Genomic DNA, 57671 nt, shown 5'->3' on the forward strand with positions numbered 1-57671 from the left:
ATATTTGCAAGGTTTTAAAGCTCTAAGATACAAATTCTTGCAATAAAAAACAAGCTATTTTAAACCCAAAATACTAATAATCAGTAAATTATAGGTAGCTTAAGGAGAGACTAGTTTCGATTTATTCATGCAGCTAAAGATAGGACTTAGAATTGGTAGTAGTACATTTTAAAATCCGTAAATTTGTAAGCATTAAAGAAATTCATAATAAAAAATATTTTTTGGTTAAGATTGGATTTCTAATCTTTAAATTCTATTTATGTTTAATGTTTTAGGAAATTTTTTGACGCTTTCTTCTTTTGGCGAGAGCCACGGAGAAGCTTACGGCGGAGTCATTACCAATTTTCCAGCCGGTTTGCAAATCGATTTTGACCAAATTCAAAAAGCGCTCGACCGTAGAAAACCAGGGCAGTCGGCCATCGTAACGCAACGGAAAGAAGACGACCAAGTCAGATTTCTCTCAGGAATCTTTGATGGAAAATCCACCGGAACGCCCATCGGCTTCATCGTAGAAAATGAAAATCAGCGGTCAAAAGATTATGATCATATTGCGCAGGCATATCGCCCAAGTCACGCCGACTATACCTATGAACAAAAATTTGGAATGCGCGATTACCGCGGCGGCGGCAAATCTTCGGCACGTGAAACATTGAATTGGGTGGTTGCAGGAGCGTTAGCAAAGCAACTTCTTCCGAAGATCAAGATTAATGCGTACGTCTCTTCGGTTGGAGAAATTTTCTGCGAGAAGCCCTATCAGGATCTGGATTTTTCTAAAACCGAAAGCAACATCGTTCGTTGTCCCGATCCGGAAACGGCCGAAAAAATGATTCAAAAAATTAAAGGAATTAAAAAAGAAGGCAATACCATTGGCGGAACGGTCACTTGTGTGATAAAAAATGTACCGGTGGGTTTGGGCGAACCGATTTTCAACAAACTACACGCAGAATTGGGAAAAGCCATGCTGAATATCAATGCGTGCAAAGGTTTTGAGTACGGAAGCGGATTTTGCGGAGCCAAAATGACGGGAAGTGAGCATAACGATCTTTTTAATCTGGATGGAACTACGCAAACCAACCTATCCGGGGGCATCCAAGGCGGCATCTCCAACGGAATGGACATCTATTTCCGAGTAGCCTTCAAACCAGTTGCCACCATTCTGCGACCTCAAGAAAGCATCAACAAAGAAGGGGAAAAAGTGATCGTAGAAGGGAAAGGTAGGCACGATCCGTGCGTGGTTCCAAGAGCGGTTCCGATTGTGGAAAGTCTTGCCGCTTTTGTCTTAGCAGATATGTATTTAATAAATAAAACGAGAAAAATATAATGAACATAAAACCATTTTGGGACAACGCAGTTTCCTATACAGAATATCTCCGCGATGCCGGCGAAAGACTGGGGAATCTGAAAAATACGCAAGAAGCAGAGTTTGCAGAATATTACAAACTGGGAATCCAGAGGATGAACAGAATGTGGGACAAATACATACCAAACGCCACGCAGGTGGAAGCCTTTGCCAAGAAAAATTTTAATGGAAAAATCCTGATTATTTCCGAAGCTTGGTGCGGAGACGCCAGTCAGGTGATTCCAGTGGTTGTGAAGTTTTTCGAGCAATTTGAGGTGCGGATTTCTTACCGAGATCAAGAACCAAGTTTGATTGACGATTATTTGACCAATGGCGGAAAATCTATTCCAATTGTGATTTTCCTTGATGAAGATTTCAATGAAATTGCACACTGGGGACCGCGGCCGAAACACGGAACGGAACTGTTGGAAAAGCATAAAGCAAATCCTGAAGAATTTACAAAAGATCAATTTTATGTAGAACTCCAAACTTATTACGCCAAGAACCGAGGTTTCGATACGATTGCAGAACTTTTGGAGATACTTTAACTTGAGCAGATGGAATTTCTGAAAAAAAATATTATCTATTTTCTTTTGGTCGCTGTTTTATTGGCTTTTTTGTTGATAAAACCGCTTCGGGATTTCGTTTCAGAACAGATTGCGATGAGTCCCACCGTTGCAAAAATCAATAGCGAAACGATGCTTTCCCAGGAGGTTTTGGATATCGAACTGAAAGGAATCAACACCGGAAGTACCAATCTGAAAAATCTCCGCGGCAAGGTTCTTTTTCTTAATTTTTGGGGAACCTGGTGTCCGCCTTGCAGGGCGGAGTGGCCAACGATCCAGAAACTCTACGACTTGAAAAAGGACAAAGTGCAGTTTGTACTGATTGCGATGCAGGATAAGGAAGAAGACGTGAAAAAATTTTTGAAAGAAAATCATTACACCGTGCCGGTTTATATTGCAGAAAGTCCGCTGGATACAAAAATTTTGCCGGCAGTTTTCCCAACCACTTATTTGATCGGCAAAGACGGCCGAATCCTCAAAAAGGAAGACAGCTCGATGGACTGGAGCCGGGATTCTGTCTTGGAATTCATTGATAATGTGACGAAATAATCAGATTCGGAATGATAAAAGAAAACGGCGCAAAATTTTTGAGTTTTGCGCCGTCTTTATGGTTGGAAAAAACACTTATTTCTTAGTTTCTCCAAAGGTTTCCGGGAATCGGGCTGCGGTGAAATCCCTAGATATCGCCGCTTTCTCAAACTTCAGTTTCCCGCTGAGTGTTTCCAAAATCACACCGTCATCGTTGATTGAAAAAATGGTGCCGTGCATCCCGGACGTGGTGACCACTTTTGCACCCGGCTTTAAGGATTCTTGAAAATTCTTTTCCTGTTTTTGTTTTTTCATCTGCGGACGGATCATCAGAAAGTAAAACCCGACAACCATCAAACCGATCATTATCAAGGTGGGTGTCATCGACTGTTGCGCTGGCGCTGCTGCCTGTAAAAATATTGTAAGCATAATAAAATTATTTAGTAATGTTTGCGGAGAATGTTAGTCGCACGGGTGCTTTTTCTACGTTTAAGAAAACGTCTGCTGCCTTGTTTACAGCGCCTTCAAAGTTGGTAGAATCAAAATGCAGGGTGATTTTTCCTTTTTTTCCCGGCAAGATGGGTTCTTTCGTGTAATCGGGAACGGTGCATCCACATCCAGGTTTTACGCTGGAGATTACCAGTGGGTTGGCTCCCGTGTTAGTCACCTCGAAAACGTGTTCTACTTTTTCGCCTTGTTTGATGTCCCCAAAGTTGTGATCGGTCTCGCTGAAAGCGACTGTCGTCAAAGGTTTGCTTTTCGCTTCTGTCAGCATTTCAGAGTCTTCTCCCTCTTCCGGCGCGGCAATTGCTTGGGCAACCGAACTGGATTGTGCGGAATCTAAGCCCGAATCTTGGTTTACGGTTTTTTCTTCTTTTTTGCAAGAAAAAGTGAGCGTGCAAAGTGCTGCGATGGCTATAATTCTAATGGATTTCATTGGTAATATTAATTTTGAATGTCAACTTTTTATTAAATCTCGAGTTCGTAGAAATTGGAATCAAACGCGCTTGGTATCCTTGGAATATTTGTCCAAAACGCCGTTGATAAAGATATTGGATTTTTCGGTGCCATAGACTTTTGAAATATCGATATATTCATTAATGATAATTCTGGAAGCCGTCAATGGGAAGTTGTCAAGTTCTGAAATGGCTGCGATAAGTACAATTCTGTCCAGCAAAGAAATCCTGTCCAGTTCCCAGTTTACGAGCCTTTCCTGCAGTTTTTTCTCCGATTCTTCCCAGTTATTGAGCGATGATCTCAGAAGTTTTCGCGCAAATTCTTCGTCTTCTTTATCTTTCAGCATTTTGATCAAGGTGTGCGAGGTTTCATTTTCCTTCATAAAACCAATCGTTTTCTGGACCATCGAGTTGGAAATGTGCAGATCATCGGCCCACGACATTTCTTTTTCTTCGAATCGGTCGTGCAGATCGCTATTTTCTGCCACATATCTTAGAAAAAGTTTCCCGACGAATTTCTGGTCGTCATCGAACGATATTTGGTCGTCTTTCATATAATCCTGATAGCGTTTTCCTGCTTTGATGCGTTGGAAAGTCTTTACCAGAATAGGATCGTTGGAATCCCAAACAAGTTCCGAATGTTTGCTGGAGAAGTTTTTTCGCTCTTCGTTGTCTTCCAACTGGATCAAGATTTGGTTTCGCACCAGTTTTTGATTTGGATTTTCGGTCTCCGCAGTTTTGATGTATTTGTGTTTGCCGATTTCTATCTGTTCCTCTGCCAAATTTTTGATACCCACCAAAAAGTTGAGCGTGTAGATGTAAAGGTGATAGATTTTGTTGATTTCCGAGAACATATTCTGCTCCACAGCTTCCAACTTGATTGGGTTTTGATAATAAGCATACAGCGATTCTACAACTTTTTCGCGGATTTGTCTTCTTCCCAGCATTTTTCAAAGATCTTTTATGGCGCAAAGATAAGTAAAATGTTGTTAAAATAAACCGGCGGTCAATCAATTATAATATTGTTCCACTTTCTCAGATTCGATTTCCTCCAGCTGGCTTAGGTTTCTCGAAAGGCGCTTCAGCAAGATGCCATACGCCAATTTGTAGTATAATAGAATGAGAATGATGCAAATGGTGAGGCTGAGTGCCATCGCCATCAGCAATGCCCAAATCGTGGGATTATCTACGTCAATATTTTGCTGCCTTACCGTGAAAATGAGAAAACTCGTAAAACTGACAATAAAAAGAATTAACAGAACGACACTGCTGAAAATAAACAAATTGACGGTCTTTTTAAACTGAATAATATGCGTAATGAATTTTTTAAGGTCAGATTCTACATTGATTTTTTTGTAATTCCTATAAAAGATTGCCACGAAAATGCCCGAGATTACCAAACTGAAAACCTTCATCCAATCGTAAATCCGATCCAGCGACAATTCGATCTCGTTTTGATTTTTGATTTGCAATCTATTGAGAATTCCGGTAAAATCGGTCTGAGAATCTGTAAAAAATAATGCCGAGAAATTGATCAAACCAAAAATTACAAATTCTGCAATACTGATCCAGAGGATATACTTCACGTAGTTCCTGGACTTCTTATTGAGCATAGACTCGATCTCGTTCTGCTCGTACGCAGAGGCAATCTCTTGTTCCTGCCAAGCTTTTTTTAGAGAATCGATGTCAAAATCTTTTGAGTTAGGCATGCTTTATCATTAATTCTTTTAGTACTTTTTTTAGTCGGTTCATTTTTACGCGCGCGTTCACTTCCGTGATACCCAAAGTTGTGGCAATTTCCCGGTATGGTTCCCCGTCTAAGTACATCATCACGATGGCTCTTTCCACTTCTGGCAAAAGCTTGATGACCTTGTACAATAAAGAAATCTGCTGCTGTTTTTCGCCGCTGTCTTCGAGATAATCCTCGCTGTGGAAGTCCTGCAATTCGTCGGTCTGCGGCATTCTTGTTTTCTTTCGGAACAAGGTGATGGCGGTGTTCAGGGCAACCCGGTACATCCACGTGGAAATTTTTGAATGGCCTTGGAATGAGTCGTAGGATTTCCAAAGTTGTAACACGATTTCCTGAAAAAGATCTTCCTGATCTTCCAAAGAATGGGTGTAAAGACGCGAGACCTTGATGATAAGTCCTTGATTGTCTTTGATTAACTTAGAAAATTCTCTTTGTTTGTCTTCCATTTCCAAAAACGAAGATAGGATTTTATTAATTTGAAACAAAGACTTTTTACGCCAACCAAACAAGCCGCATTGTGGAATATGCAGTTGATTTCTTCATTGCGTTTGATTGTCAAAGAAATTTGCAAGGTTAATAGCCAAACTTGCTTTTCAGCCCTAAAAATCTCTTCTCAAGCAAATAGTAACTCAGCACAGAAACGAGATACGCAAGCCCGATGCACAGAACAAAATGAAGCGCCAGATTTGGTACTTTCAAGTATTTTGAGACAAGCAAAAAGCAAATGGGATGATAAACGTACAACCCGAAACTGATCTTCCCGGTGAATCTCATTAGATTATTACTGAGAATTTTTTTAAGGAAATGTTTCGTGCTTAAGGTCATCGCAATGGCAATAAAACTGCCGTAAAATAATCCTAAAATCAAATATCGCATCATACTATCCAATAGAGAATAGCTGCCGTTTTTCAAAGAAATATAGAGCAAGGGAAAAAGCAGAATTATAAAAGCTGAAGCAAAATATTTTAGATTGTTTCTGGTGAGTTTGTGCTCGCGCTCCAGCACGGCCAAGCAAGCGCCAATAGCCAATTCGTCGAACCGCGCCAAACTGAATTGCGATTCTTCAAAATGAAAATAAATCAGCAGAAATCGCGTACCAAGGGAAAGGAAACAAAGGGCAACAATCGCCCATTTTATATTTTTTAAAGAGCAAAAATAGATGATTAAAGGCCAGAACAAATAGAAATGCTCTTCCACTGCCAAAGACCAATAATGACTCGGCCCGATGTTGTGCCAACCAAAAGTCATCGCAACATTCTGCAGGAAAGTCCAATACCAAATTTGATCCGAAAAACCCACGAATGATCGGCCCGGAAGCAGTGGCAGAATAAAATAATAGACAATGAGGAAAAAATAATAGAGTGGAAAAATTCTTAAGATTCGCCGTGCATAAAACGATTTGAAATAGCCTTCCCTTTGCTTGGTATCAATTAAAATCCTGGTGATGAGAAAACCTGATAAAACAAAGAATAACGATACGCCAGTCTTGCCAAACAGAGAGATCTTTTTTACGAAAAGCAAGACGGCATCGGACGTATTAAGATCCTGAAAAAAATGATAAAGCATCACCATAATGACGGCAATTGCTCGCACGCCATCCAACTCTAAGTAATGTTTTAACTTCAAATTCATTCAAACGGTTCCTTTTTGATCTTCCGATTGGGAAATCATTTGAGATTCAAAATTAAAAATAAGTTTTCCCGCTTCTAATTTATGATTTTAAATCCAATTTGAGTTCGAGTTCTGCAAGCTGATCGGGATGGATGGGCGCCGGAGCATCGATCATCACGTCTCGCCCGGAATTATTTTTCGGAAATGCGATGTAGTCTCGGATCACCTCATTGCCGTCCAAGATGGCGACCAAGCGGTCAAAGCCGAAAGCCAATCCGCCGTGTGGTGGCGCACCAAATTTGAAGGCGTTCATCAGAAATCCAAACTGCGCCTCTGCTTCTTCTTTCGAAAATCCTAATAAATCAAACATTTTCGATTGCAAATCCCTATTGAAAATTCTGATAGATCCACCACCAATTTCATTTCCGTTCAGCACCAAATCGTAGGCATTAGCTCTTGCTTTTCCCGGATCCGACTCCAAAAGTGCGAAATCTTCGGTTTTCGGAGAGGTGAATGGGTGGTGCATCGCGTGGTATCTTCCGGATTCCTCATCAAATTCCAACAAAGGGAAATCTACCACCCAAAGTGGCGCAAATTCATTTCCTTTTCTAAGTCCCAGGCGATTGCCAAGTTCCATCCTGAGTGCAGAAAGTTGTGGCCTCACTTTGTCTGCTTTGCCGGACATGATGAAAATCAGGTCGCCGGCTTTTGACCCAAATTCCTCAATAATTTTCTTTAAGTCTTCTTCAGAATAGAATTTGTTGACCGACGAAGTTACAACGCCATCGTTTTGGAATTTGATCCAAATCAAACCTGCTGCACCGATTTGCGGGCGCTTCACCCAATCTGCCAATTCGTCAATTTGTTTTCTGGTGTAATCTGCAATGCCTTCCACATTGATCCCAACCACCAATTCGGCGTCGTCGAATATTTTGAAATTTTTGCCTTTCGTTAATTCATTAAGCTCGTGAAATTCCATTCCGAAGCGGATGTCCGGTTTGTCGTTGCCATATTTCTGCATGGCTTCTGCAAAAGTCAATCGTGGAAAATCCGGGAAATCTTTTCCGGTGATGTCTTTTAAAAGAACTTTCGTCATTCCTTCGAAAACATTCATAATATCTTCCTGCTCTACGAAGGCCATTTCGCAATCGATTTGGGTGAATTCCGGCTGCCGATCCGCTCTCAAATCCTCATCACGAAAACATTTCACGATTTGGAAATATCTGTCCATTCCGCCAACCATCAATAATTGCTTGAAAGTTTGTGGCGATTGCGGCAATGCATAAAATTGTCCCGGATTCATCCTGCTTGGCACCACGAAATCTCTCGCACCTTCAGGCGTAGATTTGATCAGAACCGGCGTTTCCACTTCTATGAAACCTTGTTCGGAAAGGTAATTTCTGACTTTCTGCGCCATTTTGTGACGGAAGATCAATTTATCTTTCACGGGATTTCTTCGGATATCCAAGTATCTGTATTTCATTCTCAGTTCCTCGCCGCCGTCGGTTTCATCCTCTATGGTGAAAGGTGGAAGTTGACTTTCATTCAAAATGGTGAGTTTTTCAACCAAAATTTCGATGTCGCCGGTGGGGATTTTTGGATTTTTGGATGTTCTTTCGATTACCGTTCCTTCCATTTTGATCACGAACTCACGGCCTAATTTCTTAGCGGTTTCCAACAGTTCTTTGGAAGTTCTTTCTTCGTCTAAAACCAACTGCGTGATGCCGTAGCGATCTCGCAAATCAATCCAAATCATAAAACCTTTGTTGCGGATGGTTTGTACCCAGCCGGAAAGTGTTACTTTTTCATTCAGATTTTTCAGCGTCAATTCGCCGTTGGTGTGTGTGCGGAACATTATTTCAGAGGTTAGATGTTAGACTTTAGATCTTAGACTATTTGTGGTCCAATTTCTGTGCGCAAAGATAATGTTTTGCAAAGAATTATTGCAGGTTGGACAGGCTTTTCCGACTGATGAAATATTAATATTAACGAATCGCCGACCTCATGTCTTGCCAAAATGAAAAATATGTTGTAATTTGGTGGGATTCAAATACGTAATAATTATGGGAAAAGGAGATCAAAAGACAGCCAGAGGAAAAATTGCACGGGGAAGTTATGGTAAATCCCGACTTAGAAAAACACCGAAACCCGCAATAGTGGCTGAAAAACCGGTAAAAGACGAAGCGACAACAAAGGTTAAAGCTGCCAAACCAAAGGCTGAAAAACCAGCAAAGCCCGAGAAACCGAAGAAGGCTGAAGAAAAATAATCAAAGCCCTCCCAAAATTTTTTGGGACGGCTTTTTTAAATGTGCGAAGTTTCCTTCCGAAAAATATTTTGCAAGTTTTGCGGATTAAGTTTTATTAAAAGTACAGGATTCGCGATCGCTAATTTTTAAAAATCGGAACATTGCTGCACGCTTCGCCAAACATCAGAGATTTCACAATCGGTTTCAGCTGTTCCACCAATTCCACATACGCATTGTTGGGAATATGCTCATCGCTACAACCCTTTACCAAAACACGTTTGTCCCGCAGTTCAGAAAAATCATAGGTTTGGATGGCATTGTGCATCAGCAGAACTTCTAGGTCTTCCCGATTTCCAAAAACAACTTTTTTTGCCGCATCGGTCACTTTCGCAGTAATCAAAAAATAAGCCCAGAGCGGGATAATCACATCTTCCGAGCAGTAGATATAGACATAAGCATCCTTGTATAAATCGGCATCCAAGTTTTTAATTTTCTCGCGGAAGTCCTTTTCTTTCAAGATCAAACCTTCCCACAGAAAATCCTTGATGTCGATTCCAAGACGTTTTCCCTTCGGCACGAGGTCGGAAATATCGAAATTTACCAATCCGCTTTCTGCCACTTTATTTATAATCTCTGCCATTTTCTCAGTTTTAATTTTGTTTAGGAGCTATTTCCCGCTATCCGCTATATCTTTTTTGTCTTTCATGTTTTTTCCTTTTGTAGAAGGCTTTTCATAAGACAAAAAAGGATGCCGCTCCTATCGGGGCTAAGGGTTTTCGTTGTAGAAGAATACTTTTTTTACCGTATCACGTTTTCAAAGCCATCTTAGACAAAAAAAGATTTATTTTTGTTCAAAGTTAAGAATTTCATAGAAAAAACTTAATTTTAATAATCTATCCGTCCATCTATCAAAATCTAAAATCCGAATTTTGAAATATTACATCATAGCCGGCGAGGCATCCGGCGATCTGCACGCCGCCAACTTGATGAAAGCCATCAAACAAAAAGATCCCGAGGCAGATTTCCGATTTTGGGGTGGCGACCTGATGCAAAAGCAAGGCGGAACGCTGGTGAAGCATTACCGCGATCTCGCTTTTATGGGATTTTTGGAAGTGGTTCAGAACCTGAAAACCATTCTTAATAATATAAAGATTTGCAAAGCAGACATCAAAAACTATAAACCTGATGTTTTGATTCTCGTAGATTATCCGGGTTTTAATTTGCGGATTGCCAAGTTTGCTAAAGCGTTGGGAATCCGTGTTGTTTATTACATTTCACCGCAACTTTGGGCTTGGAAGGAAGGTCGCGTAGAAATTATCAGAAAATATGTAGACGATATGCTCGTCATCCTCCCATTTGAAAAGGATTTCTACCAAAAACACCTGGTTGATGCCCATTTCGTGGGTCATCCATTATTAGATGCGATAGGTAGTCTGCAACCGATTGATTGTCAAGAATTTAAACATCAAAATAATTTGAGAGAGAAGGATATAATCGCGCTTTTGCCGGGATCGCGAAAGCAAGAAGTGAAAAAAATGCTGGAGTTGATGTTATCGGTAAGAAGTTATTTTCCGGATTATCAGTTTGTTATCGCCGGAGCGCCGAGCTTGGACAAAGATTTTTATGAGCAGTATGTTGATGAAGACGTACATTTCGTTTCCGATAAAACCTACGATTTGCTAAGATGTTGCAAAGCAGCGTTGGTCACTTCCGGAACGGCCACTTTGGAAACCGCACTGCTCAATGTACCCGAAGTCGTCTGCTACAAAGGAAGCCGAATCTCGTATGAAATTGGTAAACGCCTCATAAAAAACATCAAGTACATTTCTCTTGTTAATTTGATTATGGACAAAGAAGTGGTGACAGAATTGATACAAAACGATTTGAATACCAAGAACTTAGTGGCAGAACTCGATAAAATACTAAACACGGAAAAACGAAACCAGGTTTTGGACGATTACGAAATCCTGAGAGCCAAACTTGGCGGCAGCGGTGCGAGCCAAAATGCGGCAGAAATTATTGTAAAAGGAAAGAAATGAAAAATATAAAAGAACAGTTGCAGAAGATAGAATCGCTAATTCCGAATATGGATGTTACAAATGAGAAAGTGTCCAAAGCATCGGTCGGATGGCATTTGGAACATTCTTTACTCATTATAAATGGCAGTCTCAAAGGTTTGACGATGACGGATCCGAAAGATTACCGACCAGAATTCAGCCTGAAAAAAATTGTTTTTCTCACCTTCGGTCAGATTCCGCGTGGCAAAATAAGGGCGCCAAAGCAATTTATTCCGGCAGATATTCCGACTCGGGAAAGTGTTTTGAAGCTGATAAATCTCGCTATCGAAAGATTGGAAGCGGTAAAAGAACTTCCCGAAAAAGCGTTTATAAAGCATCCTTTTTTGGGCGATCTGGATAAGAAAACCACCTTGAAATTTCTCTCGCTTCATACACACCATCACTTGAAAATTATAGCTGATATATTGAAATAGGCCACCAACAATTGTCTTAATTGAGCCGGCGGATGGATCTTTAAATTAACTGATAAGTGGTTCCTTCCCGCCCGTCTTTCAGTTCGATTCCTTTTTCAAGAAGCTGATCGCGGATTTGGTCAGCCAGTTCCCAATTCTTAGCTTTTCTGGCTTGATTTCTGAGGTCTATCAAAACCTGTAAAGTCTGATCGAGCTTATCGTTATTAGATTCTTCGATGGGCTGCAATCCCAAAACCTCAAAAACGATGGTGTTTAGGAATTGTTTCAGATCTTCAAAATCGCTGGTCGAGATACTTTCTTTCCCAAGTTTAGAAGCGGTAATAAACTTCACTGCTTCGAAAAGATGCGCAATCAAAATCGGGCTGTTGAAATCGTCGGTCAAAGCTTCCAAAACTTTTTCTTTCCAGTCTTTCAGATTAAAAGTGGACGTTTGTACGCCTTGTACGGCGGGTTCTGTATTCAGGATTTTGACAGCTTTCATCAACCGGTTGAACCCCTTTTCGCTCGCCAACATTGCTTCGTTTGAGATGTCCAAAACACTTCTGTAATGCGCCTGCAGAAAGCAGAATCTCAGCACACTTGGGTGAAAAGCTTTCTCAAAAAAATCGTTGTTTCCGCTGATGAGTTCCATCGGCAGGATGTAATTCCCGGTGGATTTGCTCATTCGCTGTCCGTTCATCGTCAGCATATTGGCATGCATCCAGTAATTGACAGGTTCTACGCCGTTGCAAGCTTTTCCTTGCGCGATTTCACATTCGTGGTGTGGGAATTTCAAATCGATTCCGCCGCCGTGAATATCGAAATGCTCACCCAAGTATTTGGTACTCATAGCCGTACACTCCAGATGCCAGCCCGGGAAACCTTCGCCCCAAGGCGATGGCCACTTCATAATATGTTCCGGAGATGCTTTTTTCCAAAGGGCAAAATCTTGTGGATTTTTCTTTTCAAATTGTCCGTCGAGGTCTCTGGTATTGGCCAATAGTTCTTCTATATTTCGCTTCGAAAGTTCGCCGTAATGGAGGCCTCTCGCATTATATTCCAAAACATCGAAATAGACCGAACCGTTGCTTTCGTAGGCAAAACCTTTTTCTAAGAGGAGTTTCGTGAGTTCCAATTGCTCGATGATGTGGCCTGTCGCCGTCGGCTCTATTGTCGGTGGAAGCAAATTGAATGTTTTCAAAACCTCGTGAAAATCGACGGTATATTTTTGCACGATTTCCATTGGTTCCAGCTTTTCCAGTCTGGATTGCTTGATGAATCTGTCGTTATTGATATCGCCATCGTCCGTGAGGTGTCCGGCATCGGTAATATTTCTTACGTATCGTACTTTGTAACCCAGAAATTGTAAACTTCTGTAAATAAAATCGAAGGACAGGAAAGTTCTCACGTTTCCCAAATGCACATTGCTGTAAACCGTGGGTCCGCAAACGTACATCCCGATATGACCTTCAACGATGGGTTTGAAGATTTCTTTTTCGCCTGAGAGCGAGTTGTATATTCTTAAGTTCATTAAAGTCTATTTATAAAAATTCTTCGTTGGTACTTCCTCGAAAGCGTGCATACGCCCAGCTTTGAAGAATAATGGAATATGTTTTTTAAATCCGGCTTAGTCAATTATTGTATGGCTTCCTACATAATGCAGAAATTCTTGTCGGGTAATAGGATTCGTTCTGAAAATTCCGCTCAATTCTGCCGTTATTGTAGAACTTGCGGTGTCTTTTATACCTCTACAATTCACGCACAGATGTTTGGCATCAATAATGCAGGCAACATTTTTTGTTTCGAGGGCCTCTTTCAAAGCATCTACAATCTGCATCGTCAAGCGTTCCTGCACCTGAGGTCTTCTGGCGTAGTAATCTACGATTCTGTTGATTTTGGATAGGCCAATCACTTCGCCGTTGGAAATGTACGCTACGTGCGCTTTCCCGATGATTGGCAAGAAGTGATGTTCGCAGAAAGAATAGACGGTAATGTCTTTCTCCACCAGCATTTGGCGATATTTGTATTGATTTTTGAAGGTAGAAATGCTTGGTTTGTTTTCGGGCAGCAAGCCGCCGAAGATCTCCTTGACATACATATTTGCGACGCGTCTTGGAGAATCTTTTAAAGAATCATCGGTCATATCGAGGCCCAAAGTTTGCATAATCTCTCCGAAAAGATGTTCGATCTTCTTTATTTTCTCTTCAGGTTTCAGATCAAAAGCGTCTTCACGCAAAGGCGTGTGGTCTTTGCCCGTAAAGAGATCATCATCATTGTCAGGAATTTGTTCCATAATACCATTATAATAAGAAGCAAAAATAACAAAATAATATAGTCCGTCCACGATAAAACTAAAGATTTGATTACAAAAAGAATAGGTTTGGACGCGTCTAAAAAATTAAAAAAAAATTGAAATGATTTGAAATTTTATATATTTGCACCAAATTAACATCATTAAAAAATAGAATATTATGTCAGACATTGCATCAAGAGTAAAAGCTATCATCGCCGATAAGCTTGACGTTGAAGAAACAGAAGTGACTCCGGAAGCTAGCTTCACCAACGATTTGGGAGCTGATTCTTTGGATACCGTAGAACTTATCATGGAATTTGAGAAAGAATTCAACATCCAGATTCCGGATGATCAGGCGGAGAAAATTACAACTGTTGGTCACGCTATTGCTTACATCGAAGAAGTTGTAAATAAATAAAATATTTTAGTCAAGACAAAATAATTCATGGAATTAAAAAGAGTAGTTGTAACCGGCTTTGGCGCTATTACACCCATTGGAGATAATGCTAAGGAGTACTGGGAAAGCCTTAAAAAAGGAGCAAGTGGCGCTGCACCGATCACTCTTTTTGATTCCACGAATTTTAAAACCAAGTTTGCCTGCGAGGTAAAACATTTCGACGCTCTTAATTATTTCGATAAAAAAGAGGCAAAAAAAATGGATAGAAACTCTCAGTTTGGGCAGATTGCCGCGAGGGAGGCTATTGCGCACGGCAGATTGATCGAAGATCAAGTTGACAAAAATCGCGTGGGCGTTATTTGGGGATCCGGAATTGGCGGGCTGGAGACTTTTGAGTCCGAAGTTTTGGGCTGGGCCGCTTCCAATAACATCCCGAGATTCAACCCTTTCTTCATTCCCAAAATGATTGCTGACATTACGCCGGGAAATATTTCCATCGAATATGGTTTCCACGGGCCTAATTACACTACGGTTTCAGCCTGCGCATCATCTGCCAATGCTTTGATCGATGCCAAAATGCTGATCAACCTAGGCAAAGCAGATGTTATCGTTTGCGGAGGATCCGAAGCTGCCGTCACCGCCAGCGGAATAGGAGGGTTCAACGCCATGCACGCACTTTCTACGAGAAATGACGATCCGAAAACGGCTTCCCGACCTTTTGACAAAGACAGAGATGGATTTGTATTAGGAGAAGGCGCGGGTTGTATCATCTTGGAAGAGTATGAACATGCCAAACAACGCGGTGCAACCATCTATGCAGAATTATGTGGTGGTGGCATGAGTGCCGATGCTTATCACATGACGGCCCCTCACCCCAACGGGCTTGGTGCTTTTTTGGTAATGCAAAATTGTTTAGACGACGCCGGTGTTACTGCTGATGAAGTAGATCATATCAATATGCATGGGACATCTACACCATTAGGAGACATCGCAGAATCTAATGCGATTGCAAAATTATTTGGGGAACACGCTTTTGATCTCCAGATCAATTCTACAAAATCAATGACGGGCCACCTGCTGGGAGCGGCCGGCGTTATTGAAGCCATTGCGGCGCTGCACACTATTATCCACGGCATTGTTCCGCCCACGATTAATCACTTTACTGATGACGAAAACATTGATGCTCGGCTGAATTTCACATTCAATACAGCGGTAGAAAAAAGTGTAAACATCGCTATGAGTAATACCTTTGGCTTTGGAGGTCACAACGCCTGCGTTCTTTTCAAAAAAATATAATTTGTTTTTATGGAGTTGAAAAGCTATTTTTCTAAATTCCTTCCTAAAAACAGAGCACAAAAACTTTCGGAAAAAGATATTCTTTTTCGCAAAAACATTTCAAACATCGTAGGCTACAATATCCACGATTTGGAAATCTTTAAAGAAGCATTTTCTCTGAAATCTTCTTCAAAAACTTCAAATAGAAAAAACTACGAACGTCTTGAGTTTTTAGGGGATTCTGTTTTAGGAACCATTATTTCTTGCCATCTTTTTCAGACCTATCCGAACGAAAACGAAGGATTTCTGACGCAGATGAAATCCAAAATCGTCAATAGGAAAAACCTGAACAAATTGGGCGATGATCTTAAACTGTGCAGCCTCCTCCAAACCGACACCGGCCAAACCCTCCTCAGCGAAAACATCTCCGGAAATCTGCTGGAAGCCCTGATAGGCGCACTTTATCTCGATATCGACTATGAGTTTTGCAAGAAAATTGTCTTGGACAGGATTCTGACACCTTCCACCATCAATAAGTTGGAGAATAAAATTATCAGCTACAAAGGTCTTCTCTTAGAATGGAGTCAGAAGAAGAAGATTTCTATCAAATATGAGACTTGCGAAGAACTCCTGCCTAACAAAGTTGCCGTCTTTCGCTGCTATGTCTGGCTTGAGAATGCAAAAATCGCCAATGCGGTAGAAGCTTCCAAAAAGAAGGCAGAAGAGAAAGCGGCTCAAAGAGCCTTCTATGTCTTGAGTAAAAAGGAAAATATCATTGAAAATCAAAAAACGATATCTTAAACTGGAAGAAGATCGTACCGAGATCAACATCGGATTGATTAGGCTTGCAAAACCAATCCCGGAGCACGAATTGTTTTTTAAAATCAATAACCTCAATACTTTTAAATTCTCAAGAATCAGCGATATTCTAATAAAAGGCGAATATTACGACCATTATTTTTCCCGCTATCAGGCGTACAACAAGTCTACCAAAGATTGCTACAGTTTCATCTCCAACAAATCCTTATTGTCTGTTGAGAAAAAAGTAGCAGATCAACTTTTTTCAGATGAATCCAATATTAAATTTCTACTAAATCTGCACCCCGATGTGGATTACATTTTAACCAATACCGATATGTTTGCGGATTTTTCTTTAATTTTACTGCCGGAAAATCTGGTATTTCAAATCCAAGAATATCCTTTGAGTTCTGAAGAAGAACTTTACCACTTAATTCAATATTATGAATAAAAATCTCAAGAAAACAAAAATCATTGCCACGCTGGGACCTGCATCTTCCGACAAGGAAACAATGCTCCAGATGATCCAGTCCGGTGTGGATGTATTCCGAATCAACTTTTCGCACGCCGATTACGAACTGGTGCTGAAAAATGTCAATATCATCCGCGAGATCAACAAAGAATATGGCTATTCTGTGGCTATACTGGGCGATCTACAGGGACCGAAACTGAGAGTAGGCGTCGTAAAAGAAGGATCCTTCCTTAATCCGGGTGACATCCTGACTTTTACCAATGAAAAGTTGGAAGGCGACGCCACGAAGGTTTATATGACCTACGAAAAGTTTCCTCAAGATGTAAAAGTCGGAGAAAGAATTTTGATTGATGATGGCAAACTGGTTTTTGAAGTAATCGAAACTAATAATATCGACACCGTGCGAGCAAAAACGATTCAGGGCGGACCGCTGAGCTCCAAAAAAGGCGTCAACCTGCCCAATACCAACGTGTCTCTCCCGGCGCTTACCGAGAAAGATATTGAGGATGCAAACTTTATGCTGGATCACGAGTTTGACTGGATTGCATTGTCGTTTGTGCGCCACGCGCAGGACATCGTGGATCTAAAAAATTTGATGGCCAAACATCCTAAAAACCAACATAAAACACCAATCATTGCAAAAATCGAGAAGCCCGAAGGCGTTAAAAACATCGATGAAATCTTATTGGAATGCGACTGTCTGATGGTTGCAAGAGGCGATCTGGGTGTGGAAGTACCGATGGAGCAAGTGCCTGTGATCCAAAAAAATCTCGTCAATAAAGCAAGGCTCTATGCCAAACCTGTGATTATCGCTACGCAGATGATGGAAACTATGATCAACATCATGACGCCAACCAGAGCGGAAGTGAATGATGTGGCTAACTCCGTTTTGGATGGTGCCGATGCCGTGATGCTTTCCGGTGAAACTTCGGTAGGAAAATATCCGGTGGAAGTCATCAAAACTATGAGCAAAATCGTCAAAAATATAGAGAAGACGCCACTGTACTCCAAATTAAATCACGTAATAGAAGAGAAAATCAATTGTGTGGATGAGCGTTTCATCACAGATAAAATTTGTCGTTCTGCAGTGGATGTCGCCAAATCTACCGGCGCCGAAGCTATCATTACCTTGACGGCTTCCGGCTACACGGCGTTCCAGATCTCCGCACACCGACCCACATCGCATATCATTGTCTTCAGCAATAGCAGACGCGTGATTACGATGCTGAATCTTCTGTGGGGCGTGAGAGCTTTTTACTATGATATGGAAAAATCTACTGATGAAACCGTGATTCAAGTGAATATGTTGACGCACAATTTCGGCTTTGTAGAGCAAGGAGACTATGTTGTAAACCTGAATGCTATGCCGGTACAGAACGGCGGAAAAACTAATACAATGCGATTATCTACCATCTAAATAGATCATTCTTTGCCGACAAAAAAATCCCGATCAAGATAGACTGTACCCAAAAGATTAGACACTTTTTGGGGGCAGTCCAAGCTCGGGATTTTTATTTTCCGCTGAAACAGATCTGTTGAAGAATGCTAAAAGTAAAGAATGCGCACACCCGCACACCGCGCGAAATATGAAAACTGATTTTTTCGCCGGAATAATATATATAATTTAATATTTCGTTAAATTGCGGCATATTAATAGACCTTAATAATGAAACTATACTTTAGTATTAATTTCGGAACAAAAGTTGGCCAAAGGCTTGTCCTGCGCCTCTACGACGAGAAAAACGAGTACCGCGACCACGACTTGATCTATTCCGAAAATAACAACTGGATCACAGAAATTGATTACTTCTCAAAGGCAATTCGGTACAAATATCTTTTATTAAATGAAGAAAATGTTGTTCTGGATCAGGAAATCCCTCAGCATCACCTAAATCTGCCGAACAGCTTCAAAGAATTTGTCATTTTTGACCATTGGAATCTAAAGAACTTTCCCGAGAATTATTTGACCAATAAAATCCTGCAAAATCAAATGTCGGATTTCAAACCGGGAAAATTATCGGTTGTAAAAAAGCAAACCCACCTCTTCCGAATAGAAGCGCCGCTCTATCGTCCCGATTGGCAATTGGCACTGATAGGAAATGTAGATGCCTTGGGCAATTGGAAGTCTAAGAACGCCGTAGAACTCGTGCAGACCGATTACGGTGTTTGGGAAATTGGTCTCGAGATCCCAACCCATCAAACCGTACTCTACAAGTACGCCATCAAGAACAAAAATACCGGAGAATTATTTTACGTAGAGCAAGGCGAGAATCGTTGGGTTTTCGGCAATCCGACCAAGGATATCTTGTATGTGAAAGCGGATCACTATTTTAAATTTAATAACGAAACCTTGTGGCATTCTGCAGGCGTGGCTGTCCCTGTTTTCTCACTCAGGACAAGCGATGGCTTTGGCGTGGGCGAATTTTCCGATATCAAAAAACTCGCCGATTGGGCGCACGAGGCGAGGCTCTCTGTGATTCAAATTTTGCCGATCAACGATACTACGGCCAATTACTCTTGGACGGACTCGTATCCTTATGCTTCCATTTCGGTTTATGCATTGCATCCCCAATATCTATCGGTCGAGAAACTGGATTACGCCTTACCGAAAAAATTAGTAAACGACTATGAAGAAGAGAAGGCAGAACTTAATGCATTGCGGCTAATCGATTACGAACGGATGATTGCCGGAAAGTGGAAATTTATAAAGGCAATCTTCGAAGATCATCAAGAGGACATCTTGAAGGACAAAAACTTTAAGAAATTTATTAAATCTAATGAAGAATGGTTGATGCCGTACGCGGCATTTTGCATATTGCGAGACAAATACAAAACTCCCAATTTCAATCATTGGAAAACGCACAAGAAATATGTTGCAGGCAAAGTCGGTTCATTATATTTACCAAAACACAAGGAATATTTCAGTCTGATGCTCCACGCTTGGGTACAATACCAGCTGCATTTGCAATTGCAAGAGGCAGTGGAATATGTCCATCAATTGGGAATTTCCGTAAAGGGTGATCTTCCAATCGGAATCTATCGATATTCGGTAGAAGCCTGGCGTGAACCTGAACTTTTCGGAATGGATTTCCAGACAGGAGCACCGCCGGACCAATTCTCGGAAATAGGGCAAAACTGGGAATTCCCAACCTATAATTGGGAGGTGATGAAGGCGGACGGCTATCAATGGTGGAAAAAACGTTTCAAAGTTTTGGAACAGTATTTCGATGCCATGAGAATCGACCATATTCTCGGTTTTTTTAGAATATGGAGAATGCCGGTTTCTGCCACTCAAGGTTTGTTGGGCTATTTTTATCCCGCTGTTCCCGTAACCGAAAAAGAATTTTTTGACAGGCAAATTCCTTTTAATTACGACCGATATGTCAAGCCTTATGTGAACGAGCCTATTCTGTGGGAGAATTTTGGAGAAATGAAAGAAAAAGTGCAAAATCACTTTTTCGATAGCCGGCACAATGGTATCTACACCTTCAAACCGGAATACGACACCCAGCGAAAATTAAGCGATTATTTCCAAAAAGAGAAATGGGATTGGATAGAAGAAAAACTAATCTCGCTGGCGGCGAATGTTTTATTCGTAACCGAGGAAACGGAGAATGGCATAGTCTATCATCCAAGGTTTAACATAGGCAAAACGTCGTCCTTCAAATATCTGCCCGATTGGGAAAAAGCGAAGCTGGGCGACCTCTACAACGATTACTTCTTCCGACGGCAGGACGGGCTCTGGTATCAGAAAGCAATGGAAAAATTACCCGCATTGCTGAATTCTACCAGCATGTTGATTTGTGGCGAAGATTTAGGTTTGGTTCCCAATGCTGTGCCTGCCGTGATGGATCGGCTTGCGATTACCGCGCTCAAAATTCAAAGAATGCCTATTGATAACCGACTCTGGTACGATCCCAAAAACGCAACTTATCTCAATGTTGTAACCACCTCGTCTCACGACACCTCAACTTTGAGGCAATGGTGGCACGAAGACAGGAACCTGACGCAAAAATATTTCAATGAGCAATTGCGTCAATATGGAACGGCGCCTTGGGATCTGTCGCCCGAACTGTCGGAAATGATTATGAAACAGCATCTTTATACGGAAGCGATGCTTGCCATTTTTCCGATACAGGAATTTTTTGCCACAGATCAAAATTTGATGAATCCCAATATGGATGAAGAAAGAATTAATGATCCCTCGGTTTTTCCGTATTACTGGCACTACAGAATGCATTTAAAACTCGAAGACCTGAAAGAGCAAGCAGCATTTAATCAAAAGATTGCCAGCTGGATAGAAGGGAGCGGACGATATTAAAGACTCTGCAGCGAAACACAAATCTGAAAAAAATTGAAATCGGAAATATCGAAGTTCTATCTCGGTAGCCGACTTCGTGATAAAATAAAAAAACAGCCTCCTCACCGTTCAACACCGTGAGGAGGTTCTTTTTTAGTGGAAATAATGCGATTGACTGTCAGTGCTTAATCTCTGTTTTGATTTTTATTTTAAAATATTAATTCTTTGGACTTTAACTTTTCCCAATAAGCAACATCCAAAAGACAGAAAGTTGAAATCCACAATTAAAACTTTTGAATAATTTAAAATAAAATGAAAAAGATATTTTTTAGCTTCGCGCTCTTCTTGGCAACTTTGACTTTTGCCCAAGATTATTATGACACTTATCCAACCGAATATAATGGATACGAATATTACGACAGCTCCTACAGCTATCCTGATGAATATTACTATAATTATCCAACCGATTATTATCCGGATGCGTATTATCAGGGATATTATAATGATTATCGCAATGCCGTTGTTTCGGTTAACTGGAATCAGTTTTTTGTACAGTATCACCTGACGCCTATTCAAATCAATCAAATTATAATCCTGAATAAACGTTTTGCGTCTTTTAACGTTTGGAATTCTTACTACAGATGGAATCCCAATAGATGGTATTACGACAGGTTTTATGCTTTGCAGAGAATTTTGGGACCTCAGGTTTTTGTTGTTTATCAGAATGTTTATTTCCGAGGCGCTAGCCCGTTTGTCTATTACAGAAACCGATGTGTCAATTTCTATGCACACCGCTATCCGGTGCGACCCGTTTACAGAAATGTCAACATCAATGTTTACAAAGTAAATCCTACGTATTTCAAAGAAAGTTTCCGAACTGCCGGAAGAAACAATAATATGATCAGCCCAAGCAGGAGTAGCGGGGTGGCCAATCCATCTGTAAGAACCGCGAAAACAACCGGCGGAGTAAGAACTGAAAACAGTGCGGCAGCCAGACAAAGCAATTTTGATGACAACAGAAATCAGGGCGAAATCCGAAGTAGAAGATCAAGCCAGGCTTCTCCGGAGGTTCGAAATCAGAACAACAGTATGAGAGAAAATTCAAACTATGTACGAAGATCGCAAAACTCCGATAACCAAAGAAGTGCTGTTTCCCGACTTGGAACCAATACCCGAAATTCCGGCGCGCGCTTTACCTCAAGATTAAATTAACACAGTTTAACAATGGTCGTTTTTAACCTGAAAGCCCGTTTGACATCAAACCTGCATATTATAAAATCAAATCAAATATAAAATCGAAATCAAAATGAAAAAATTAATTTTAAGTGTAGCATTTCTCGGACTTGGAGTCTTTGGATTTGCACAACAAACAAGCAAAGCAGATAAGGCTCAGAAAAGAGCGGAGCATCTGCAGCAGATGAAGCAGGAATTAAATCTTACCGATGCTCAAGTTGCACAATTGAATGCCTTGCACGAGGCCAATGCAGCCGAGAGACAGCAGGAGATGGCCTCGAAAAAGGCTGAAAGAATGCAAAAAATGCAACAAAACAACGCCGAGCTCCAAAAAATCCTGACACCGGAGCAATACAAAAAATATCAGGATATCAAAGCTAAAAAAATGGCAGAAAAAAAAGCAAACTTCCAAAGCAGAAGAGCCGCTACAACAGTGACAAAATAAGTGGTTATTTTCCCGACTAAGTTCATAAGATCCGTCTCTCAGTCTACAGAGAGGCGGATTTTTTAATTTATTCCTAATAATCTAAAGGTTGATACTAAATTTTATAACATTTGGCATCCATCAAAGAAAATGTTTCGTTATTGTCTTTTCTAAAGATATATTAATTATTTATCTTCGTTCCAATATTAATAATAATGCAAAACTTCCCATTTTTCTTCCTTCTAATTTCGTCTTATGCTTTCTCTCAATCCCTTCAAACCCCTTTCGAAAAAAGAAACGGAAACCAAACCGTCACGTTTGATGAGATGAGAAATTATTATCAAAATTTGGATAAAGAATTTGAAAGCATCACTTTTCAGACAAAAGGCGAAGATGACAACGGTGCGCCAATCGATGTGGTGATTTTCAATCCGACAAAACAAAGTTTTGAAGAAGCGAGAAAAGGGAAATCGGTTTTGTTTGTCAACAATGGCATTCATCCAGGTGAGCCGGACGGCATTGATGCCACGATGATGCTAATGCGAGATTTGGCTACCGGAAAAATCCAAGCGCCGAAAAATGTAATCATCGCGTCAATCGCAAGTTACAACGTCAGCGGAATGATGAACCGAGGCCGTTTTTCCAGAGCCAATCAAAATGGTCCGGAGGAATATGGTTTTCGCGGAAATGCTCGGAATTATGATTTGAACCGAGATTTCATCAAAACAGATTCAAAGAATTCACGAAGTTTCCAGCAGATTTTTCAATGGCTGAAACCTGATGTTTTCATAGATAATCACGTGAGCAACGGTGCAGATTACCAATACACCTTCACTTATATTTCGACCAATAAAGAACGATTGGGAAATGTTCTCGGCAATTATTTCAATGGCGAAATGCAGAAAACACTTCTGGAAAATCTTGAGAAAAAAGGCATTATTTCCGTGCCTTATGTCAACATTCACGGTGATGTTCCGGATGGTGGGTTCCCTGCGTTCATCGATTCTCCGAGATATGCGACCGGTTACACAAGTTTGTTCAATACCATCGGAACCGTTGTGGAAACACATATGCTGAAGCCGTACAAAGATCGTGTGAAAGTGACTTACGATTATATGGTCGATAACATTAATTATATCGATGAAAATTACAAAACCATTCAGCAAAAACGAGTCGAAAATCTGAAGCAATACAAAGTCGGAAACCGATATGCGATTGCCTGGAGACTTGATTCTACAAAATGCGAAACGATTGATTTCAAAGGTTTTGAAGCGAAATATAAACCAAGCGACGTTTCCGGAAAAACCAGACTTTGGTACGATAGAAAATCACCGTTTTCCAATCCGGTGAAATATTACAACACCTACGTGCCGGCAAAAGAAGTCACCATTCCAAAATATTACGTCATCCCACAATCTGAATGGAAAGTTATTGATTTACTGAAACTTAACCAAATAAAAATGATTCCGATAAAACAGGATTCTGCGATTGTGGTGGAAAGTTACAGAATCCAAGATTTCAAAACCGTTCCCAATCCTTACGAAGGTCATTATCTGCATTATGACACATTTGTAACCAAAGTTTCGGGCAAAATGAATTTCCGAGCCGGCGATTTTCTGGTTGCGCTGAATCAGGATGGCGTGAAATTTCTCTTAGAAACTTTGGAGCCGGAAGCCGTAGATTCTTACTTCAATTGGAATTTTTTTGATGCGATTTTGGGTCAGAAAGAATATTATTCGCCTTACGTTTTCGAAGATACAGCGGCCAAACTTCTCAAAGAAAACAAAGCTTTGAAAACCGCCTTCGAAATGGAGAAAGCCATCAATCCAAAATTCGAACAAGACGGAGAAGCGCAGCTTGATTGGGTTTACAAACATTCCGACTATTACGAGAAAACGCATCGGCTTTATCCGGTTTTTAGGATTGATTAGAATAATTGGGCAGCTTTTCCGCCGCTGTTTAAATATCTCAACTTAAAAACCCAGCCTTCTTAAAAACCAACCTCCCCCGCCTTTCGATTTGCCATTCAACAAAAACTTAGTATTTTTGAGGAAATTACGTTGAACAAAACCTTCAAGGTTTCAAAAACCTTGAAGGTTTAATTTACAAAAAACTTAGTATTTTTGAGGAAATTACGTTGAACAAAACCTTCAAGGTTTCAAAAACCTTGAAGGTTTAATTTACAAATCTTTATGAAAAAAACTGCTTCTTTATTTTTCATCGTTTTCTCACTACTCATTTCGGCGCAGCAAAATGCTTATTATCAGCAATATGCAAAGTACAAAATGGATATTGATGTAGATGCTGCCAACTTCACTTACCAAGGGAAACAAACTTTGCAATATCAAAACAATTCTCCGGACGAGCTGAAAGTTGCCTATTTCCATTTGTATTGGAATGCCTTCAAAGCGGGTTCTATGATGGATCAACGCGTGCAGTCTCAAGCCGTGAATGCCGATGGAAGACTGGCAAAAAGAGTGGGGAATACGGTTGTTTCCAGATTGGCTTCGATTCCGAAAGAGGAAGAAGGGGCGCAAAACATCCGCTGGATCAAGCAAAACGGAAAAGATTTGAAATTCGAGATTCAGGGAACGGTTATGAAGGTTTACCTTGCAGAAGCCATCAAACCAAATTCTTCCACCACTTTCACAATGGAATGGGATGCTGTGATCCCAATGCAAATCCGAAGAAGCGGACGCAATAACCGCGAAGGCATCGATATGACAATGACGCAATGGTACCCAAAAATCGCCGAATACGATTACGACGGTTGGGCGGCTTTCGATTATGTGGGGAGAGAATTTCACGCCCCGTTTTCTGATTATGAAGTGAATATCAAAATCGATAAAGACTATGTTATCGGCGCAGGCGGAAATCTGGAAAATCTGGGAGAAGTTAAAGGTTATGAAGCCGGTGCAGCTATTAAACCGGACATCGCTAATAAAGTAACGTGGAAATGGACTGCTAAAAACATCCTCGATTTTGCCTGGGCGGCAGACAGAGATTACACCGTTGAAAGTTTTCCAATTCTTGACGGACCAAAGGTTTACCTGGTTTATCAAAAATCTGAAAAAACGAAATATTGGTCTGAGCTTCAACCTTACATTACAAAATATTACCAGTTGATGAACGCCACTTTCGGCCGTTACAAATGGCCAAGCTATTCCTTCATCCAAGGTGGCGACGGCGGAATGGAGTACGGAATGTGTACAATGGTACTGGGAGAAGCAACAACTCTTGAAGGACTTTGTGGACTGCTGTTTCACGAGGGCGCACACTCTTGGTTTCAGCAAATGCTGGCGACCAATGAAAGCGTAAGACCGTGGATGGATGAGGGTTTTACGCAATATGCAGAAGATTTTGTCTCCTACAGATTGTTCCCACCCAAAGAATCTCAACCCAATCCTTTTATTGGAGCCATTAAGGCCTACGCCAATTTTGCGAAATCTGGGAAAGAGGAGCCGGCGGTATGGCTGGCGGATCATCACGATAACGGAACGGCTTATACTTATGCAAGTTACATCAAGGGCGAATTGTTTTTGGTGGAATTGGGATACATCGTTGGTGAGGAAAATCTCAACCGAATTATGTTGAAATATTACGACGACTGGGCGATGAAACATCCGACCGAAAGAGATTTCGTTCATATTGCACAATTGGTAACCGGAATGGATTTGAAATGGTTTCAGCATTATTGGATCAACACGACGAAAACCATCGATTACGGCATCAAGAATGTAAAATATGACCCGGAATCTACCACCGTCACGTTGGTCAATAAAGGCGGCGTTCCGATGCCGATTGATTTTAGTATTTTGACAAAAGATAAGAAAGTGGTCAATTATAACATTCCATTGAATCTGACAAGAACTTGGAAAACGAAAGACATCTACGGGACGTTCAAAACATTACCATACTGGAGCTGGACGCAGGAAGATTACACCTTTACAATTCCTTACACTAAATCTCAGTTGTCAGCCCTTGGGATAGATTTTTCGCAGCGTTTGGCTGATGTAAATCAGGAAGATAATTATTTCGAAGTGAAGTAATAATTTAACATTGTATCAATGATCATCAAATTTAAGCTTTTCAAATATTGATAAACTGTCTCATTTTTTAAATTGGTAAATTAAAAATAAATGAATTCTATCGTCATCAACATCGGCAACACCAACATCCGGTTCGGATTGTTCAACAATGATAACTGCGACATCTCGTGGGTCATCAATACAAAACCTTACAAAACCACGGACGAACTGTATGTCCAGATCTTAATGCTCTACCAAACGTATAGAATTGATCCTCAGAAGATTGAAAAGGTCATCGTCGGATCTGTGGTTCCTCAGTTGACGAAAGTCCTCAGTAGCAGCATCAAAAAAATTCATAGCCATCTTCCAATCATTGTGGACAGAAATAGCAAATCGGCTGTCAAGCCCAAGTCCAAACAAATGGGAACCGATATTTATGCGAATCTTGTAGCCGCTCATAATCTCTATCCCGGAAAAAAGAAGATCGTCATCGATTTTGGAACGGCTCTTACAGTGAGTTGCCTGGATGAAAAAGGCGAAACGCTCGGCGTTATCATCGCACCCGGAATTGTCACCTCGCTTAATAGTTTGGTTCACGAGACCGCGCAGCTGCCGGAAATCGAATTGGTGAAGCCCAAAACGGTTTTAGGATTGGATACCGTTTCCTGTATGCAAAGCGGGATGGTCTATGGCTATCTCGGTATGGTAGAGGGCTTTATTGATCGGATAAATGATGAGGTGCATGATGATTGTTTCGTCATCGCCACGGGCGGGGTGAGCCACGTTTACAAACCTTTGACAAGTAAAATCAATATTGGGGATAAATTGCATACTTTGAAAGGTCTTTATTTTCTTGGTAAAGATCTGTAACTATCTTTTATTTTTAAAGAAATCTTTCACGATCTGTGAACATTCATTTTCCAAAATCCCTGTTATCACTTCCGTTTTCGGATGAAGCGATAAGCCTTTTTTAATAAAACCTCGTTGCTCATCTCTGGCGCCAATAACCACTTTCGTAATCTGTGACCAGCTGAGCGCTCCGGCACACATTACACAAGGTTCTAAGGTAACGTATAACGTACAATTCTGAAGATATTTGCCGCCGAGATAATTTGCCGCAGAAGTGATGGCCTGCATTTCTGCGTGTGCCGTTACGTCGTTTAAGGTTTCTGTAAGGTTATGGGATTTTGCAATAACTCTCCCGTTTGAAACGATAATGCAGCCGACGGGGACTTCTTCTTTTTCCAAAGCCAATTCGGCTTCCCGCAATGCCATTTTCATAAAATATTCATCGGTGAACATCAGATTGCCATATTTTCCGACCGCGTAAGGTCGGCAATGCTGGTATCAAGAATCGGAAGCATCTGATCCCGGACGTTGATTAATAATCTTCTGATACTGCAAGTCGCTTCGTCTGCGCAGTCGATACATTTTTCATAAAAATTGAGCGAGGCACAAGGAAGCATCGCCACAGGTCCATCCACAATTCTAATGACATCCAAAACCTTGATATCGGCAGGATTTTTCATAAAGGTATAACCGCCTTCGGCACCTCTTTCGCTTTTTAGAATGTTGTTTTGCTTCAATTCCCGCAGGATTTGCTCGAGGAATTTGAGAGGAATATGTTCGCTTTCCGATATTTTTTTGGCAGAGAACAGTGAAGAATTGTCTTTCCTATTCAGGAAAAGAAGCGTTTTGATAGCGTATTTGACTCTTTTAGAAAGCATACGGTAAAATTAATCAAAAATTTCCAACGCAGAAATATTTTAAAATGCAAGCAAAAAACCGCCTTGTTACTATAACAGGGCGGTTTTGTAAATGATCTTAATTTTACTTTAAGGAAAAGTAACTCCGCTGTAAGAGTTAGGATTTACCATAGGAAGATTGGATCTATATTTTGAGTTGATGGCTTTCAAAAATTCGTTCGCTACAATTGCATATCCGCGCCCGGTGAGGTGAACGCCATCGAGCGAGAAGGCTCCGCCGGTAATAAATCTGGTTGTATATCTTACGCCATCCCATTGTATTCCCGATGCAGAGTTGAGTTCCACCATTTTAGCATTCATATTTACAGATGCCAATCCATACGACGAGGCCAAGCTTGCGATAGAGGTGTTATAGGCATCGATGGCCGTTTTGACGAGCGCGGCTTCGGTTTTGGTGAGGACGTATTGATTTTCCAACGGATAGGAAACACCATTCACATTGATGCTGGCCGGTGCACTAGGATTAGTCGTTGCAATTACCGCACTGGCCGTTAGCAGCACGTAATCTTGTGCTGTAGCCTGTCTTGCCTGCCCATAGATTTGGCCAAATGCCGCTGCTGTTGAAGCGCCTAAGGAAGGTGTAAGAGCGGCCGTAAGTTGGGCGGATAAGTTGGTCAATGATGTATCTTTAATCAAAACCGGATTGGAGGAAGTAGAAGACAACAAATTAATTCTATCTCCTGCTCCAAAGGCTGTCAAAGCTTGCTTCAGCGGGCCATACAGGCTTGCGTTCAGCGTCGCAAGATTAGCACCCAGAGCCTGCGGGGTCAAAGGATTATACGGAACGGTGGTAAAATAAGGAATGGAAGTTACATAAGGGATGTTGGCAATAATACCTTTTGTAGATCCGGCGGCTTTCAAAGCATCCAATACGGCTTGGATAGATCCTGCCACTACATTCGGATCCGAGATGTCGTTTGGTCCGTACGATGCGGGATTTAGATTTCCTTTCTGGTCAATCCCGGATCCACCGCTCGAAGCATAACCCAACACATCATTGTTCCCAATCCAAAGCGAAAAGAATGTCGGTTTTTGGGCGGCAGCGTCTCCGGCAACAGTAGAGGTGCTGCTTGTCGAAAACCTTACATAGTAGGGATTTGCGGTTCCCGTCAATATGCCATTAATGTCCCCGTATCCGGGTGCGACCAAGTGATAGGACTTGGCACCCGGAATCCCCATATTGTTAATTGTTCCGGTAAGTTTTATGGCAACATCGGTAGTGGGTGTTGCTGCAACATTTTTCAAAACAGGGCTTCCGTTTGAAAAAGATTCTATGTAAAGTTTTGTGGGCTGGATGACGGTTGTTCCCAGCACCATTCCGCCGTTGTTATCTGCCATTAAAGGCTGTCTAAATTCTCCTCCGCCAGCGAGTTTCATTTGATTGGCGATAAGATTTGGGTAAGATTCATTTTGCCCGTCGATATATAAGGCATTGTCTCGGAATCCGGAAGTTAAAGAATTGCCAATAGCTATATATTTGGAAAAATCGGCCTCTCCGGAGGTTACAACCACATCTTCCGTGCTGTTATCGAAATCTGTCTCGCAACTTAATGTAAATAAAAGTGACGCGGCTATTGTTGATATAAATATCTTTTTCATAATTATTCTGTTATTTAAAATGCGTTGTAAGATAAACCTAAACCAAAGTAGAAGATGTCTGCTTTCGCTTGCCCATATAAATCGTAATAGGAATTTTTAACCTTTCTGCTTTCCGGCATTGCATAAGCTCCGGAAATATCTACACTGAGTTTGTTAAATTTCAGCCCGACACCTCCAGTAATCACATAATTATCAAATGAGGGCGTTTCCGGGATGAAGTTTTCATCGGTGTAGGGAGATTCATCGAAGTACCAGCCCAATCTTCCGGCGATCATATCTGAAAACATATACTGCGTTCCCACACGGAAAGTTCTCGAATTTTTGAAATTTTTGGGAACCACCGAAACAGTTGGATCCGATTGGTTGCCAACTGGGGCATTGCCAAAGTCCAAAGTCAACTTATTATATCTTGCCCACCCGTGATAATTAAAATCTGCAGAGATTAACCATTTTGGTGTCACTTTATAAGTCGCTCCCAATGTAATTTCATCTACTAAAGGAAGGGTTGCTTTGAAAGAATCGACGCCGCCCGTACTTGCCAAGCCTATGCTCGGATATAATGCTGGAGAAACAGTGAAAGTAGCTTTTCCTTCTTTTGCTTCCATGTCCACCGGCGATCGGTAGGCCACGCTCACATCCCACTTACTGTCCGGTTGGAAGTAGAATCCAAAACCAAAACCGTTTCCCGTAGCTTGGTCGTCATATAAATTTAAATCTCCTCCCAATTGGGTTACTCTTTTTGTCCAATCTATTTTACCTGTAGCATAGATGTAGCTCGCTCCAAAAGATGCCCACGGTGCCAGCTTTACAGAAATCATTGGTTGGAAGAAAAAACTTTGCAATTCTAATCTTTCCACAATTTCGGCGCCATCCCAAGCAGTAGGCCATTCTATGGTGCTGCCGAATGGTGTGCTGAAACTAAAACCCACGGAAAGTTCGTCCAGCACTTTATAAGCGACCGCAGCATAGATAGGCGTACCTAAAGGACTATCGGTTTCCGTCTGTTGCAATGTTCTGGTATTTTCGAAAGTGATCTTATTGGAAACTCCAAAACCACCCGCTGCTACGCTTAGTTTTGCAGGGATAAAAGAAATTCCCGCAGGATTGAAAAACGCAACACTTGCATCTTCTGCATGAGCGCTGGTGTGAGCCATTGCAAGCTGCTTTACGCCTTGAAGAGATACTCGGAACCCTCCTGCGTATGACATTACACCGGCTGTTAAAGCCATCGTTATTAAAATTCTTTTCATAATTATTATTATTAATGTTCCAAATTTATAATTATTTTGATAACGACCATAAAAAAACATAAAAAATGTTAAACATTGCTATTCTATGAATAATTGTTTAGTTACTTATTTTTATTAAATATGTGATAATGTGTATATTATATTAATCTTATAATACTTCCTTTCAGCTCTTTAATTTTAAACAATAGAATGCAAACCATAATAAATGGCTATTTTCTAAATTATTTATATCACAAATAAATGCAAATGTAGATGTCTATTTGGCAATATTAATCATTTATTAACTTAAAATTAACAAAAAAGCATTTTTAAAAAATATATTCCTCAAGCTTAAATAAAATTTATATTAACTTTGCATCCAGACATAAAAAAATCAAAAATATGAGTTGTGGATGCAAAACATCCGGCGATTCTTCCCACTCTTGCGGTACGAAGAGTACCGGTGGTGGGTGCAGCAGTGTGGATACTTGTGGCAATAGTTATAAATTAAGTGTTTTCGACTGGCTTTCCGACGTTAACCCATCGGGTTCCAAAAGTTCAGAATATGTGGAAGTTCGTTTTAAGAATGAACGTAAATTATATTATAGAAACGTCAACAACTTGCCCTTACATATAGGAAGCATCATTGCGGTAGAATCAAGTCCGGGTCACGATATTGGCGTTGTAAGTCTTTCGGGAGAGCTGGTAAAAGTCCAGATGAAGAAGAAAAATGTACACGCAGACACCCTTCAAAAGGTCTATCGCCTTGCGAACCAAAAGGATATAGAAACTTGGCAAGAGCTTAGAAATAAAGAAAATGCAATCAAAGTGGAGGCACGGAAAATCGCTTATGGTCTCAATCTTGAAATGAAGATTACCGATGTGGAATATCAAGGCGACGGCTCCAAAGTCACCTTCTATTACACCGCAGACAACCGCATCGATTTTCGTGCTTTGATTAAGGAATATGCCGCTGCTTTCCGCACCAAGATCGATATGAAGCAAATTGGTTTCCGGCAAGAATCTGCAAAAGTAGGCGGCATCGGCTCTTGCGGGCGCGAGCTGTGCTGCTCCACTTGGCTCACAGATTTCCGCTCCGTCAATACCAATGCGGCAAGATATCAGCAACTGAGTATCAATCCGCAAAAATTGGCCGGGCAATGTGGCAAACTCAAATGTTGTCTCAACTATGAATTGGACGCTTACCTCGATGTTTTGAGAGATTTTCCACCTTCAAGTACTGTTCTGAATACCGAAAAGGGAAGAGCGTTCTGCATAAAGATTGATGTATTCAAAAAGAAAATGTGGTTTGCTTACGTTGAAAACTCGATGGCGTGGTACGATATTGATATCTATGAGGTTCAAAAAATGATCGCCATCAACAAGAAAGGAGAAAAGTGCCAAGCGTTGGAAGATCTGAAAGTAGTCGAAAACCGGATGGTCACCTCGGATCTCATCCAAGAAAACAGAATGGATCGCTTCGAGAAAAACAACGAAAAAACAAGACCTCGCAACACCAAAGATAGGAATCCAAACCAACCACAGGACAGCAGAAATCCAAAACAGCAGGATAATAGAGCAGCCAGACCAGCGGATCATAAAAATCCAAGACAGCCGGACAACAGGAATCAAACCAACGAGCAAAGGGCAGTGCAAAATCGAGACACAACTCCGAAAGTTCAGCAGACCGATCGGCAGGCAGCGGAAAATAAAACACAGAAAAAACCGTTCAAAAAACCGAAAAAGAAATTTCCTCCCAAAAATGAAGGTAATCCTTAAATCGATAATTTTTGCAAGCGTTTTTTTATCTTTGATGTCCTGCCAAGATCCCAACGAGCAGGTGCTGATGAATGACGTGGATGATGACTGGAGAAAAAACGACATCCAAAGATTTGATTTTGAAGTGAAAGATGCCCCAAACCTTAAAAATCTGATGATCGTTGTCCGGAATAACAATGATTATCCATACAGCAATCTAAGACTCATCGCAAACATAGAGCATGATAAAAAGACCATCGCTACCGACACCCTTAACTATATTTTAGCAAAGCCAAACGGCGAGTGGATTGGTTCGGGGTTCGGCGAGACCAAGGAAATTATTTTTCAGTATAAACTCAATTACAAGTTTCCTCAAAACGGGAATTATTCTATCAAACTGGTTCAAGCCATGAGAAGAGATACCTTGCCCGGAATAGAAGATATAGGAATTAAAATTCAAAACCTTAAGCCATCATTTATTAATGGAAAATAAGAAGACTGAACACAAAACTTTTCCTCTGCCCAAAAAGAAAAAGGATCCATCTGCTGTCCAAAAATGGATCAAAATCATTTGGCTCGGCTTGTTGGTGATCGTATTAGGAATTGCAGCTACGTTTTTCGCTGTTTCCCAAGGTTTTCTTGGCGATATGCCGGATGTGAAAGAGCTGGAAAATCCCGATATCTACGTCGCATCCGAAATATATTCGTCAGATAATGTTCTTTTAGGAAAATTCGAAAAAGAAAAAACGCGACCGGTGACGTACAGCCAGTTGCCACCATTCCTCGTCTATGCTTTGCAGGCAAAAGAGGATGAACGCTTCAAAGAACACTCCGGCATCGACCTCAAGTCTATTCTGCGAGCCATCCTGTTTGGTGGCGAAAGAGGCGGCGGATCTACCATTACCCAGCAATTGGCAAAACTTCTTTTTACAGGAAATGCTTCTCAAAACAAAATTCAAAGAATTTTTCAGAAATTGAAAGAATGGAGCGTTGCCGTTAGTCTGGAAAAACGCTATACAAAGGAAGAAATCGTTGCATTATATTTTAATAAAATGGATTTCCTTTTCAATGCGAAAGGAATCGAAATGGCATCCAGAGTTTACTTCAACAAATCTACCAGTCAATTGACTTTGCCGGAAGCGGCCACATTTGTTGCAATGCTGGAAGCACCGCGAAGAAATAATCCTTACAGAAATCCCGAGAGAGCCAAAGTCCGCAGAGATTTGGTTCTAAAACAAATGCGGGACACCGGCTATATCGATGATGCAACCTACGAAAAAGCGGTGGCGACACCCATCGTTGTAGATTTTCACGAGATCAAAACCGTGGAAGACGGATTTTCTTCTTATTACAAATATTATCTGAGGAAAGAAATTCAGCAATATCTCGATGCCTATGAGAAAGAAACCGGCAAAGAACTGAATCTTTACAAAAACGGTTTGAAAATCTACGTTACCTTAGATTCCAGAATGCAGCGCTATGCAGAAGAAGCCATCAAAGAGCATTTGACCAGTCTGCAAAGAAGTTTTGACGCCGAGATGAGACGCAATCCCAACCGGCCATATTATTTTCTTTCGAAATCTCAAATTAATTCCTTAATGATGGCATCGGTAAGGAGAACGGGCCGATACAAGCAACTAAAAGCCGAAGGAATGCCGGAGGACTCCATTATGATGGAGTTCCATACGCCGGTGAAAATGTCCAGATTTACTTGGGCGGGTGAAGAAGAAGTGGAGATGTCGCCTTGGGATTCCATCCGCTATCACAAGCAGATTGCGCAGGCAGGACTGATGTCTATGGAGCCGGCAACCGGCGATATCAAAGCTTGGGTGGGAGGCATCAACTGGGATCATTTCCAGTACGACCACGTGAAGCAGGGTAAGCGGCAGGTAGGATCTACCTTCAAACCATTTGTGTACGCCACGGCGATCATGCACCTTGGGATGACACCTTGCTCTACGGTTTCCAACGCCAGTTTTAATAAAGGAAGTTACCACGTGCCGGGAAGAGGCGGAATGCTGACGCTGAAAGATGCACTTGCACACTCTCAAAACCCGGTAGCATTGCGATTGGCAGAGATGGTGGGTACCCAAAATGTCATCCAAACAGCGAGAGATCTGGGCGTAACTACGGAAATCTCCACCAGCTTGCCGATGGCTCTGGGAACTTCGGACATTACAATTTACGAAATGCTGGGTGCGTACAGTACCTTTGCCAACTTCGGGAATTACACCAAACCGGAAATGATCTGGAGAATAGAGGATGCCAACGGACGTGTCATCAAAGAAGTGAAGCCCGTCGTAAAAGAAGTGATGAACGAGATGTATGCTTACACGATGATCGATCTGATGAAAGGCGTTACCGAATACGGAACCGCATCCGGCGAATTAAGACGACGAGGAATTCCGGCAAGTGTAGAAATCGCGGGCAAAACCGGCACCACGCAGAACAACTCCGATGGGTGGTTTATGGGAATCGTTCCAAAACTGGCGACGGGAGTCTGGGTCGGNAATCTTTGAATATCAAACCGGACGACAAATTTGTAAAACCGGCCAATTGGACGGGCAGCTGCTCGGATCTCAATAATCTCAGAAACGGATATGGCGATGAAGGCGGATTCCGTACAATCGATGAACTCAAAAATCCAACCCAAATCGTCCCGGAAAAACCTGTGAAGAAAGAAGATCATTCCAACGAAGCTCTTAACGCCGGAGATGAGGTGGACTTTAACAAATAAAAAATTATAGCCCGCATTTCTGATGCGGGTTTTTTATACCGATGAACCTCAATCTCATTACTCAAAAATTCACCAAAATATTCCCGGGAGATTTCTCGGGAAATACGATGCAGAGGCAAACACCCGAAGTGATGTTTTGCACCGTCAAACCTGCACATTTTAATGATGCCGAATTAATCGATTTTAATGAAAAATTATCGGAAGAAATTGGACTTGGAAAAATCGAGGATCAAACTGACAAAGATTTTCTTGTCGCGCAGAATCTTCCGGAAAACATAGAAACGTACGCCACCGCTTATGCCGGCCATCAGTTCGGGAATTGGGCCGGCCAATTGGGTGACGGAAGAGCAATTTTCGCAGGAGAAATTATTAATAAAAATCGTCAAACCGAAATCCAATGGAAGGGAGCCGGCGCAACGCCATATTCCAGAAATGCAGATGGACGAGCCGTTTTGCGTTCCTCGATTCGGGAATATCTGATGAGCGAGGCGATGTATCATCTCGGCGTTCCCACAACGCGCGCTTTGAGTTTGTCCAAAACTGGCGAAGATGTGATTCGTGATATTCAATATTCCGGAAATCCGCAAAAGGAGCAAGGCGCCGTCGTCGTTCGTACCGCAGAATCCTTCCTCAGATTCGGACATTTCGAATTGCTGTCTGCCAGAAAACAAAATGAACTTTTGAAGCAATTAGCAGATTATAGCATTGAAAATTTCTTTCCGGAAGTTCAATCAGAAAATAATTCCTCAAAATATATCGACTGGTTCCAAGCCATTTGCGACCGCACTTTGAGGATGATTATCCATTGGTATCGCGTTGGGTTTGTTCACGGTGTGATGAATACCGATAATATGTCGATTCTGGGTTTGACGATCGACTACGGCCCGTTTTCTATGATGGATGGCTATGATTTGGAATTCACGCCCAACACCACCGATCTGCCGGGAAGAAGATATGCTTTCGGAAAGCAAGCTCAGATTTCGCATTGGAATCTGGCGGCTTTGGCGAATGCGATTTTTCCTTTGATTAATAATCAGGAAGTTTTAGAAAAGATTCTCGACGGTTTTGGCAGACAGTTTTGGGTGAAGCACGACCAAATGCTCGCCCAAAAATTTGGTTTCGATGAGGTTTTGGCTGAGGATGAGAAATTCTTCACAGAATGGCAGCAGATGATGCAGGATCTGAATCTTGATTATACCTTATTTTTCCAAAACCTTGAAAAGCCAATTTCGGAGTTTAAAGTTGAAGATTTCAAAGATGCTTTTTATCGAAATCTTAATGAAAATGAATTGAAAAAATTATCAGATTTCATCGAAAAATATCGGCAAAGAAAACTTAAGAATAAAATCTCGGAATCTGAATCTTTCCAATTAATGTCAAAGACAAATCCGAAATTCGTGCTCAGAAATTTTCTTTTGTTCGAAGCCATTCAGGCGGCGGAAAATGGGAATTATGAGATGTTCTTCCAACTGAAAAAAGCATTGGAAAATCCTTACGAAATCCTCTATCCGGAGTTCAATCAAAAGCGACCGTCGAAGTATGATAATCAGACGGGTAGCAGCCAATTGTCTTGCAGTTCTTAGTAGTGTTTTTGAGAGAAATGTAAGTAATAATTTTCTATCTTTGTTATCATCAATCTTTAGCACAATGAATTTAGCATCTGAAAAAAGTGAAATCATAAAGTGGGTCAATTCTCTGGAAAGTCCTGCAGTTATTGAAGAAATTAATAAAATCAGAAACAGAAAGTCTTTTGATTTTGAGAAGGAATGGGAAAGAGGTATTTCCGGTGAGGAACTGAAAAAGCGCACTAAAGAATACTTAAAAACCTTGCCTTGGAAAAAATAATTATCCAGTATTTACCTGAGGTTGAAGATTATTTGAATGAATTATCATATTTGCTTTTTCACAAGGAATACTTTGGATTTATAGAAAATGCCTTTGCTTATGTTGAGGAAATTGTTGATTTTGTAGAGTACAATCTTCCAATTTTCCCCTTCAAGAAAACACCTGAAAGTCTATCCCATCTCGGTTCGAAATATATTTTCTACAAAGCCAATCACACCACGACTTGGTATGTATTCTTTGAAAATGTCGAAAATCGATATCTCGTTACTTTTATTACCAACAGCCATTCTGAGATTGTTCAGCATCTTTAGAAAAAAAGAAACTTTATTTTAAAGTGAAATTTTGTCATTTCGAAGTAATTTTGAAAAATATTTGATTTTGAAACTGCTGAACAATACTTCAATTTAAAGATTCAGCTGATACCGCACATTTCTTCCTTCACCTTGTTGCAACAAAATTTCCTTAACCGTCAGGTCCTGCAGATCTCGAGTGGCTGTGGCGCGAGAAACTTTGGTGATAGACACATATTTTTTAGCGGTCAGTCCGCCCTCAAAACCGCGGGTTCCAAATTCAAACATTTTCATAATGGCTTTGGTTTGGCGCTCATTCATTTGAGGCTTGTGCCGATCCAAAAATTTACTTTTATTAAGTGTCAGCAAAATAGTCTGTTTGGCCTGTTTCTGGGCTTCCAAAACTACAGATGAAAAGTAGAAGATCCAGTCTGTAATTTCTAAGGTTCTTTGGGCGGATTTCAAAGCGTTGTAATATTGCCTCTTATCTTTTTCAATAGTGCCGGAAAGGCTTATCAAAAATGGCATTCCAAAAGATTCCGAAAGGCATTTTTGCGAAATCGCCCTGCCAATTCGTCCATTTCCGTCTTCGAAGGGATGGATGCTTTCGAAATATAAATGAGAGAGGGCTGTTTTGACAAGAATATTTTTGACATCCGCCGTAGAAACTTTAAAATTATTGTACCACTGGACGAAATTTTCCATTTCTTGGGGAATCAGTTCTGAAGGCGGCGCTTCGAAATGAACCACCTCTCTTCCCAACGCTCCGGAAACAATTTGCATAGGCTCTTTTCCGGTTCTATATTCTCCAGCCTTTATGTATGGAACATTCTGCATTAATAGATGATGCCAATTTTTCAGAAGCATTTCAGAAAATTCATCTTTGTAGGATTGCTGTACCGCAATCATCAGAGCAGCAATGCCTTGGGATTTTTTGTCTCGGCTTTTGGGCAGCTCATCGGTCATTCCCAATTGCTTTTTTATCGAAGACATGACATCTTGTCTGCTGAAAAATTCTCCTTCTATTTCTGAGGTTTTAACGGCTTCAGAAATCATAAATTCCAACATCGCTTCTTGCCGCACGGGTTCTGGAAAGGAATCCGCCAAACCTTTCATTTCACCTGTTTCCAGCGCAAAATTTATGATTAATGAGTCGAACACAGCGTCGTCATAAGTGAAATTTGCCCAATTTGGTAACTGCCAATTATAATGCATGAGGCGATTAAATTAAATTATTGCCTCAAATATAATAATTATTTGAGGCAATTAGCACAATTAATTGCCTCATTCTCTTTTTTTTGGTTTTACTTTCGAAGTAAATGAGGTACAGCGACGAATTTATCTTAAGTTTTAAGTTTAAGCTTTATTTTTGCAGAAATATTTGATTTTGAAACTGCCGAACAAAATAATTTCTTTCCTGAAAATCGTTTTCCCTTCTACAAAGATCGAAGCATTTGTTTTTCTTTTTTTTATAATCGTTTACGGCGCCAATGCGGGCTTTATTGCGGAGCATTTCAGAATTATTTACGACAACAGAATCCCGTGGGATGCCTATTTCAGTTTTGACAACCGCGCGATTATCCAGACTGGCGGCGGTTTTGAGCGGCATCCGCTTTCCAATTATTTTTTCGATCAAATTCGCACGTTTGCCCTTTGGATTTCCGGAAATCGTTACGATTCGGTATTTCGTTTGGTTTTGGCGTTATTGTCAACTTTAGTTATAAGTTTAGCCAACGTTCAGATTTTCAAATATCTTAATAATATCATCCGACTTCCATTGAAAATCAGTCTGTTGATTCTATTTTTCTATGGCTTGTTTGTGACGAATATTCTCTTGTCCTTCACGCCGGAAACCTATACTTATACTTTATTTTTCCTGTCGATATTCAATTATTATGCGGCGAAGAAAATCAGTGAAGAGAAAACGATGTCTTTTGGAGCTGCGATTATCGGTTCTGTTTTTATCGGTGGACTTACGATTACGAATATTGTAAAAGTTTACATTCCGTTTCTTTTTGAGAAAAATATCTTCTGGAACTGGCGGAAAATCGGACGGGCAGTTTCGAAAATCGCAGCTTCTATCGCTGTTTTCGTGTTTTTGTTTTTGTTGAGATTGGATTTAAATTTTCAAAATTTCCTGAACAAAACGGAAGAGCAGTATAAGAAATTTTCTACGCCAAAGGTGACGCCGCTTTGGGATATGATTGCGTCTTGGTTTCTTGGCGGCCCTGTTTTGTTTCCGGGTTTTGTCATCAGGGATTATCACAGCAGAGACAAAAGCTTTTACTACAAAGCCCTGTTTATGGATGTTTACTCGTCGGTCGTGTCTTATATTTTTGTCGGAATTATTTTGTTGATGATTATCTGGAGCATTTTCAAAAATTTTAGAAACCGGCTGGTTTGGATCCTGGTCATTTCTTTTTCGGCAGATATACTCATTCATTGCGTTTTGAAATTCGGTCTTCATACCTCTTATATTTACGGCGGCCATTTCGTTTTCGTTTATCCGTTGTTGTTGGGCTGGCTGTTTTTCAGTTTTAAAGAGAAGACTTTGCCCTTGACATTTTTGTACGGAACATTGCTGATCCTCACCGTTTATCTTGGTTTTAATAATTTGTACCGCTTGACAGAGTTTTATCAATTCTTAGAAACTTACTACCAATAAAGTTTGTAGAGCATGTTTAAAAATCAGAAAAAATCCTTAAACCACAATAGTCAAAACAAGAAAATCTTTCAAAGAGCAAAAAAAGCTAATTTTTTGAAGCATTGTCCCTTTTTGAACTTTTGATAAACTTAAGGAAGAATATCGCTTTTGTGACTTTTGTGGTTTTTAAAAGAAATTTAAACAGCCTCTAAGTTTATTTTAAAAAGCAAAAAAATATCCGCCTTGTAATCATAACAAGCGGATTTTTTAATGACAGGAGAATTAAATTTTGATTAATTTCTAAATTCTACTTCGCTTCTACACAAAAAACAGCGTACGGAATTATTTTTGCGGATGGGTAGAGCTTTTTGACATTTTTGAGATCCTCGGCTGCGCTTTGTTTCGAAAAATAGCTTCCAGCAAGAACTTTATAATTCGGCCTCAAAGAAGCGTCTTTTTCTACTTTCAGATTTCTGAAGTTATTGCGAAATTCTGAGCTTATTCTTGTGGCCTCTTCATTGCTTTTTACCACCACCACTTGGATTTTGAATCCCATAATCTTTGGATTTTTTCTGCAAATTTCGGCGGTAGTCAGTTCACGGTTGGCCACAAGAATTTTTGCCGGTTCTTGTTCAGTATTGCTTCCCGAGCGGCGGCAGTTGCCTTCTATCTTTTCCAGCGCCTCATTGACGCGCTCATCGAGAGCGAATGACAGTTCGGTGCCGGCGAGGGTGTCTTTTGTCACAATGTATTGAGCATCAATTTGGTAAAAAGAAAATACGGTTGCTATGACGAAAAGCTTGAGCAGATTGTTCATTAAGATTTATTTTTCAGCAAATTTAATATAAATTGAATGAAACGCAAAAGCACTTATTTAGAACGTTTACAAATTAATTGGATTTGGTAAAAAGCATTGGATAAGGTCGTCTTAATTTTTGTTAAAGTACTATTTTTGCGGAACTGAATGTAAAAGTCAATAGAATTTACTAACCCCAAGATTATATAAATGATTAGTTGGAGAAAGCATTACAAAAAGGGTCTGATAGCAATTGGTTTATTGTTTTCAACCGGCGCTTCTGTTTATGCACAAGGCGATCCACAAAAAGGGCAGGAGTTGTTCAAAGCAAATTGTACAGCTTGTCATGCACTAGATAAACAACTTATTGGACCCGCGCTTGGTGGTGTTGTCGACAGATTAAAAAAAGAGCAGAATCTCGATAAAGACTGGCTTTATAAATGGATTAAGGACAACAAGGCTTTAAGAGCATCAGGAGATAAGTATGCCAACGAAGTGTTTGAAAAGTTCAACAAAACTGAGATGCTTCAGTTTCCGAACTTGACCGATGCAGATATCGACGATATCTTGGCCTACACGAGTAATCCTCCCAAAGAAGAGCCCGCTGCAGACGCTAATGCGGCCGGAACTACTGCCAATGACAAGGCTGCAATCGAAGCTGAAAAAGCCCGACAATTAAATTCTCAAATCGTGATTGCCGCTTTGATTGCAATCGCAGGACTGCTCATCTGGCTATTAATCAAAATAAGACAGTTGGTAAAACTCCAGCAGTCACCGGAATTAGCCGAACTAGACTCCACAAGAATTACGTCCTTCTCCGCAATGTATGAGAAGTACAGCTACGTCGGCAAAGGGCTTGTAGGCTTGCTGGCTCTATTTGCGCTATATGGTGTTTGGAACTGGCTGATGTGGATTGGCGTTTACAAAGGATATGCGCCGGAGCAGCCGATCTATTTCTCCCACAAAATCCACGCCGGCGAAAATAAAATCGATTGCCAACTTTGTCATTCCAGTGCAAAATATGGTAAAGTTTCGGAAATTCCTTCTCTTAATGTTTGTATGAACTGTCACCGCACGATTTCTGAGTACAAAGGCAAATACCTCGAGCCCGGAAAAGACAGAGAATTCTACACCGGCGAGATTCAAAAAATATATGCCCACGCAGGATGGGATGCCAATAAGCAAGCGTACACCGGCAAAACAGAACCTGTGGAGTGGACAAGGATTCACAATATGCCGGATTTTGTTTACTTCAATCACTCGCAGCACGTCATCGCAGGTGAGCAAGCCATCATCAACGGTTTCAATGCGAAACAAAAAGACGCGAGCAACAAAATAGATGTGGTTTGCAAAGCGTGTCACGGAAAAATCGATACCATGAACGTCGTTCAAATGGCCAATAACTTCACAATGGGGTGGTGCATAGAATGTCACCGAACTACAGAAGTTGATATGAACAACGGTTACAATAAAGAATACTTCAAAAATCTGCATGAAAAGTTGAAAAAACAATATGGTGAAGGAAGCAAAATAACCGTAGATGCAATTGGAGGTCTCGAGTGTGGTAAATGTCATTATTAATAATAAAAATTAGAAGTATCAATGGCTTCAAAAAAAATACAATTCAGAAGTATTCACGAACTAAAAGATCCAAGCCTGAACGGCAAGTTGGCGCTTAAAGAGTTTCAAAACGAAATTCCGGTAGATGAATTCTTGGAAGATGCCGGCAACTCGGGGACTTCTCGAAGAGATTTCCTGAAATTATTGGGTTTCTCCACGGCTGCTGTTACTTTAGCCGCCTGCGAAGCGCCGGTGATCAAGACGATTCCTTATGTTGTAAAACCGCACGACATCATTCCGGGCATTCCCAATTATTACGCATCAACATATTTCGATGGATTCGATTTTGCCAGCGTTTTGGTAAAAACAAGAGAAGGGCGGCCTATCAAAATAGAACCAAATCCTGCGGCAGGTTCTTTAGGAAAAACCAACGCGAGAGCTCAGGCCAGCGTGCTTTCTCTTTATGATAATGATAAAGTGAAATTGCCCGCTTTAAATGGAGACGAGCACACCGATTTTAGTAAAATTGATGATTTTGTTTTAAAAGGTTTAGCTGAATCTCAGGCTGTTGGTAAAAAGATTGTGGTATTATCTCACTCTTTCCCAAGCCCAACTTTCAAAAAGCTATTTGGAGATTTCAAAACTAAATATCCTTTGGCCGAACTTATTACCTACGATGCCTTTCCTTACGCAGCAGCTTTAGACGCGGCTCAGGAAGTTTTCGGACAAAGAGCCTTGCCGGTTTACGACCTTAGCACTTCTCAATTGGTTGTTTCTTTCAGCGCCGATTTCTTAGGAGATTACAATGCATCGAGCTTGGAAGTTTCTTATGCCGCGGCAAGAAAGCCAGGTCCCGAAATGTTGAGACACATACAAGTAGAGTCCAACTTGAGTTTGACCGGCGCAAATGCCGATTCCAGATACCGATTGAAGCCAAGCGCAGTTTTCAAAACTTTGGTAGAGGTTTACAACGGACTCAATGGCGGAACTACAGATAAAGTGGCTTCCGAAATCGTAAAAGAACTTCAGGCAAAAGGCAGCAATGCTGTTGTTTTTGCTGATGGATCCAAGGCGGCTTACGTTTTAGCCCATTTGATCAATCAAAAATTAGGATCAAAAGCTTTCACGGGCAAAGCCAATTTCCGCAAAGAATACGACAATGCAAGATTCAACGAATTCTTATCGTGGTTGAATAGCGGGCAAGTTGGCGTTCTGATTTCAAACAATGTCAACCCTGTTTATTCTCACGCCAAAGGAGAATCTCTAAAAGCAGCGTTGTCCAAAGTGCCTTACTCTGTAGCAATTACAGATAAGAAAAACGAAATGTACAAAGCTTCTAAAGCGGTCATTCCTTATGCACATTGGTTAGAATCTTGGGGCGATATCGCTCCGCAAACTGGTGCTTATTCATTGATGCAACCAACGATCCAAAAAATATATACCTCGCGACAGGTTGAAGAATCTCTTTTGGTTTGGATCAATGGAAAAAACAGTCCGGCTAATAATTATTACAACTACTTAAAAGCTAATGCCATCACGCTAAACGACGGTAAAACTTTCAACAAGACTTTGTATAACGGTTTTACCTCGGGAGGTATTTCTACAGGATTGGCTTACACAGGTGGAAATGCGGCGCAAGCTATCGCAGAATTAAGCGCTTTCAAACCTACTCCATTAGAATTACAACTTTATACCAAACCCTCCATTGGCGATGGAACGCAATCTAACAACCCTTGGTTGATGGAGCTTCCGGATCCAATTTCAAGATTGTCTTGGGACAACTATCTTACGATTTCTCCAAAAGATGCTGAGGCAATGGGTCTCGAAAATAGCCTTAATGCTAGAATGCAACTCGACGGAGACTTGGTTAGCTTGACGGTAAACGGAGTTACCTTAAAAGATGTTCCTGTTTTTATCCAACCGGGACAGGCAGAAGGATCTTTGGGTCTTGCTTTAGGGTATGGGAAGAAAGATTCCGGAAAAGTAGCGGAAACAGGTATCAATGCCTATCCTCTATTCGATGGGTACAACACAGTTCTTAGCAATGTGAAAATTGAAAAAAGCGGAGAAGATTATGAATTTGCAGGAATGCAACTTCAAAATACCGTGATGGGGCGTTATGAAATCGCTAAAGAAGTTTCTTTGGAAGATTTTATCAATAAACCTGCTGAGGAGTGGAACGAGCCGTTATCGATGCATACCCTCGGTGGAGAACTTCCATTAGGGAAAGTAGATCTTTGGGATGCTTATGATGACACAGACGGTCCTCATTTCAATTTATCGGTCGATCTCAATTCTTGTACAGGTTGCGGTGCTTGCGTTGTGGCTTGTCAGGCAGAAAACAATGTGGCAGTAGTTGGTAAAGATGAAATCCGAATGTCCAGAGATATGTATTGGTTGAGAATCGACCGTTACTACTCTGCTATCGAGAAAATCGAAACCAAAGAGCAAATAGACCGAGGTCTTAATGTTCCTGAATTATACGGTGGTCCTTTCACGGAAGGTGTTTTGAATCATCCGGCAGATAATCCGGATGTGATCTTCCAGCCGGTGATGTGCCAGCATTGTAATCATGCGCCTTGCGAAACAGTTTGTCCGGTTGCAGCAACCTCGCACGGGAAACAAGGCCAAAATCAAATGGCTTACAACCGATGCATCGGTACGAGATACTGCGCGAACAACTGTCCTTATAAAGTTCGACGATTCAATTGGTTCAACTATGCATTGAATGATAAGTTCGATTTTCATATGAATAATGATCTTGGCAGAATGGTTCTCAACCCGGATGTGGTTACCCGAACAAGAGGGGTAATGGAAAAATGTTCTATGTGCATCCAGCTGACTCAGAATACTATTCTGGAAGCGAAGAAGGAGGGCAGGAGAGTAGCAGACGGAGAGTTCCAGACAGCGTGTTCCAAAGCTTGTTCTACAGGTTCTTTAAAATTTGGAGATATGAACGACGTCGCTTCAGAAGTTCGCAGCTTGTTCAACAGCGAAAGAAAATATGTATTGCTAGAAGAGATTGGCACGAAGCCAAACGTTTTCTATCATACCAAAATCAGAAACAGAAAAGAAAGTTTAAATAATAAATAGGTAAAAAATGTCAGGACATTACGAAGCTCCGATAAGGGAACCTTTAATTATTGGTCACAAGACTTATCACGATATCTCAGAGGATATCGCAAGACCTATCGAAGAACGCGCAGGAAAATTATGGTGGGCCGCATTGTACGCCGCTTTAGTTCTGTTTGTTTACGGATTTGGTTGTATTGCATACACTATCGGAACCGGGATTGGTGCTTGGGGACTCAATAGGACCATCAACTGGGGTTGGGATATTACCAATTTCGTTTGGTGGGTAGGGATTGGTCACGCAGGAACCTTAATTTCTGCAGTATTATTATTATTTAGACAAAGATGGAGAATGTCTGTCAACCGATCCGCAGAAGCGATGACCATCTTCGCCGTCGTGCAGGCTGCTCTTTTTCCCGTCATTCACATGGGTAGAGTTTGGGTAGGATATTGGGTTTTCCCTTTGCCTAACCAATACGGTTCTCTTTGGGTCAACTTCAACTCGCCGCTCCTCTGGGACGTATTTGCGATCTCTACTTATTTCTCCGTATCGGTAGTATTCTGGTTTATGGGATTGATTCCTGACTTTGCAATGATTAGAGATCGGGCTAAAACACCTTTCAATAAAAAAATATATACCATCCTCGCATTCGGCTGGGGTGGGAAAGCAAAGCACTGGCAAAGATTCGAAGAACTCTCTTTGGTACTTGCCGGTTTGGCAACACCGCTCGTGTTCTCCGTACACACCACGGTGTCCTTTGACTTTGCAACTTCTGTCATCAAAGGTTGGCACTCAACGATTTATCCGCCTTATTTCGTGGCCGGCGCTATCTTCTCAGGATTTGCAATGGTACAGACCCTGTTGCTGGTTACCCGTAAAGTTTGCCACTTAGAAGAATATATTACCAAATATCATATAGAAATAATGAACATCGTCATCATCGTAACTGGTGGTATGGTGACCGTAGCGTATGCCACCGAGTATTTCATTGGATGGTATTCGGGATCAAGATTTGAAGATTTTACTTATCTGTCTCCGGGCGCCGCAACGGGCCCTTACTGGTGGGCATTCTGGGCATTGATTATTTGCAATTTGGTGGTTCCTGCATTATTCTGGTTCAAAAAAATTAGAACCAATATCCTATTAACATTTATTATCGCATTGATCATTAATATCGGAATGTGGTTTGAGCGTTTTGATATTATCGTCATCAACTTGTCCAGAGATTATTTACCATCATCTTGGACGATGTTCAAACCCACAATTATAGACGTTGGCGTCTATCTTGGAACGATTGGATTCTTCTCTACGCTGTTTCTATTATATGCCAGAACTTTCCCTGTCATTGCACAAGCAGAATTGAAGACTATTTTGAAAATTTCCGGTGAAACTTATAAAGCAAAAGAAGGAGATGAGCACCACTAAAAAAATTATATACGGACTTTACGGCGACGACGACGATCTCTTGAACGGCGTAAAAGTTTTTAAAGATAAAGGCATCAGTATAAACGAAGTTTATACACCATTTCCTGTGCATGGTTTAGATATTGCGCTGGGATTGAAGAAAACCAGAATTTCTGACGCTGCATTTATCTATGCTTGCTATGGCGTAGCTGTCGGAATTACACTGACTGCCTGGATGATGAACCACGACTGGCCTCAGAATATCGGAGGCAAACCATCCTTTGACTGGACGCACAATATGCCTGCGTTCTTAGATCCGATGTTCGAATTAATGGTGTTCTGCGCCGCACACCTTATGTCTCTTACTTTCCTCGCAAGAAACAAAATGTATCCCGGCGCAAAACCTCAGAATCCGGATCCACGAACCACGGATGACAAATTCATGATGGAGTTCATTTCTGACGATGTAGAAACAATCAAACAACTGTTGATAGATACAGGTGTTGAAGAAATAACAGTTAAAGATGCTTAAGATGAATAACAGGATATTAAAAATTGCGGCAATCTTTGGTTTAACTACTGTTTTACTGAACTCTTGCGGTGGTCCAAAAGATAATCCACCTTTGGTATATTTTCCGGATATGTATTTCCCCGTAGCTTATGACCCGTTGATGAAAGCTGAGGACGCTTATTCTGATCACGAAAATGAAATCCCTGCTTTTGTTGCCAGAAATGGGCAAACAGGACTATACCCTGTAGAAGGTACTGTTGCCCAAAACAAAGACGGAATCGTAAGCGAAGAAGCGCTACCAAAAAATGTCGATGAATACAATGCCGGCTATGATGCCTCAAAATTGATTACAACATCGCCGCTAAAGCCTGAAAATCTAGAAAAAGATATGGCGAGAGGAAAAATACTTTTCGAGCGCACTTGTGCAGCTTGCCATGGAACTGGTGGCGATGGACAAGGGCCAATCGTACAAAGCGGTGCTTATTCGGGGGTTCCCAATTATGCAGACAGACAAATCACTATCGGCTCTATTCATTATGTTTTGACGAACGGCAGAAATGCAATGGGATCCTACGCAGGACAACTTAACATAGGAGACAGATGGCGTGTCGCTTTATATGTCTACAATACATTCAAAGCGGGGGCAGCGGCTACCACTGCAACCCCAGCTGCAACTCCTGCGACAGCGGCACCAAGTGCAACAGAAAAAGATTCTACCGCCGCCCCTGCCACGGAAGCCAAAACCAATGCTAAATAAAAAAAGAAAGAAATGTATAGTTTTTCACCTAAATTAAAATTGTATTCTATCATACTCATCGTTGTTGGAGTTGTTTTATTCGGGATTGGTTATGCTATTAACCACGGATTGGATGATACCGCAATTTCTCACTGGATGGAGTCGGTTCATGCGAACGGTCACGACGCACCTTCCAATTCGAGCGAATTGGTAGGGCCGCAAGATCACAATGCCCATTTGGAACATGCGAAACTGCAGGTTCATAACCAGCCTTTGGCGGCACTTCATACGTTTGCAGTTTTCTTTTTCGGGATCAGCTGTTGTGCATTGTTCTTTTACAGCATTCAGCACGCTGCGCATGCCGGTTGGTCTATTATTGTGACCCGCGTGATGGAGGCTATCGCTTCCTTTATTCCGTACGGAGGAGCACTTCTAATAATCTTAACAATTCTCAATATCACACATCAGGGACATCTTTTCCATTGGATGGATCCTAATCTTACCGACCCCAATTCTCCGGAATTTGATATTATATTATTCGAAAAATCAAAATTCCTGAATATTCCTTTCTATTTTATTAGAACTTTGATCTATACCTTAGGAGCTTCGTTCTTTGTTTGGAAATTGAAAAATCTTTCTAAAAAAGTGGATGAGAACAAAGGAGATCGAAAGATCTATGCCAGTCTTTACAGTTGGAGCGTGGGTTACATTGCTTTCTTTGCATTTGCATCCGCAGCTTGGGCTTGGGATTGGTTGATGTCTATCGATCCGCATTGGTATTCCACCCTTTATATTTGGTACTCGATGGTGAGCTGTTTATCAACCGCTGTGGCTTGTATCATTTTGGTAAGTGTTTACCTTAAGAAAAAAGGGGTTTATCCTCAATTCAACAACAACCACCTTCACGATCTGGCCAAGTTCTTATTTGCAACAAGTATGCTGTGGAGTTACCTTTGGTTCTGTCAGTTTATGTTGTATTGGTATGCCGACATTCCTGAGGAGATTAATTATTTTTTTGGCAGATTCGAATATTACAGTCCCACCTTCCTGCCTATGTTGATTATCAACTTCCTTTTGCCACTATTGGTTTTAGTAAGTAGTAGCATCAAAAGAAATTACAAAGTTGTCACCTTTATGGCTGCTCTGGTAGTTTTTGGTCATGCAGTCGATTACTTTAATATGGTAATGCCGGGAACTGTGGGTCCGTATTGGGCCAATAGTTCAATGCTGTTGCTGATTGTAGGTGCTTTCCTTTTCATGGCCGGTCTTTTTGTTTTCGCCGTGATGACAGCGCTGTCGAAACTAAAACTAATGCCAACGGGCAATCCATTCTTCCACGAATCGGAGATTTACGAATATCCTTTCTAATTAAATTTAGAAATGAAAATATCAAAGCCCGGCAGAAATGTTGGGTTTTTTTATTAATTTTAATGAAACAAAAAAAAACAATGCTTCACCAACTTCCCATAGAAAACATCCTTTTCCTGGATATAGAAACCGTTCCGCAGATCGAATCTTGGAACAACCTCGATGCTACCACCCAATATCTTTGGGACAAAAAGACCAAACTGCAAAGAAAAGAGGATATGGAAGCCTCCGATTTCTACGAGCAAAGAGCCGGAATAATGGCCGAATTTGGCATGATAATCTGTATTTCTATTGGAATGGTGGATTCGAATTCAGGTAAGTTGAAGATCAAAACGTTTTCGGGAGAAGAGCGAGATTTATTACTTTCATTTTGTGAATTGTTCAACAGTCCTCGGATGAATAATGTCATTCTTTGTGCTCACAACGGGAAAGAATTCGATTTTCCATACATCGCAAGACGACTTTTGGTTCATGGCATTCAGCCACCAAAACCATTTCAAATGTTTGGAAAAAAACCTTGGGAAATCCCCCATATCGACACGATGGAACTTTGGAAATTCGGAGATTGGAAAAGTTATGTCTCTTTGGAATTGTTGGCGCATATCTTCGGAATCCCAACCCCAAAGGACGATATAGACGGAAGCATGGTCGCCGATATATACTACAAAAATGGTGATATAGACAGAATCATTCATTATTGTGAGAAAGATGTCCTAACTTTGGCAAACATTTTCCGGCGAATGCGGCAGGAAGATCTTTTAAAAAGATTAGATTAAAATGAAACTGACAGACGACCAAATCGCGGATATTGGCGAAGAAATCATTAAAGAACTAAAAACCGTTTATGATCCGGAGATCCCCGTTGATATTTACGAATTGGGATTGGTTTATGATGTTCAGATTTCCGATGAAGGAGACGTGCTGGTAATAATGACACTCACCTCGCCCAATTGCCCGGTGGCCGAAACATTACCAGTAGAAGTTGAAGATAAAGTAAAAGGAGTCTCCGGCGTAAAATCGGCAAAAATAGAACTTACCTTCGAGCCCTCTTGGAACAGAGAGATGATGAGCGAAGAAGCTAAGTTTGAGCTTGGTATGTTGTAAAACAAAAAATCCTGCACGCAGGATTTTTTCTTAATCGTTATATTCGAAAAGCAATATTTTTTTGATATCCGGATGCAGGCTGAGATAGACCGCACAGTTTTTCACCGTATGCTCAATAAATTCTTGATCTTCAGCAGTGTAAGAAAAAGGAAATTTGAAAACGCAAAAGATTTCCCCGACTCTTCTTGGTTCGAAGTACATTGTTTTTTTAAGCTCGCAAGTTGCTCCTGTAATATCAATTTTCCGGTCTTGACCCAAAACAGCCAAAGAGGCAAACGCACTTTGCGCCAAAGCCGTAGCAAAAATGTCGGTTGGCGAAAAATGCTCTCTTACTGCAAAGTCATTAGACGGAACATATGTTGAGAAAACTTCGCCCGAGGATTCGTGGACAGATTCAATTTTGAAGTCGCCTAAATAAGTTGTTTTTGAAGTCATAAAATAGTTTTTTGTTTTTTTCAGTAATAAATTTACGCCTTTTTTTTAGAATTTGAAGTTTTCAGTATTAATTATTATTAAAAAAGCTTGTAATAGGATGTTTACATTCACTTCTTTAAAAATGAAAAATGTCTTTCGCCATATTGTAAGCGCTTTCAAAATGAAGCAGATTCTGTTTTATATCAAGTTTTTCGGATGCCATAAAATTAAAGACCTTCTCCGTCGGCATATTCCCAACCAGTTCATCTTCCGCCATCGGACAGCCTCCTATTCCTTTGATGGCGCTGTCGAATCTTCTGCAACCCTCGTCGTAAGCAGCCTTCAATTTGATGTAGGAATCCTCGTAACGGTTATGAAAATGTGCTCCGAAATTAATTTCAGGATATTTTGCAGGAATTTTATTAAATAAAAGCGAGATTTTCTCGACGTTGCCGACTGCCGTTGTATCGGAAAGTAAAATATTTTTTATTCCGATTTCTTCAAAACGTTTTGCCCAGAAATCCACATATTCCCATTTCCAGTTTTCGCCATAAGGATTTCCAAAGGCCATAGAAAAATAGAGATTCAACTCGCGGCTTTCAGATTTTGCTAATTCTAAGATTTTCACAACTTCCGTAAAAGCTTCCTCACGACTTTTATTGGTATTTCTATGTTGAAAAATCTCCGAAATCGAAAAAGGAAACCCCAATATATCAACCTGGTCGTGGCTTAGCGCTTTTTCTGCACCGCGAACATTTGCAACGATCACAGACAGTTTTGTATTGGAAAGAGATTTATCTATTTCATCCACCACCGTTCCCGAATCCGCCATTTGAGGCATCGTTTTCGGATTTACGAAACTTCCGCAATCCAGCACATCAAAACCAACTTCCATCAGTCTGTTGATGTAGTCTATTTTCGTTTGCGTCGGGATCATCTCTCCCCAGCCTTGCATCGCGTCTCGTGGACATTCCGTTAAGAACATTTGACTATTTTTTTTAATTTAATTTGGGCAGCTTTATCCGCTTTCCGCTCCCAAACCTACCGGGGTGGTGCGAGTAAGTCAATCTTTTTTGCCGATGATTTCAGGTTAAATAGAACTTGAAGTCAACGCAAAAGTGGATTTTCGCTTAAGTCGGCTGCAATTAGATGGAATCACAAAATTCAACAAACTTAGAACTTTTCTATTCATCTTTCAACTCTGTCACGAATTGTTTGTGGTTCACTCCATAAATATATAACTTTGCGGAGATATGGCAAATTATATGGAAAACATCCAATTGGACGGCGTTTGGAAAGCAAAACTACTCAACAGATTCATTAGCTACATCACCATATTTTCAACCAGCGACCCGGAAAGCGAGACCACGCCTTCTACCGAAAGACAATGGGACATGGCACATTACCTTCATCAAGAATTGCAAGATTTAGGTTTGGAAAATGTCAGTATAGATGACAAAGGCTATGTTTTTGGATTTATTCCTTCCAATATCGAGGAAACTGTTCCACAAGTGGGATTCATTGCCCACTACGATTCTTCTCCCGATTTCAATGGCGCGCATGTGAATCCGCAGATCTGGGAAAATTATGACGGACAAGATTTGTTATTGAATAAAGAAACAGGATTTACCTTATCTTCAGCCAAATTTGAAGATCTCAAAAAATATATCGGGCAAACCATCATCACGACAGACGGAACCACGCTTCTTAGCGCAGACGACAAAGCGGGCATTGCGGAAATAGTGACGGCGGCTGAATTTCTTTTAGCAAACCCTCAAATCAAGCACGGACGGATTTCTATCGGGTTCAACCCGGATGAGGAGATTGGAAGAGGCGCGCATCATTTCGATGTTGAAAAGTTCGGCGCCGAATGGGCTTACACGATGGATGGCGGCGAGATTGGCGAATTGGAATACGAAAACTTCAACGCAGCTGCGGCGGTTATCAAGATCCACGGATTGTCTGTTCATCCGGGTTACGCATTTGGCAAAATGCTGAACGCAGGATTAATCGCTGCAGAATTCATCACTTCGCTCCCCGAAAATGAAACGCCTGCCACGACACAAGGTTTTGAAGGGTTTTTCCACCTTACCGATTTTGAGGGCGATGTTTCCGAAGCCAAACTTCAATACATCATACGGGATCACGATGACCAAAAGTTTGAAGACAGAAAAAAACTCATCAAAGAAAAAGTAGAGGCAATCAATCAAAAATACGGAGAGAAAACGGCTGAGATAGAAATAAAACCGCAATATCTCAATATGAAAAAGCAATTCGAGGGCAAAATGCACATTATCGAAATAGCAGAGCAAGCGATGAAAAATGCCGGTGTGGAACCGAAAATAAAAGCCATCCGCGGCGGAACCGACGGCGCACAACTATCTTATATGGGATTGCCCTGCCCCAATATTTTTGCCGGAGGTCACAATTTCCACGGTCCTTATGAATTCGTACCTTTGGAAAGTATGGTAGCAGCCACTAAGGTCATTATTCACATCGTACAACTGGTAAAATAATTTTTCCAAAAAAATTGTGCAGCCGTGCGCTGCCGAAGTGATAATTAATTAAAATAAATCTATTTTTGAATTTCAAATAAATGTTCTGAATGACAATCAAAGAGAAACAACAGGAACTCGTAGAAGAATTTTCCTATCTGGAAGATTGGGAGCAGAAATATGAATATATTATTGACCTCGGAAAAGAATTAAAAGGACTTCCTGACGATAAAAAAGTTGACGAAAACCTGATCCGCGGCTGCCAATCTAAAGTTTGGATCGATGCTGAATATAAGGACGGGAAATTGTTTTTCAATGCAGATTCCGACGGAATCTTGCCCAAGGGGATTGTTTCGCTTCTGGTAAGGATCTACAGCGGCCACTCTACAGAGGAGATTCTAGACTCGGATTTTGAATTCATTTCCAAAATCGGATTGCAGGAGTTCCTGTCGCCATCGCGGGCCAATGGGCTGATGGCGATGACAAAGCAAATCAAATTTTATGCAGTGGCATATCAATTAAAGAAATAGGTGAAGACGATTTTAGCATATCGGTTTTCGGCATTCGGAGACGTCGCAATGACGGTTCCCGTCTGCATAGAATTTTTGGAGCAGAACCCCGATGTAAAGCTCATATTCATCAGCAGAGAATACTTCCGCGACCTATTCGACGGCCATCCCCGATTGATTTTCAAGGGCATTAGTTTCGATGATTACAAAGGCGTCTGGGGAATCCGAAAATTGACAAAACAATTGATTCGAGATTTCAAACCCGATTATGTGGCAGATTTGCACGATGTCATCAGAACTAAAATGATTACTTCTATTTTCAAAAAGCACGGCTACCAAGTTTATAAAATCGATAAGGGAAAAGCAGAAAAAGAAGTACTGACAGACATTTGGAATCTCGATAAAAAACCATTAAAACGAACGGTCGAGCGATATGCAGACGTATTTAGGGAGATGGGTTTTGCGGTGGAACTGTCGCACCGGTATCGCAGCAGATCCCGGAATAAGCAGGGCATAGGATTTGCGCCATTTGCACAGCATAAAGGCAAAATGATGCCTTTGGAAAAATCTTTCGAACTGGTAAGGATCTTGGCAAAGACGCACAAAATCTATTTTTTCGGAGGCGGCGAAGAGGAAAATACCATTCTCAAAAGCTGGGAAAGCCAAATCCCCAACACGCTGAGCCTTGCAGGAAAACTAAGCTTGAAAGAAGAACTGCAGAAAATTTCGGAGTTGGAAATCATGATTTCCATGGATTCTGCCAATATGCATCTGGCCAGCTTGGTGGGTACCCGCTGTATTTCGGTTTGGGGATCTACACATTACTATGCCGGTTTCCTCGGCTATGGGCAAAGCGAAGAAGATATCGTACACGTCAAAGATCTCTCTTGCAGGCCTTGCTCTGTTTTCGGCGACAGGAAGTGCTTCCGGGGCGATTATGCTTGTTTGCATGAGCTTAATATTCAGAAGATTATCGACAAAATATGAAACTGAGCATCTGTATTCCGATTTATGATGAGGATGTCAATGAATTAGTCAATGATCTCATCCATCAAATCCGGGTCTGCGGTTGGGAAGCCGATATCATATTGATTGATGATGCTTCGGATCCTTATTTTATTGAAATCAACAAAAATTTGGAAGGCAAAGTAAATCAGTTTATTTATCTAAAAAAAAATATCGGCCGATCCAAAATTCGGAATCTGTTTCTAAATTATTCTCACGCCGAATATTTATTGTTCCTGGACTGCGACGGAAAAATCATCAGCGACAATTTTCTCGTTAATTATTTGGATTTCATAGAAAAGCATCAGCCCGACGTGATCTATGGCGGCAGGAAGGCAAGTCCCGAAAGTCCCGGGCAGGCGTACGGACTGCGATGGAAATTTGCCACAGAGCGAGAAAATATGCCTGTCGCTAAGCGGCTCAAGGAACCTTACTTGGATTTTCAAACCAATAATTTTGTGGTAAGGAAATCCATTCTCGAAAAGATTCCATTCAATGAAGCGATGACGGATTACGGCTACGAAGACCTCGTCTTTTCTCAGGATTTGAAACGCCATCACATCAAAATAGATCATATTGACAATCCGATTTTTAATAATGGCTTAGAGACCAATGTGGTTTTCCTGGGCAAGGCAGATCAATCTGCCAAAAGTCTGGCACGCCTCATCGGCAGAGATAAGAATTTTGAAAGTGTTTCGCAGATCAAATTAGCCAAGGCCTACCTTCTCATGAAGAGAACGGGCGCCGCTTTTGTCTATCAGATGATTTATAGACTTTTGAAACCCTATTTGCAGAAGCGGCTGTTGAACGGAGATGCCTCCCTGCGGGTTTTGGATTTGTATAAATTGGGACAACTTATTGGTTATATGAATAAGAGGAAGTAGTAGATTTATAGTTTAACTCGAACCTCAGATTTGCAATATCCAAGGCGGTTGCGATTCTCAGACCACAATATCCGATCAGCAGACCCAACGTATTAAGAAAAACATCATCTACATCAGCAGTGCCTCGGGCTGTATAATATTGAGTGACTTCTATCAACGAGATCCCGCTGACGAAGAGAAAAAACAGCAATGGGAGACGGTTGAGCTTGCCACTAAGGAGACCAAGCCAGCCAAATGGAATGAAAATGAGCACGTTGCCGACGATATTGATCATAAATTTTTCCGAAAAAAAGTCGTTGTAGCGCAAAAAATAAGTAATGCTTTGCAAAGGATGGAGTTGTAGAAATCCGGCTTCGGGGTGCCTGCCACAACCATAAAACATCATATACAACAAAAAAATAGTGTAAAAAGGGATTAACACTGCATAATATCTTTTCATAGCTTTCCTTTTTCTGGATTTACAAAGGAGTTTTCTACACCATAAATATGAATTATAACTTGTTTTTAAAAAAGGGATAAACGGTCTTTAAAGACTAACTTGCATCAAATATCAAAAATCCGACCCTTGAATATATGCCAAGCGGATAAAAAGAATTTTTGTGAAAAGTTTAACAGATTTGTTAACGGAGCGTGAAGCAATTAACTTTTTTTAGAAAAGTGGGCAGTACAGGATTCGAACCAGTGACCTCTGCGATGTCAACGCAACGCTCTAAACCAACTGAGCTAACTGCCCAAATTTTACAACATCCTCTGCAACGGCGCGAATCTTATTGTAGCACGGTGTCACAGAATATCTTTTCGCTGTTGATCTCCGGATGAGCTTATGGTCGCGAGAGCCATTATGTTTTATATTTTTCCGGAACAGCAGCGCAAATATAGTTGGATTTTGCCAAAAACGCAAAAAGAAAGGGCGTGAAATTCAAAACTATATTGTCTATCGGGAAATTTTGTTTTTAGAAGTGTAAAATTATTATGGGTTGAGAAATTAGCATGGGCTTCATCGAGATTTTTGTGAGTGAAGGAATGACTGAAATTTAATTACTCAAAGTAGATTTCCAAAAAAAATCGTTTTTCCGAAAAACAGAAAGCATTAAAAATCCCTCTGTTGTTGTTCCCTCAAATAACAAGAAAGACTGATAATCAGTCTTTTTTGTGTACCCCAGACGGGACTACCATAATACTTTTCTCAATTTTTCTTGTTTTTAATCCGTTTGTATTCATTATATTTGGCTCATAAAAGGTTTTTATATTTTTTGTT

At 40.9% G+C, this 57671-nt stretch carries 54 protein-coding genes, 1 tRNA gene and 1 pseudogene; 36 read left to right on the plus strand and 20 right to left on the minus strand.

The genetic code is table 11. From position 1 onward, the window contains the following. Positions 1-259 precede the first annotated feature (259 nt). The 3 genes from aroC to DTW91_RS08900 are packed head-to-tail and all read left to right on the plus strand — an operon-like array spanning position 260 to position 2454. Positions 260-1321 carry a chorismate synthase gene (aroC, locus tag DTW91_RS08890; RefSeq protein WP_125203036.1) on the plus strand — a complete coding sequence of 354 codons (1062 nt, stop codon included), beginning with the start codon at positions 260-262 and terminating at the stop codon, positions 1319-1321. Beyond that, positions 1321-1887: a thioredoxin family protein gene (locus tag DTW91_RS08895; protein WP_125203037.1), complete on the plus strand. Its 567-nt coding sequence runs from the start codon at positions 1321-1323 to the stop codon at positions 1885-1887. Before aroC ends, DTW91_RS08895 begins: the two co-directional genes overlap by 1 nt. A gap of 9 nt (positions 1888-1896) precedes the next feature. Further along, positions 1897-2454, plus strand: a complete 558-nt coding sequence (locus DTW91_RS08900; RefSeq protein ID WP_125203038.1) for a TlpA family protein disulfide reductase — start codon at positions 1897-1899, stop codon at positions 2452-2454. A gap of 75 nt (positions 2455-2529) precedes the next feature. Here DTW91_RS08900 and yajC read toward each other — a convergent pair whose 3' ends face one another. The 7 genes from yajC to aspS all read right to left on the minus strand — a co-directional run bounded on the left by yajC (position 2530) and on the right by aspS (position 8605). Then, positions 2530-2862: a preprotein translocase subunit YajC gene (gene yajC / locus DTW91_RS08905; RefSeq protein WP_125203039.1), complete on the minus strand. Its 333-nt coding sequence runs from the start codon at positions 2860-2862 to the stop codon at positions 2530-2532. A 7-nt stretch (positions 2863-2869) separates the two neighbouring features. Next, positions 2870-3370 carry a DUF1573 domain-containing protein gene (locus DTW91_RS08910; RefSeq protein WP_125203040.1) on the minus strand — a complete coding sequence of 167 codons (501 nt, stop codon included), beginning with the start codon at positions 3368-3370 and terminating at the stop codon, positions 2870-2872. A gap of 60 nt (positions 3371-3430) precedes the next feature. Then, entirely contained in the window at positions 3431-4336 is a 906-nt protein-coding gene (locus DTW91_RS08915) for a transcription antitermination protein NusB (RefSeq protein ID WP_125203041.1), read from the minus strand. A 63-nt stretch (positions 4337-4399) separates the two neighbouring features. Next, the gene (locus DTW91_RS08920; protein WP_125203042.1) at positions 4400-5098 is read right to left on the minus strand and encodes a beta-carotene 15,15'-monooxygenase; all 699 of its coding nucleotides are present in this window, start codon (positions 5096-5098) and stop codon (positions 4400-4402) included. Continuing rightward, positions 5091-5585 carry an RNA polymerase sigma factor gene (locus tag DTW91_RS08925; protein ID WP_125203043.1) on the minus strand — a complete coding sequence of 165 codons (495 nt, stop codon included), beginning with the start codon at positions 5583-5585 and terminating at the stop codon, positions 5091-5093. Before DTW91_RS08925 ends, DTW91_RS08920 begins: the two co-directional genes overlap by 8 nt. Before the next feature lie 127 nt (positions 5586-5712). Next, positions 5713-6771: an acyltransferase family protein gene (locus DTW91_RS08930; protein ID WP_125203044.1), complete on the minus strand. Its 1059-nt coding sequence runs from the start codon at positions 6769-6771 to the stop codon at positions 5713-5715. A gap of 79 nt (positions 6772-6850) precedes the next feature. Then, on the minus strand, positions 6851-8605 hold the full coding sequence (gene aspS, locus DTW91_RS08935) for an aspartate--tRNA ligase (RefSeq protein ID WP_125203045.1): 1755 nt from the start codon (positions 8603-8605) through the stop codon (positions 6851-6853). Between the two features lie 208 nt (positions 8606-8813). Between aspS and DTW91_RS12995 the strand changes: the two genes are divergently transcribed. Then, complete coding sequence (locus DTW91_RS12995; protein WP_125203046.1) at positions 8814-9017, plus strand: 30S ribosomal protein THX; 204 nt, start codon at positions 8814-8816, stop codon at positions 9015-9017. 118 nt (positions 9018-9135) lie between these two features. On the opposite strand, the gene DTW91_RS08945 is transcribed toward DTW91_RS12995, so the two are convergent. Then, a complete protein-coding gene (locus DTW91_RS08945) occupies positions 9136-9636 on the minus strand; it encodes a DUF2480 family protein (protein ID WP_125203047.1) in 501 nt (166 codons plus the stop codon). A gap of 289 nt (positions 9637-9925) precedes the next feature. Between DTW91_RS08945 and lpxB the strand changes: the two genes are divergently transcribed. Beyond that, positions 9926-11035: a lipid-A-disaccharide synthase gene (gene lpxB / locus DTW91_RS08950; protein ID WP_125203048.1), complete on the plus strand. Its 1110-nt coding sequence runs from the start codon at positions 9926-9928 to the stop codon at positions 11033-11035. After that, positions 11032-11487, plus strand: coding sequence for a DUF1569 domain-containing protein (locus tag DTW91_RS08955; RefSeq protein WP_125203049.1), 456 nt, complete (start codon positions 11032-11034; stop codon positions 11485-11487). The genes lpxB and DTW91_RS08955 overlap by 4 nt, the downstream gene beginning before the upstream one ends. Positions 11488-11527: 40 nt before the next feature. Here the strand turns inward: DTW91_RS08955 and cysS are convergent, their stop codons facing one another. Together cysS and folE are read right to left on the minus strand one after the other, a co-directional pair. Further along, the gene (gene cysS, locus DTW91_RS08960; protein ID WP_125203050.1) at positions 11528-12997 is read right to left on the minus strand and encodes a cysteine--tRNA ligase; all 1470 of its coding nucleotides are present in this window, start codon (positions 12995-12997) and stop codon (positions 11528-11530) included. A 96-nt stretch (positions 12998-13093) separates the two neighbouring features. Further along, the gene (gene folE, locus DTW91_RS08965; RefSeq protein WP_125203051.1) at positions 13094-13759 is read right to left on the minus strand and encodes a GTP cyclohydrolase I FolE; all 666 of its coding nucleotides are present in this window, start codon (positions 13757-13759) and stop codon (positions 13094-13096) included. Positions 13760-13937: 178 nt separating this feature from the next. Here folE and DTW91_RS08970 point away from each other — a divergent pair, with 178 nt between their 5' ends. The 11 genes from DTW91_RS08970 to DTW91_RS09020 all read left to right on the plus strand — a co-directional run bounded on the left by DTW91_RS08970 (position 13938) and on the right by DTW91_RS09020 (position 27556). Beyond that, on the plus strand, positions 13938-14177 hold the full coding sequence (locus DTW91_RS08970; RefSeq protein ID WP_002976354.1) for an acyl carrier protein: 240 nt from the start codon (positions 13938-13940) through the stop codon (positions 14175-14177). A gap of 27 nt (positions 14178-14204) precedes the next feature. Further along, positions 14205-15452: a beta-ketoacyl-ACP synthase II gene (gene fabF / locus DTW91_RS08975; protein WP_125203052.1), complete on the plus strand. Its 1248-nt coding sequence runs from the start codon at positions 14205-14207 to the stop codon at positions 15450-15452. Positions 15453-15461: 9 nt separating this feature from the next. Beyond that, positions 15462-16232, plus strand: coding sequence for a ribonuclease III (rnc, locus tag DTW91_RS08980; RefSeq protein ID WP_125203053.1), 771 nt, complete (start codon positions 15462-15464; stop codon positions 16230-16232). Then, entirely contained in the window at positions 16207-16680 is a 474-nt protein-coding gene (locus DTW91_RS08985) for an IPExxxVDY family protein (protein WP_125203054.1), read from the plus strand. The genes rnc and DTW91_RS08985 overlap by 26 nt, the downstream gene beginning before the upstream one ends. Further along, positions 16673-18118: a pyruvate kinase gene (gene pyk / locus DTW91_RS08990; protein WP_125203055.1), complete on the plus strand. Its 1446-nt coding sequence runs from the start codon at positions 16673-16675 to the stop codon at positions 18116-18118. Before DTW91_RS08985 ends, pyk begins: the two co-directional genes overlap by 8 nt. A gap of 249 nt (positions 18119-18367) precedes the next feature. Continuing rightward, a complete protein-coding gene (locus DTW91_RS08995) occupies positions 18368-21022 on the plus strand; it encodes a 4-alpha-glucanotransferase (RefSeq protein ID WP_185144765.1) in 2655 nt (884 codons plus the stop codon). Positions 21023-21313: 291 nt separating this feature from the next. After that, on the plus strand, positions 21314-22213 hold the full coding sequence (locus DTW91_RS09000) for a hypothetical protein (RefSeq protein WP_125203057.1): 900 nt from the start codon (positions 21314-21316) through the stop codon (positions 22211-22213). A 94-nt stretch (positions 22214-22307) separates the two neighbouring features. Next, complete coding sequence (locus tag DTW91_RS09005) at positions 22308-22679, plus strand: Spy/CpxP family protein refolding chaperone (protein ID WP_125203058.1); 372 nt, start codon at positions 22308-22310, stop codon at positions 22677-22679. A 194-nt stretch (positions 22680-22873) separates the two neighbouring features. Next, positions 22874-24589, plus strand: coding sequence for a hypothetical protein (locus DTW91_RS09010; protein WP_125203059.1), 1716 nt, complete (start codon positions 22874-22876; stop codon positions 24587-24589). A gap of 261 nt (positions 24590-24850) precedes the next feature. Next, positions 24851-26707 (plus strand): M1 family metallopeptidase, encoded by a 1857-nt coding sequence (locus DTW91_RS09015; protein ID WP_125203060.1) that lies wholly within the window; start codon positions 24851-24853, stop codon positions 26705-26707. A 90-nt stretch (positions 26708-26797) separates the two neighbouring features. Further along, positions 26798-27556 carry a type III pantothenate kinase gene (locus tag DTW91_RS09020; protein WP_125203061.1) on the plus strand — a complete coding sequence of 253 codons (759 nt, stop codon included), beginning with the start codon at positions 26798-26800 and terminating at the stop codon, positions 27554-27556. Here DTW91_RS09020 and DTW91_RS09025 read toward each other — a convergent pair whose 3' ends face one another. The 4 genes from DTW91_RS09025 to DTW91_RS09040 form a co-directional block, all read right to left on the minus strand. Continuing rightward, complete coding sequence (locus tag DTW91_RS09025; RefSeq protein ID WP_125203062.1) at positions 27557-27988, minus strand: nucleoside deaminase; 432 nt, start codon at positions 27986-27988, stop codon at positions 27557-27559. Beyond that, on the minus strand, positions 27988-28413 hold the full coding sequence (locus tag DTW91_RS09030) for an RrF2 family transcriptional regulator (RefSeq protein WP_125203063.1): 426 nt from the start codon (positions 28411-28413) through the stop codon (positions 27988-27990). Before DTW91_RS09030 ends, DTW91_RS09025 begins: the two co-directional genes overlap by 1 nt. A gap of 108 nt (positions 28414-28521) precedes the next feature. After that, entirely contained in the window at positions 28522-30051 is a 1530-nt protein-coding gene (locus DTW91_RS09035; protein ID WP_125203064.1) for a G-D-S-L family lipolytic protein, read from the minus strand. Between the two features lie 14 nt (positions 30052-30065). Beyond that, positions 30066-31301: an OmpP1/FadL family transporter gene (locus DTW91_RS09040; protein WP_125203065.1), complete on the minus strand. Its 1236-nt coding sequence runs from the start codon at positions 31299-31301 to the stop codon at positions 30066-30068. Positions 31302-31682: 381 nt separating this feature from the next. On the opposite strand from DTW91_RS09040, the gene ricT reads away from it, so the two are divergent. The 6 genes and pseudogenes from ricT (at position 31683) to DTW91_RS09070 (ending at position 37931) form a co-directional block, all read left to right on the plus strand. Continuing rightward, positions 31683-33059, plus strand: a complete 1377-nt coding sequence (gene ricT / locus DTW91_RS09045; RefSeq protein WP_125203066.1) for a stage 0 sporulation family protein — start codon at positions 31683-31685, stop codon at positions 33057-33059. Next, a complete protein-coding gene (locus DTW91_RS09050) occupies positions 33043-33531 on the plus strand; it encodes a gliding motility lipoprotein GldH (RefSeq protein ID WP_125203067.1) in 489 nt (162 codons plus the stop codon). Before ricT ends, DTW91_RS09050 begins: the two co-directional genes overlap by 17 nt. After that, positions 33521-35775, plus strand: a pseudogene (locus tag DTW91_RS09055) (transglycosylase domain-containing protein). The gene DTW91_RS09050 and the pseudogene DTW91_RS09055 overlap by 11 nt, the downstream one beginning before the upstream one ends. Positions 35776-35816: 41 nt before the next feature. Then, a complete protein-coding gene (locus DTW91_RS09060) occupies positions 35817-37358 on the plus strand; it encodes a protein adenylyltransferase SelO (RefSeq protein ID WP_125203068.1) in 1542 nt (513 codons plus the stop codon). A 64-nt stretch (positions 37359-37422) separates the two neighbouring features. Next, positions 37423-37620 carry a hypothetical protein gene (locus tag DTW91_RS09065; protein WP_125203069.1) on the plus strand — a complete coding sequence of 66 codons (198 nt, stop codon included), beginning with the start codon at positions 37423-37425 and terminating at the stop codon, positions 37618-37620. Next, positions 37608-37931, plus strand: a complete 324-nt coding sequence (locus tag DTW91_RS09070) for a hypothetical protein (protein WP_125203070.1) — start codon at positions 37608-37610, stop codon at positions 37929-37931. The genes DTW91_RS09065 and DTW91_RS09070 overlap by 13 nt, the downstream gene beginning before the upstream one ends. Before the next feature lie 93 nt (positions 37932-38024). Here the strand turns inward: DTW91_RS09070 and DTW91_RS09075 are convergent, their stop codons facing one another. Continuing rightward, positions 38025-39125, minus strand: a complete 1101-nt coding sequence (locus tag DTW91_RS09075; RefSeq protein WP_125203071.1) for a Fic family protein — start codon at positions 39123-39125, stop codon at positions 38025-38027. A 172-nt stretch (positions 39126-39297) separates the two neighbouring features. Between DTW91_RS09075 and DTW91_RS09080 the strand changes: the two genes are divergently transcribed. Then, on the plus strand, positions 39298-40575 hold the full coding sequence (locus tag DTW91_RS09080; RefSeq protein ID WP_317126013.1) for a DUF6080 domain-containing protein: 1278 nt from the start codon (positions 39298-39300) through the stop codon (positions 40573-40575). Positions 40576-40861: 286 nt separating this feature from the next. Here the strand turns inward: DTW91_RS09080 and DTW91_RS09085 are convergent, their stop codons facing one another. Then, positions 40862-41371, minus strand: coding sequence for an SPOR domain-containing protein (locus DTW91_RS09085; RefSeq protein ID WP_125203072.1), 510 nt, complete (start codon positions 41369-41371; stop codon positions 40862-40864). Positions 41372-41560: 189 nt separating this feature from the next. Between DTW91_RS09085 and DTW91_RS09090 the strand changes: the two genes are divergently transcribed. The 8 genes from DTW91_RS09090 to DTW91_RS09125 all read left to right on the plus strand — a co-directional run bounded on the left by DTW91_RS09090 (position 41561) and on the right by DTW91_RS09125 (position 51106). After that, positions 41561-42931, plus strand: coding sequence for a c-type cytochrome (locus DTW91_RS09090; RefSeq protein ID WP_125203073.1), 1371 nt, complete (start codon positions 41561-41563; stop codon positions 42929-42931). A gap of 21 nt (positions 42932-42952) precedes the next feature. Continuing rightward, on the plus strand, positions 42953-46003 hold the full coding sequence (locus DTW91_RS09095) for a TAT-variant-translocated molybdopterin oxidoreductase (RefSeq protein ID WP_125203074.1): 3051 nt from the start codon (positions 42953-42955) through the stop codon (positions 46001-46003). Between the two features lie 7 nt (positions 46004-46010). Continuing rightward, positions 46011-47408, plus strand: coding sequence for an NrfD/PsrC family molybdoenzyme membrane anchor subunit (nrfD, locus tag DTW91_RS09100; RefSeq protein ID WP_125203075.1), 1398 nt, complete (start codon positions 46011-46013; stop codon positions 47406-47408). Continuing rightward, the gene (locus DTW91_RS09105) at positions 47395-47919 is read left to right on the plus strand and encodes a DUF3341 domain-containing protein (protein ID WP_125203076.1); all 525 of its coding nucleotides are present in this window, start codon (positions 47395-47397) and stop codon (positions 47917-47919) included. Before nrfD ends, DTW91_RS09105 begins: the two co-directional genes overlap by 14 nt. Next, positions 47912-48655 (plus strand): c-type cytochrome, encoded by a 744-nt coding sequence (locus tag DTW91_RS09110; RefSeq protein WP_125203077.1) that lies wholly within the window; start codon positions 47912-47914, stop codon positions 48653-48655. Before DTW91_RS09105 ends, DTW91_RS09110 begins: the two co-directional genes overlap by 8 nt. A 12-nt stretch (positions 48656-48667) precedes the next feature. Further along, a complete protein-coding gene (locus tag DTW91_RS09115; RefSeq protein ID WP_125203078.1) occupies positions 48668-50002 on the plus strand; it encodes a quinol:cytochrome C oxidoreductase in 1335 nt (444 codons plus the stop codon). 80 nt (positions 50003-50082) lie between these two features. Beyond that, positions 50083-50778, plus strand: a complete 696-nt coding sequence (locus tag DTW91_RS09120) for a 3'-5' exonuclease (RefSeq protein WP_125203079.1) — start codon at positions 50083-50085, stop codon at positions 50776-50778. 1 nt (position 50779) lies between these two features. After that, the gene (locus tag DTW91_RS09125; protein WP_125203080.1) at positions 50780-51106 is read left to right on the plus strand and encodes an SUF system Fe-S cluster assembly protein; all 327 of its coding nucleotides are present in this window, start codon (positions 50780-50782) and stop codon (positions 51104-51106) included. A gap of 30 nt (positions 51107-51136) precedes the next feature. Here DTW91_RS09125 and DTW91_RS09130 read toward each other — a convergent pair whose 3' ends face one another. Further along, a complete protein-coding gene (locus tag DTW91_RS09130) occupies positions 51137-51541 on the minus strand; it encodes an OsmC family protein (protein WP_125203081.1) in 405 nt (134 codons plus the stop codon). A 115-nt stretch (positions 51542-51656) separates the two neighbouring features. Further along, a complete protein-coding gene (locus DTW91_RS09135) occupies positions 51657-52505 on the minus strand; it encodes a hydroxymethylglutaryl-CoA lyase (RefSeq protein WP_125203082.1) in 849 nt (282 codons plus the stop codon). Between the two features lie 280 nt (positions 52506-52785). On the opposite strand from DTW91_RS09135, the gene pepT reads away from it, so the two are divergent. From pepT to DTW91_RS09155, 4 genes are all read left to right on the plus strand, one after another. Further along, on the plus strand, positions 52786-54036 hold the full coding sequence (gene pepT / locus DTW91_RS09140; RefSeq protein ID WP_125203083.1) for a peptidase T: 1251 nt from the start codon (positions 52786-52788) through the stop codon (positions 54034-54036). Between the two features lie 89 nt (positions 54037-54125). After that, on the plus strand, positions 54126-54545 hold the full coding sequence (locus DTW91_RS09145) for a SufE family protein (RefSeq protein WP_125203084.1): 420 nt from the start codon (positions 54126-54128) through the stop codon (positions 54543-54545). Beyond that, a complete protein-coding gene (locus tag DTW91_RS09150; protein ID WP_228412696.1) occupies positions 54546-55511 on the plus strand; it encodes a glycosyltransferase family 9 protein in 966 nt (321 codons plus the stop codon). Next, positions 55508-56413 (plus strand): glycosyltransferase family 2 protein, encoded by a 906-nt coding sequence (locus tag DTW91_RS09155; RefSeq protein ID WP_125203085.1) that lies wholly within the window; start codon positions 55508-55510, stop codon positions 56411-56413. Before DTW91_RS09150 ends, DTW91_RS09155 begins: the two co-directional genes overlap by 4 nt. Here DTW91_RS09155 and DTW91_RS09160 read toward each other — a convergent pair. Together DTW91_RS09160 and DTW91_RS09165 are read right to left on the minus strand one after the other, a co-directional pair. After that, complete coding sequence (locus DTW91_RS09160; RefSeq protein WP_125203086.1) at positions 56385-56852, minus strand: VanZ family protein; 468 nt, start codon at positions 56850-56852, stop codon at positions 56385-56387. The two genes, DTW91_RS09155 and DTW91_RS09160, sit on opposite strands and share 29 nt — an antisense overlap. Positions 56853-57071: 219 nt before the next feature. Then, a tRNA-Val gene (locus DTW91_RS09165) sits at positions 57072-57146 on the minus strand. Positions 57147-57671 lie beyond the last annotated feature (525 nt).

This window comes from Chryseobacterium sp. SC28 (genome assembly GCF_003932955.1).
Taxonomy (GTDB): domain Bacteria; phylum Bacteroidota; class Bacteroidia; order Flavobacteriales; family Weeksellaceae; genus Epilithonimonas.

Coding starts and splice junctions, on each gene's coding strand:
- DTW91_RS08955 (WP_125203049.1), top strand. CDS start 11,032: ATGAAAAATATAAAAGAACAGTTGCAGAAGATAGAATCGCTAATTCCG.
- rnc (WP_125203053.1), top strand. CDS start 15,462: ATGGAGTTGAAAAGCTATTTTTCTAAATTCCTTCCTAAAAACAGAGCA.
- fabF (WP_125203052.1), top strand. CDS start 14,205: ATGGAATTAAAAAGAGTAGTTGTAACCGGCTTTGGCGCTATTACACCC.
- DTW91_RS08925 (WP_125203043.1), bottom strand. CDS start 5,585: ATGGAAGACAAACAAAGAGAATTTTCTAAGTTAATCAAAGACAATCAA.
- DTW91_RS08910 (WP_125203040.1), bottom strand. CDS start 3,370: ATGAAATCCATTAGAATTATAGCCATCGCAGCACTTTGCACGCTCACT.
- DTW91_RS09125 (WP_125203080.1), top strand. CDS start 50,780: ATGAAACTGACAGACGACCAAATCGCGGATATTGGCGAAGAAATCATT.
- DTW91_RS08915 (WP_125203041.1), bottom strand. CDS start 4,336: ATGCTGGGAAGAAGACAAATCCGCGAAAAAGTTGTAGAATCGCTGTAT.
- DTW91_RS08970 (WP_002976354.1), top strand. CDS start 13,938: ATGTCAGACATTGCATCAAGAGTAAAAGCTATCATCGCCGATAAGCTT.
- DTW91_RS09035 (WP_125203064.1), bottom strand. CDS start 30,051: ATGAAAAAGATATTTATATCAACAATAGCCGCGTCACTTTTATTTACA.
- DTW91_RS09120 (WP_125203079.1), top strand. CDS start 50,083: ATGCTTCACCAACTTCCCATAGAAAACATCCTTTTCCTGGATATAGAA.
- pepT (WP_125203083.1), top strand. CDS start 52,786: ATGGAAAACATCCAATTGGACGGCGTTTGGAAAGCAAAACTACTCAAC.
- DTW91_RS08920 (WP_125203042.1), bottom strand. CDS start 5,098: ATGCCTAACTCAAAAGATTTTGACATCGATTCTCTAAAAAAAGCTTGG.
- DTW91_RS09075 (WP_125203071.1), bottom strand. CDS start 39,125: ATGCATTATAATTGGCAGTTACCAAATTGGGCAAATTTCACTTATGAC.
- DTW91_RS09110 (WP_125203077.1), top strand. CDS start 47,912: ATGCTTAAGATGAATAACAGGATATTAAAAATTGCGGCAATCTTTGGT.
- DTW91_RS09015 (WP_125203060.1), top strand. CDS start 24,851: ATGAAAAAAACTGCTTCTTTATTTTTCATCGTTTTCTCACTACTCATT.
- DTW91_RS08930 (WP_125203044.1), bottom strand. CDS start 6,771: ATGAATTTGAAGTTAAAACATTACTTAGAGTTGGATGGCGTGCGAGCA.
- DTW91_RS09130 (WP_125203081.1), bottom strand. CDS start 51,541: ATGACTTCAAAAACAACTTATTTAGGCGACTTCAAAATTGAATCTGTC.
- aroC (WP_125203036.1), top strand. CDS start 260: ATGTTTAATGTTTTAGGAAATTTTTTGACGCTTTCTTCTTTTGGCGAG.
- DTW91_RS09020 (WP_125203061.1), top strand. CDS start 26,798: ATGAATTCTATCGTCATCAACATCGGCAACACCAACATCCGGTTCGGA.
- cysS (WP_125203050.1), bottom strand. CDS start 12,997: ATGAACTTAAGAATATACAACTCGCTCTCAGGCGAAAAAGAAATCTTC.
- DTW91_RS09155 (WP_125203085.1), top strand. CDS start 55,508: ATGAAACTGAGCATCTGTATTCCGATTTATGATGAGGATGTCAATGAA.
- DTW91_RS09060 (WP_125203068.1), top strand. CDS start 35,817: ATGAACCTCAATCTCATTACTCAAAAATTCACCAAAATATTCCCGGGA.
- pyk (WP_125203055.1), top strand. CDS start 16,673: ATGAATAAAAATCTCAAGAAAACAAAAATCATTGCCACGCTGGGACCT.
- DTW91_RS09025 (WP_125203062.1), bottom strand. CDS start 27,988: ATGTTCACCGATGAATATTTTATGAAAATGGCATTGCGGGAAGCCGAA.
- DTW91_RS09135 (WP_125203082.1), bottom strand. CDS start 52,505: ATGTTCTTAACGGAATGTCCACGAGACGCGATGCAAGGCTGGGGAGAG.
- DTW91_RS09145 (WP_125203084.1), top strand. CDS start 54,126: ATGACAATCAAAGAGAAACAACAGGAACTCGTAGAAGAATTTTCCTAT.
- DTW91_RS09000 (WP_125203057.1), top strand. CDS start 21,314: ATGAAAAAGATATTTTTTAGCTTCGCGCTCTTCTTGGCAACTTTGACT.
- DTW91_RS08895 (WP_125203037.1), top strand. CDS start 1,321: ATGAACATAAAACCATTTTGGGACAACGCAGTTTCCTATACAGAATAT.
- nrfD (WP_125203075.1), top strand. CDS start 46,011: ATGTCAGGACATTACGAAGCTCCGATAAGGGAACCTTTAATTATTGGT.
- DTW91_RS08945 (WP_125203047.1), bottom strand. CDS start 9,636: ATGGCAGAGATTATAAATAAAGTGGCAGAAAGCGGATTGGTAAATTTC.
- DTW91_RS09085 (WP_125203072.1), bottom strand. CDS start 41,371: ATGAACAATCTGCTCAAGCTTTTCGTCATAGCAACCGTATTTTCTTTT.
- DTW91_RS09030 (WP_125203063.1), bottom strand. CDS start 28,413: ATGCTTTCTAAAAGAGTCAAATACGCTATCAAAACGCTTCTTTTCCTG.
- DTW91_RS09090 (WP_125203073.1), top strand. CDS start 41,561: ATGATTAGTTGGAGAAAGCATTACAAAAAGGGTCTGATAGCAATTGGT.
- DTW91_RS09115 (WP_125203078.1), top strand. CDS start 48,668: ATGTATAGTTTTTCACCTAAATTAAAATTGTATTCTATCATACTCATC.
- ricT (WP_125203066.1), top strand. CDS start 31,683: ATGAGTTGTGGATGCAAAACATCCGGCGATTCTTCCCACTCTTGCGGT.
- DTW91_RS09160 (WP_125203086.1), bottom strand. CDS start 56,852: ATGAAAAGATATTATGCAGTGTTAATCCCTTTTTACACTATTTTTTTG.
- DTW91_RS09005 (WP_125203058.1), top strand. CDS start 22,308: ATGAAAAAATTAATTTTAAGTGTAGCATTTCTCGGACTTGGAGTCTTT.
- DTW91_RS09095 (WP_125203074.1), top strand. CDS start 42,953: ATGGCTTCAAAAAAAATACAATTCAGAAGTATTCACGAACTAAAAGAT.
- folE (WP_125203051.1), bottom strand. CDS start 13,759: ATGGAACAAATTCCTGACAATGATGATGATCTCTTTACGGGCAAAGAC.
- DTW91_RS09040 (WP_125203065.1), bottom strand. CDS start 31,301: ATGAAAAGAATTTTAATAACGATGGCTTTAACAGCCGGTGTAATGTCA.
- DTW91_RS08900 (WP_125203038.1), top strand. CDS start 1,897: ATGGAATTTCTGAAAAAAAATATTATCTATTTTCTTTTGGTCGCTGTT.
- aspS (WP_125203045.1), bottom strand. CDS start 8,605: ATGTTCCGCACACACACCAACGGCGAATTGACGCTGAAAAATCTGAAT.
- DTW91_RS08995 (WP_185144765.1), top strand. CDS start 18,368: ATGAAACTATACTTTAGTATTAATTTCGGAACAAAAGTTGGCCAAAGG.
- DTW91_RS12995 (WP_125203046.1), top strand. CDS start 8,814: ATGGGAAAAGGAGATCAAAAGACAGCCAGAGGAAAAATTGCACGGGGA.
- DTW91_RS09065 (WP_125203069.1), top strand. CDS start 37,423: ATGAATTTAGCATCTGAAAAAAGTGAAATCATAAAGTGGGTCAATTCT.
- DTW91_RS09105 (WP_125203076.1), top strand. CDS start 47,395: ATGAGCACCACTAAAAAAATTATATACGGACTTTACGGCGACGACGAC.
- DTW91_RS09050 (WP_125203067.1), top strand. CDS start 33,043: ATGAAGGTAATCCTTAAATCGATAATTTTTGCAAGCGTTTTTTTATCT.
- DTW91_RS09010 (WP_125203059.1), top strand. CDS start 22,874: ATGCAAAACTTCCCATTTTTCTTCCTTCTAATTTCGTCTTATGCTTTC.
- yajC (WP_125203039.1), bottom strand. CDS start 2,862: ATGCTTACAATATTTTTACAGGCAGCAGCGCCAGCGCAACAGTCGATG.